We start from the raw sequence: 50,830 nt of genomic DNA, 5'->3' as shown, positions 1-50,830 counted from the left end.
CGCCCTGGCCGGCCTGAGCTACACCCCCACCGCCCAGTACAACGGCAGCGCCACCCTCACGCTGCTGACCTCGGATCTGGGCAACACCGGCAGCGGCGGCACCCTCACCGACAGCGACACCGTGGCCATCACGGTCAATGCGGTCAACGATGCCCCCGTCAACAGCGTGCCAGGGGCCCAGTCGGTCAATGAAGATGGCAGCCTGGTCTTCAGCTCGGGCAACGGCAATCTGATCTCGATCAGCGATGTCGATGCCGCCAGCGGCAGCATGCAGGTCACGCTCAGCGTCACCAATGGCACTCTGAGCCTGTCGGGCACCAGCGGCCTGAGCTTCAGCAGTGGCGATGGCACTGCGGATGCCACCATGACCTTCAGCGGCACGGTCAGCGCCATCAACACCGCCCTGGCCGGCCTGATCTACACCCCCACCGCCCAGTACAACGGCAGCGCCACCCTCACCCTCATCACCTCGGACCAGGGCAACACCGGCAGCGGCGGCACCCTCACCGACAGCGACACCGTGGCCATCACCGTCAATGCGGTCAACGATGCCCCGGTCAACAGCGTGCCCGGCGCCCAGTCTGTCAATGAGGATGACACTCTGGTCTTCAGCTCGGGCAATGGCAACCTGATCTCGATCAGCGATGTGGATGCCGCCAGCGGCAGCTTGCAGGTCACGCTCAGCGTCACCAATGGCAGCTTGACGCTGTCGGGCACCAGTGGCCTGAGCTTCAGCAATGGCGATGGCACGGGCGACACCACCATGACCTTCAGCGGCACGGCCAGCGCCATCAACACCGCCCTGGCCGGCCTGATCTACACCCCCACCGCCCAGTACAACGGCAACGCCACCCTCACCCTGCAGACCTCGGATCTGGGCAACACGGGCAGCGGTGGCCCCCTCACCGACAGCGACACCGTGGCCATCACGGTCAATGCCGTCAACGACGCGCCGGTCAACAGCGTGCCCGGCGCCCAGTCGGTCAATGAAGACACGGCCCTGGTGTTCAGCTCGGGCAATGGCAACCTGATCTCGATCGCCGACGTCGACAACGGCACGATGCAGGTCACACTCAGCGTCACCAATGGCAGCTTGACGCTGTCGGGCACCAGCGGCCTGACGTTCAGCAATGGCGATGGCACGAGCGACGCCACCATGACCTTCACCGGCTCGGTCAGCGCCATCAACACCGCCCTGGCCGGCCTGATCTACATGCCGACGGCCGATGTCAACGGCAGCGCCACCCTCACCCTGCTGACCTCGGATCTGGGCAACACCGGCAGTGGCGGCCCCCTCACCGACAGCGACACCGTGGCCATCACGGTCAATGCCGTCAACGATGCCCCCGTCAACAGCGTGCCAGGCGCCCAATCGGTCAATGAGGACACCAACAAGGTGTTCTCCGTGGCCAATGGCAATCTGATCTCCATCTCGGATGTCGATGCCGGCAGCAGCACGATGCGCGTGACGATCGCCGCCACCCTGGGTCGCACCACCCTGTCCACCACGGCCGGCCTGACCTTCACCGCCGGCGATGGCACCTCGGATGCCACCATGACCTTCTCCGGCACCGCCAGCGCCATCAACACCGCCCTGGCCGGCCTGATCTACCGGGGCAACGCCAATGTGAGTGGCGCAGGCTCCATCACCATCACCACCTCGGACCTGGGCAACACCGGCAGTGGCGGCACCCTCACGGACGTCGACACCATCGCGGTGACCATCAATGCGGTCAACGATGCGCCCGTCAACACCAAGCCTGGCGCGCAGACGGTCAACGAAGACACGGCCCTGGTGTTCTCGACTGCCAACGGCAACAGCATCTCCATCGCCGATGTGGACGCAGGCGCATCGGCCATGCAGGTCACCGTCAGCGTCACCAATGGCAGTCTGAGCCTGTCGGGCACCACCGGCCTGAGCTTCAGCGTGGGCGATGGCAGTGCCGACACGACGATGACCTTCACGGGCACCCTCACCAACATCAACAACAGCCTGGCTGGCCTGAGCTTCAACCCCACGGGCGATTTCAACGGCGCGGCCACGCTGACCATCGTGACCTCCGATCAGGGCAACACCGGCAGCGGCGGTGCGCGCAGCGACACGGACACGGTGGCGATCACCGTCACGGCGGTCAACGACGCCCCCGTGGCCACGATCACCCCCCCGAGCTACAACGCCACGGAACAGCTGGCCCTGGCCCTGCAAGGCACGGGCCTGAGCATCAGCGATGTGGATGCTGCCAGCGGCATGCTGCAGGCGACGCTCTCCGTGGCCTCGGGCACGCTGACCATCGCCGCCGGAAGCACGGGGGTGATCGTCACAGGCTCGGGCAGCAACAGCGTCACGCTGGATGGCACCCTGGCCCAGATCAACGCCTTGCTGGCGGGCACCGGGGGCGCCACCATCAGCTATGTGATCGCCTCGGACACCCCGCCCGCCACCGACACCCTGACCTTGCTGATCAGCGATCTGGGCAACACGGGCAGCGGTGGCATCCTGAGCGCCTCGGACACGGCCCTGATCAACATCGCCGCCGTCAACGACACGCCTGGCGTCAGCATCACGGCCCCTCTCTACACCGTGATCGAGAGCCGGTCCGTGTCCCTGCATGGCAGCGGCCTGAGCGTGTCCGACCCCGATGGGGGAGGCATCGCGGCCCAGGTCACGCTGTCGGTGGACCTGGGCACCCTGACCGTGCTGCCTGGCAGCACCGGCGTGGGAGTGGCCGGCTCGGGCACTGGCACGGTCACGCTGACAGGCACGATCGACCAGATCAATGCCCTGCTCGACGGCACGGGCGCAGCCACCATCAGCTACACCAATGACAGTGGCATACCGCTGGCCGACGCCACGCTCACCCTGGGCATCAATGACCTGGGCAACACGGGCAGCGGTGGCGCGCTGACCGCCTCGGGCAGCGTGCTCATCGACGTGATCCCGCCCGCGTCCATGGGCTCGGTGCTGGTGCCTGGCATCAGCCAGGGCGCCATCGGCGCCTTCTATGGTTTCGATGCCACCACGGCCCTGGGCCGGGACGATTCCGGCGGCGGTCACGACATCACCCTGACAGGCGGAGCATCGCAGACGGCCGGCGCCGATGGCCGCCAGAGCGCCCTGCTGCTGCCCGGCGGCGGTGAAGGCGGCGACATTGCCGGCTTGACCACGGGGGGCGCCACCACCCTGGCGACCTGGGTGCGCTTCGACGCCACGGGCACGGGGGATCGGGTGATCGACCTGGGGCAGGCCTCGGGGGCCGGCATCGGCAACATGGTCATCGCGCGCGATGGATCGAGCGACCAGATCAGCTTCATCATCGATGTGGGTGGCACGCAGTACACCGTGAGCTCGGCCGCTGGCGCCATCACCAACGGACAATGGATGCACGTGGCGGGCACGGTCGACGGCACGGGCCTGATGACGCTGTATGTCAACGGCGCCGTGGCCGGCAGTGCCCAAGGGGTGGTGCTGGCCAGCGGGGTGCGTGATCACCATTACGTGGGTCTCTCCAACACCCCGGGGGCCGACTCTCTGCAGGGTGCGGTCAATGATCTGCTGATCCTGAACCAGGCGCTGACGGCCTCGCAGATCGCTGCGCTGGCCCAGGCCGGCGGCCCCTCGGTGCAGGAGCGCGCCGCCAACGGCACCGTGGTGGGCACGGTGGTCAGCAGTTCCTCCAACCTGGGCGCCAGCATCAGCTACACCTTGTCGAACTCCGCGGGCGGACGCTTCACGATCGACGCCAGCACCGGCGTGATCACCGTGGCCAACGGGTCCGCCCTGCAGCATGATCTGAGCAGCAGCCACATCATCACCGTGCGCAGCACCGATGTGAGTGATGGCAGCGCCCTGGACGTCAACTACACCATCACCCTGATCAACATCAACGATGCCCCCCAGGGTGCGGACACCACGGTCACCCTGTCGGAAGACGGGCAGCACGTGTTCGGCCTGAGCGATTTCGGCTTTGGCGATGTCAACGACAGCTCGGCCAACCAGTTGCTGGCGGTCAAGATCAGCAGCCTGCCGCTGGCGGGCAGCCTCACGCTGGACGGCGTGGCCGTGAACGCGGGCGACACCCTCCTGGCCAGCGACATCGCCCTGGGCAAGTTGGTCTTCACGCCCGCTGCCAACGCCGCAGGCAATGCCTACGCCAGCTTCGGCTTCCAGGTGCAGGACGACGGTGGCACCGCCCTGGGCGGCATCGATCTCGACCCCACGGTGCGCACCCTGACCCTGAATGTGAGCGCGGTCAATGACGCCCCTCTGGGCAGCGATGCCACCGTGCAGGGCACGGAAGACACGCCCTATGTGTTCAGCATCGGCGACTTCGGCTTCAGTGATCTGGAAGGCCATGCCTTTGTCTCGGTGACGATCAGCAGCCTGCCGCTGGGCGGCACGCTGACGCTCGACGGGGTGGCCGTGCAAGCCAACGACGTGATCCTCAGCAGTGACATCGCCCTGGGCAAACTGGTGTTCACCCCCACCGCACAAGCGAATGGCACGGCCTACGCGCAGATGGGCTTCCGGGTGCATGACGATGGCGGCGTGGCCCTGGGCGGGGTGGACATGGATGTCAGCGTGCGCACCCTGACGCTGGACATCAGCCCGGTGAACGATGCACCCATGGGCAGCGACGGCACATTGACCGTCGCCGAAGACAGCGACCATGTCCTGCAGGCCAGCGACTTCGGATTCAGCGATCCCGACGATGGTGGCGCCCACCAGTTGCAGGGCGTGCGCTTCAACGTGCTGCCCGATGTCGGCACCCTGACACTCAACGGCGTGGCCGTGACCGTGGACCAGGTCGTCTCCCTGGCCGACATCAACGCGGGCCTGCTGCGCTACCGCGCCATGGCCGATGACAACGGCGTGGGCTACACCCGCATCGGCTTCCACGTGCAGGACGATGGCGGCACCGCCCTGGGCGGCCAGAACGAGGATCCGGTACAGCGGACCTTGACGGTCGATGTCACCCCCGTCAACGATGCCCCGGTCACCATCGACACCGGTGCCTCGGGTGCGGAAGACACGCCCATCGCGGGCCTGGTCACCGGCAGCGACATCGATGGGGACGCCCTGAGCTTCACCCTGGGCAGCGGGCCGACGCGAGGCAGCGTGGTCGTGGCCGCCGATGGCAGCTTTGTCTACACACCCGATGCCAACGTCCACGGCGGCGACAGCTTCACCGTCATCGTCTCCGATGGCCAGGGCGGCAGTGCCACCAGCACAGTGTCCATCACCGTCACGCCCGTCAACGACGCCCCCATCACCTTGGACACCAGCGCTTCGGGCGCCGAGGACGCCAGCATCAGCGGAGCCGTCATCGGCAGCGATGTCGATGGCGACACCTTGAGCTTCGCCCTGGGCAGCGGGCCAACGCGAGGCAGCGTGGTCGTGGCCGCCGATGGCAGCTTTGTCTACACGCCCGATGCCAATGTCAACGGCAGCGACAGCTTCACCGTCATCGTCTCCGACGGCCAGGGTGGCAGCGCCACCAGCACGGTCTCTGTCAGCATCACCCCGGTCAACGACAGCCCTGTGGGCCAGGATGCCAGCGCCTCGGGTGCGGAGGACACGGTCCTCACCGGCGTGGTCAGCGGCAGCGATGTCGATGGGGACGCCCTGAGCTACAGCCTGGCCAGCGGACCCACACACGGCAGCGTGGCCGTGGCAGCGGATGGCAGCTTCAGCTACACCCCGGCCGCCGACTTCCATGGCAACGACAGCTTCACGGTCACGGTGTCCGACGGCCAGGGCGGCAGCAGCACCTGCACCGTCACCCTCACGCTGACGCCTGTCAACGATGCCCCGGTCAGCGCCGACCTCGGTGTCGCCGGCCTGGAGGATGTGGCCCTGAGCGGACAGCTTGCCGGCAGCGACGTGGACGGCGATGTGCCCGTGTTTGCCTTGGCCAGTGGCCCCACGCATGGTCAGGTCACCGTGGGCTCGGACGGCGGCTTCACCTATGTCCCGACCGCCCACCATCACGGCCAGGACAGCTTCACGGTCAGCGTGTCCGATGGTCAGGGGGGGCAGGTGATCAGCACCGTGACACTCACCCTCAGCCCGGTCAACGATGCCCCCACCAGCCAGAACCTCACCCTGACGGGCACGCAGGATCAACCACTGCCTGGCACCGTGAGCGGCACCGATGTGGATGGCGACCCGCTGGGCTTCTCCCTGGGCACCGCCCCCCTGCATGGCAGCGTGAGCCTGGGAGGCAACGGCGCATTCACCTACACCCCCACGGCCCAGTTCACCGGCAGCGACAGCTTCACCGTGGTGCTCAGCGATGGCCAGGGCGGCAGCACCCTGTCGACGGTGTCGATCACCGTGCTGCCCCGTGTGGTGATGCCCCCGATGGGGCCGCCGATCACGGTGGATCCCCCCGTCGCGCCCACCACGCCGATCGACATGAACCCGCCGGGTGCCGGTGAGGGCTCGAACGGCGGCACGACCGAGGAGCCCGTGACCGAGCCTGGCCCGCAGGAGCCGCCGCCCCAGGAGGGCGGCGATGAAGGCACGACCGATGGCCCCGGTGGCCAGGGTCAGGATCCCGTGGCCGTGACGCCCAATCGACCCGGCGTGGGTGGCGGCCCGCTGAATGACGCGGGTGCCGGTGGGGCCGATGCCCGCCAACTGGGCCGCCTGCTGCTGTCCGCAGGGGGCTCGTGGTTCACGCTGCAGCCCAGGGAGTTCGAGGTCCCGACCTTCAACCTGATGGCCATCGAGATGTCGCCCGTTCCCAGCGGCATCTCGATCATGCCCTCGACCCCGCTGAGCACAGGTGACATCGCCTTCTCACTGCAGGGCAACCGACAGACCGACAGTGGCCCCTCCATGCCCTGGGGGCTCGACAAGGTCTCTGCCGAGCAACTGCAGGTCAGCGGCACCGTGCTGTCCATCGGTGCGGTGTGGTGGATCTCCCGGGGCGCCACCCTGATCAGCAGCCTGCTGCTGACCACGCCTGTGTGGCGACAGATCGATCCGCTGCCGGTGTTCAGTCAGGGTCGCACCCGCTTCGATGAGGAAGAGCCCCCGAGCCGCCACGGCGACTCGGACGGCTCGGACGGCTCGGACAGCGATTCAGACCGGGCCATGAACGCTCGGGCCGAAGGCATGTTCGATCAGCGGGAGGAGAACCAGCCCCACTCGATTGGCTGATGCCGCGGGCTCAGGCTCGCGCAGCCACCCCGGCCACGCGCCGGCGCCAGGCCCCCAGGGTCAGCAGGCCCGCCAACACCAGGGCCCAGCCCTCGGGCTCGGGCACGGCGCTGCTCACCTGCAAGGACAAGCCTTGCGGACCCCAATCCACGGCGCCTTGCCAGCCACTGGCCAAGCCCTGCACCCGCCAGCTCACACTCTGCCCCAGTGCCGGCTGACGGGTCAGCAGCGTGCCGCCCACCGTGATCAGGTCGTTGAAGCTGACCGCCCCGCCGCGGTAGTCGCTGAAGTCCAGCACCACCGTGCCCAGCAGTGTGGCGTTGCCCGTCACGATGAGTCGGTCATACTGACCCGGATCGCTGCCGTCGATCTCCAGCACCAGCTCCCCACCTGGTCGGAGGGTGTACTGATCCAGGGTGATCGTGCCCGGTGAATTGCCCGGCGCAAACGTGCCGCCGGTCTGCACGACCCGCTGGAGTTGCCCGCTGCCCTTGAGCAGCCCACCTTGCAGAAACACCGTGCTCTGAGCCGCATCGCCATTGATCACCATGGTGCCCGCCTGCTGCGTCAGGTGGCCCTGCGTGATCACCGCCCCGGCCTGCAGATCGAACACACCGGTATTGATGAACGTGCCGGAAGTGCTCAGGGTGCTGCTGACCACGAACGCCCCCTCGTTGCGGAAGCCCGCGGCGGTGCCCACCACCGTCATGCCCGACAACCCCGAGGCTTCCACGCGCCCCTGATTCACGATGCTCAGATTGGGCGCATAGAGTGAGCGCCCACCCAAGGTGCCGCTGCCGCTGAGCACCTGACCCGCGCCAAGGGTCAGCACCGGCTCACGGCCCAGGAAGTTGCCATACCCTTCCAGGATGTTCATGCGGCCCGGGCTGTCCAGCAGCTCGATGCGCCCCGTCCCGTCGATCAGGGTGTCGTGGTAGAACTTCAACTCGCCCCCGGCACTGCCCGAGCTGCTCTGGCCGGGGCTGCTGCCCCCCAGGACGATGCGGCCCTGGTTGTCAAGGCGCGAGGCCACGGCTGCGCTGACCGCGTCGTAGCCCATTTGCAGACGCTTGCCGTCGGCCACCACCAGTTGGCCCTGCAAGGTGATGTCACCGATCAGGCCCTGGTTCTGGCTGTAGGCATCGACACGGATCGCACCGCTGCCCTCGCTGCGCAGCCGCCCGTTGCGGATCACCGTGCCCGACGCCAGATCGACATGGGAGCCCATGCCCGCCTCCAGCGTGCCGCCAGTGTTGTCAATGGAGCCGTTGAGCAGGAGCCGACCACCGGATTCGGCCCGCATGAGCCCGTCGTTGAAGTTCATCGCCATCTGGCCCGCCGGGATGCCATAGGTGCTGCTGACCATCAGCTGCGAAGGGCTGTCGGCAATGATGCGGCCATGATTGGTGAGGGCCAGCGTGCCGTTGTAGCCGAGGTAACCGCCGCCACGCACGGTGTGGTCGCTGGCAACGATCAGGCGATCGCCCCAGCCCTCCTTGCCATAGATGATCTGCTGGCTGTTGAAGGTGCTGCGGGCGTTGTCGGCACCGTAGCCGTTGGACATCACCGTCTGGCCCGATCCGGACAAGGTCACCTCGCCCAGGATGCCCAACTTGGCCAGGCGCCCATCGGAGCTGATGCGCATCAGCCCATGGTTGCTGATGCTGCTGCCAGTGGCGCCACCCACGATCAGTTGCACATCACCGCGGCTGTAGCCCACGGCGTTGTCACCCCAGGGCGCCGAGCCCCCCAGCACGACGGTGTCCCCCGCATCGATCACCAGGGCGCCGATACTGGGCCCCTGGATGGCTGAGCCGTTGTTGCTCAGCGGCGAGATCTGCAGCACGCTCTGGCGCGCGGGGTTGTTGTCCACCAGCACACGCGTGCTGCTCAGGTTGGGGGGCGGGCCGCTGGGTGCCCAGTTGTACAGATAGCTCGGCGGGCTGCCAGGCACATAAACGGCGTTGCTGTACCAGAGGTGGTCTCCCACCCCGTCCAGAAAGGTGTAATCGGCGGCATGGGCCGGCGCAGACGCCAGGATCAGGGCGATGGCCCCCACCAGGGGACGCAGGGCAGCGCCAGGCGCCAGGGTTCGATGTTTCATGATCATCCTCTCAACGGCGGAACGTGCAGTGGTATTCCACGAGGTCCCCCGAGCCGGTCGGGCCGACTTCGGTGAAGGACACCACGACAGGGCCTTCATAGAAGCTGGCATCAGCCCAGCGCACATGCCCATCACTGCCACTGCGACCACCCGAGGGCAGATTGAGCTTGTAGCCCTTGACGAACTCCTGGATGCTGCTGTCCTCAGGCGAGGTCAATGACAGCTCGACATCCGAATCCATGGTCTGCCCGATCAGGCCCAGGGTGCTGGCGGGGCTGCGACCGTCCACGGTCAGGCTGATGCGCCCATCGGCCGCCACGCTCATGGAGCAACTGGTGCGTGGCACATTGGCCGCCACACAGCCCCGGTCTTGGGCCGCCTGATTGCAACTGCGGTAGTACTCTCCGCCCGAGGCCACGCCGGTGTAGCTGCCCACGAAGTTCGACACCACCGTGCTGTCGAGCGTGACGTAGTCACTGGTCCAGGTCGGCATCAGTGCCAGGGTCCCGATCGAGCGCGTGATGCTGTCGATCGCGATGCCGGTGCTGACCGGGCCATTGCTGGGCTGGCAGGTCATGCCGCTGGTCGTGCCCTCGATGTTGGTCGCGGCCTGGATCTGGTAGAGCCTCACCACGCTGCCCGACGTCGTGATGCCCAGCTTGACATACGAGCCACCGGGACTGGCGATGCGGTTCACGACTGGACCGGTGGAAGCGATGAACTCGATCTGGGGGCCGGTGAACACGGTGCCGAGATCTTCCCGCTCCCCGTTGAAGGCCGCCGTGATGGTCTGCGTGCCATCGCTGACCGTGATCACCCCGTCGCCGACGCTGTAGCTGCAGGTGGCCCCCGCCGCCCCGGAGATGCGGGGCAAGGTGCCGCTCAGACCCTGCAGCAAGGCCAGATCGGTGGCGGTCCTGGCTCGGCCAAAGATAGAGCTCGGAGTGCTACCGCTGTCGCCACCGGAGCCCCCGCCCTCAGGCGGCGGGATCAGGGCTCCAAAGGTGCCCTCGCCCTGCGCGGAGGCATTGACCAGATCCTCCAGGGTCTGGCCTTGGTCTTCCATGCGCTGTCCCAGGGCGTCGAGGATCTGGTCCTCGGCATCGCCCACCTCAAAAGCACCGCGCATCGGGTCGATCGCCGGGCGCGTCAGGCCCGCGCTCTGCAGTTGATCACTCACATGGGTGATGCTGGCGGGCAGTGCAGCCACGACCTCGCTGCCACGGGCCGCATCAAAGGCGTCGTACAGGGCCGATGGCGATTGCCCGGCGGCACGCGCCAGCACCAGTTCGGTCAGGGGCGTGATGTTGACCCGGCCTTCGGCTTCGGCCAGGCTGTGCAGGGACTGCGTCGGTGTGCCATGGCTCAAGCGCAGGACACAAGGCAAGGTCTGCCCGCCATCGAGTTGCAGCGTGAAGCGACCGGCCGAATCGGTCGTGCCCGACACCAGGGGCCCGCTGGCGCACTTGGCCGTGACCGGGGCATTGGGCAAGGCCGCGCCGGTGGCGGCCAGACCGCTGAGGGTCGGCCCCTCATCCCCACCGCCACCGCCGCCACACCCCACCAGGGTCACCAGGCCCAGCGCGGCCAGGGCCCCGCTCAGGCGGGACACAGGGTTCAACTTCTTCACTCTCGACACACTCACCACGATGCACTCCTTCAACCGTCACTGCGCGATCAGGGGCGACTATGGGTGCGAAGGCTTCGGGTCCGTGTCACCCAAAGATGTGACCCCGGTTCTGAGAGGTGCGCCAGGCAGGCCAGCCTCGCTACACTGAAAGGTCATCATGGCCGCCGACCACATCCTCCTCGTTGAAGACGACGCTGCTGCACGCACCTGGCTGCACGATCAACTGCGCGCCTTGCCGGACACCTCGGTCAGCACCTGTGACACCGTGGGCGAGGCCATGCGCTGGCTGGACGAGCGCGTGCCCGACATCGTGCTGACCGATCTGGGCCTGCCCGATGGCTCCGGTCTGGACGTCATCCGCCACACGCGAGAAAAGCACCCCGACAGCGAGGTGCTGGTCATCACCATCTTTGGCGACGAGGCCCACGTCATCCAGGCCATCCAGGCCGGTGCCGGGGGCTACCTGCTCAAGGACACGGGCCTGCATTCGCTGGGCGATCACCTCAGCCACCTGCGCTCGGGCGGCTCGCCCTTGAGCCCCCGCATCGCCCGCATGCTGATCCAGCAACACCAGGGCCCCGCCTCGACACCTGTGCAGGCGCCCCCCCAGGCCGCCAGCCCGCCCGCGTCGACCCCGCACGCCCCCGGTACCGCCCTGACCCCGCGCGAGCTGGAGGTGCTCACCGGCATCGCCAAGGGCTTCAGTTACGCCGAGCTGGCCGAGCTGCTCGCCGTGTCGACCAACACCGTGCGCACCTACATCAAGCGCATCTACCAGCGCCTGTCGGTCAACTCGCGCAGCGAAGCGGTCTACGAGTACAACCAGATCCTGGCCGCCCAGGGCCGCCCGCCTCTGGCCTGAGGCCCAGGCTCACCGCGCGCGGCGGCTCAGCGCAACTCGCTCAGCACCCGCAGGGGCACCACCAGCTCAAAGCAGCACCCCCGAGGCTGGGCGGCCAGCCAGCGCGCCTCGCCCTGCAGCGTCTGGGCGCGTTGCCGCAGATTGCTCATGCCCCGGCCCTGACGGGCCTGCTCGGGCAGGCCCACGCCGTCGTCCTCGATGCGCAAGGCCAGTTGCCCTTCCCGGATCGACACCTGCACCCTCACCGCCTGGGCCTGGGCATGACGGATCACATTGGAGATCGCCTCGCGCACGATGCGGCCCAGTTGCAAGGCGCCCTGGGGGGTGACACTCGCCTGCTCGGCATCCGGTGCCATGCAGGGAGGCCAGGCCAGCGACAACTGGGCCGCGTCCAGGCGCTGGGCCGTCTCCGCGCGCAGATCGGCCAGCAGATCCGCCAAGGGCAAGGCCCCCTGCCCCGAACGCGAGACCACATCACGCAGATCCTGCAAGGCCGACTGCGCCAGGTCCACCTGCTCCAGATGCTGCTGTCGACGCGCCTGGATCACCAGGCCCAGCAGCTTGGCCCCCAGGTCATCGTGCAGATCACGGTAGATGCGCTCACGCTCCTGCGCCGCTGCCTGGTCGCGCTCCATGGCGCGGCTGGACTCATAAGACGCCAGCAAGGCCTCGCGCGCACGCGCCACACGCTGCTCCAGATCGGCATTGAGACGCTCGACCTGCGAGAGGCTGCGCGCAAATCGGCGCGCCAGGTGGGTGGCCAGGAACAGCGACGCAAAAGGCGCCCCGAACGGCGTGAGATAGAAGCGGTGGCGCGACAACTCGCTCACCAGGCCGATGGACAGCCACTCCGTGGGCGCCGTGATGACCACGTCATGGATGCTGGCCAGGGCCACCACGGCCATGACCACGGACAGGGTCAGGTGCTCGCGCTGCCCGCTGGCACGCCAGGCCCGGGCGGTGTGAACCACGATGTAGACCAGCAAGGCCAGACCCATCACATGGCTGGCGCTGAACACATGGATGCGCTGCAAGGGGGGCATCAGCCACGAGGTGCACATGAAGGCCGTGGCCAGGATCCACAGGCCCCGCTCCAGGCGCGGCCGCGCGGTCTGCGTGCGCCGGTGGATGTAGCAGGTCAGGCACACCGTCCACCACAAGGCACCGCTCTGGGCCAGCCATTGCAAGGTCAGGCCGCCGATCCAGGGATCGTTGGCAAAGGTGAACCACGAGATGAAAGACCAGGCCAGGCAGCCCAGCCCGAACCACAGGTACTGCTGCTCGTGGCGCCGCATCAGCCAGATCGACAGCGACAGCGCGGCCAGCGACACCAGCAGCAGGGCCAGCCCCCCATGGAACTCGGCCTGCCAGAAGCGCCGGATCTCAAAGGTCGGGCGCAGGGTCTCGGCCGCGCCCACCTGCACACGCGAGAGCATGCCAAAGCCGCCTCCCGTGCGCAGATGCACCCACAGCTCGTCGGGTCGGCCGTCACGTCGCCAGAGCTTGTCGGCCAGGGGCAGAAAAACCGGGTAGTTCCAGCTGTAGCTCACCGGCGCACGCATGCGGCCGTTGTCACCGATGAAGACACCGTTGAGGTAGACCGCCGCATTGAGGTGGGCCTGCTGCACATACATGGCCCGTCCCTGGGCCACCTGCGGCCCCCGGGGCAGCACCAGGCGATACCAGCCGCCCCCCGCCGGCAGGTCTTCAGGACGCCAGATGTGGGGCAAGGCCACACGGCGCCAGCGAGGATCGGAGATGGAGGGTGGCGACTCGCTGTCGGCGCTCAGCACCCAGGCCTCGGTGAGGACCTGAGGCGGCGCCACCGGTTCGGCCATCGCCGGGCCCGCGCAGCACAGGGTCAGCGTCAGCCACCCCCAGCGCCAGTGGACCAGCAGGAGGTGGAGCATGCGGCGGATCATGTGCGAGCCCAAGACAGCAAGTGGCAATGGCGCATTATTGAAGCTCGCCCCGCCCTTGCACAGCCCCGCCCCCCCGGGATGAGACCCCTGAGGTGAAGGGGGCTCAAGCGCCCTTGTTCACCCGTGCCACCAGCTCGTCAGCGAACTCGATGAAGGCCTGCGCGCCCTTGCTGGCACGGTCGAACACCACGCCCGGCACCCCATGGCTGGGCGCCTCGGCCAGGCGCACATTGCGCGGGATCACCGCGTTGAACACCTTGTCGCCAAAGTGGCTCTTGAGCTGGTCACTGACCTGCTGCTGCAAGGTGATGCGCGGATCGAACATCACGCGCAGCAGGCCGATCAACTGCAACTCGCGGTTGAGGTTGGCGTGCACCTGCTTGACCGTGTTGACCAGATCGCTCAGGCCTTCGAGCGCGAAGTACTCGCACTGCATGGGCACGATCACGCCATGCGCGCAGGTCAGGCCATTGAGGGTGAGCAGGCTCAGCGAGGGCGGGCAATCGATCAGCACGAAATCGTAGTCACCCGCGGCCGCTTCCAGGGCGGTCTTGAGGCGCCGGTCGCGGCGCTCCAGGTTGACCAGCTCGATCTCGGCGCCGGCCAGCTCCCGGTTGGCCCCCAGCACGTCATAGCCGCCCTTGGGGCTGCGCTGACGCGCCTCGGCGATGGTGGCATCTTCCAGCAGCACGTCGTAGACACTGTGGGCCAGTTGACGCTTGTCCACGCCCGAGCCCATGGTGGCATTGCCCTGCGGGTCCAGGTCGACGATCAGCACGCGCTGACCGATCTGGGCCAGCCCGGCGGCCAGGTTCACGGTGGTGGTGGTCTTGCCCACCCCGCCCTTTTGGTTGGCGATGCAGAAGATGTGCGGCATGGGGCCATTATCGCGTGCGTTCTCTCTGCCGCAGGCGCTCCTCACCGCCCGCGGGTTTGCCCTTTCATTCATTTCGATGTTGATGGAACACCGCAGACCCGCTCCAATGGGCCATCACGCATACTGCACCCACACCATCACAGGGATTCTTTCGCATGCCCATCACCCGCCCCTTCACCCTCTCGGCCCTGGCGCTGAGCCTGGCCACGCTGGCGCCCTGTGCCGCCTGGAGCGCCACCGCCCTGCCCAATGCCGATGGCGAAGTCATCCCTGAGACCGAAGCGGCCGACACGGCCGCCACCGTGAGCATGATCCGGGACATGGTGCAAAAGGGCTTTGACACCACAGGCCACGCCTTCCGTGACGCCCACCGCAAGGCCCATGGCTGCGTGAAGGCCCGCTTCACCGTGGCACCCCAATTGCCGCCCACCCTGGCTCAGGGCCTGTTCGCCCAGGCGCGCAGCTATGACGCCGTGATCCGCTACTCCAACGGCTCGCAGGTGCAGGACGACACCAAGGGCGATGCCCGCGGCATGGCCATCAAGGTGATGGGGGTCGACGGCCCCAAGTTGCTGGGTGACGAGGCAGGCGCCCGCACGCAGGACTTCCTGCTGATGAACCACCCGGTGTTCTTCGTGCGCAACGCGCGCGACTACGTGGGCTTCCAGAAGGCCATCTCGGGTGGCGCCTGGACCACGGCCGGCTGGCTGACCACCCACATCTTCCATGAAGGCGCCATCCTGCTGGCGATTCAGAACCGCAAGATGACGAACCCCCTCAATGCGCGTTACTGGAGCACCACGCCTTCGCGGCTGGGCACCCAGCAGGTGAAGTACTCGGCCGTCTCCTGCACCTCAGGCAGCTTCACGGACGTCTCCACCGGGCCCGACCTGTTGCGCGAGAACATGGAGGCCCACCTGGCCCGCCAGGGAGCCTGCTTCGACTTCAAGGTGCAGACCCGCACCCAGCCCACCAAGATGCCCATCGAGGATCCGACCATCGAGTGGAAGGAAAGCGCCGCGCCCTTCACCACCGTGGCCCGCATCGAGATCCCGCCCCAGCAGGTCGAACAGGGCGAAGCCTGCGAGATCCGCTCCTTCACGCCCTGGCACAGTCTGGCCGAACACCGCCCCCTGGGCGGCATCCAGCGGGTGCGCAAGGCCACCTACCTGGAAATCTCCAGGCTGCGACACGATCTGAACGGTCAGCCTCGTGTCGAGCCCTGATCGTCCTCAGTTCTGAGGCTCGGCCCGCAGCTTGAGCGGGTCGTAGCCCTGCTGCACCAGGGTGGCGCGGATGGCCGCGTCGTCCTGGGCGCTCAAGGTGGGGGTGCGCGAGAGGATCCACAGGAATTGCCGGTTGGGCTCACCCACCACGGCGTACCGGTAGTCGCTGGCCAGCTGGATCACCCAGTAATTGGCCCAGACCCCCGGCACCCAGGACAGCCAGTCAGGGGCAAAGCGCACCTCCAGCTTGGAGGTGACGGGCTTGCTCACCGGCACGCCCAGGAAACGCAGCTGCTTCAGGCGCGCCAGGCCCACCACGCTGCTGGTGCTGCCCTCGGCCGTCTTGCACGCATTGGTGACTTCCACCTGGCCATTGCTCAACAAGGCGTAGTCGGCCGTGGTGTGGCTCACGCACTGCTTCTGGAAGGTGTTGGGGTAATAGGCAATCTGATACCAGCGGCCCTGATAGCGGCTCAGGTCCACGGATTCAACCGCCTTGAGAGCCGGCTGAAGCGCCGCCTGGGCCGGCGCACCGGCTGCCATCAGCGCAGACAGAACCGCGCCAGACCACCAGAGACGCCCTTGCTTGACGAGTGTGTTCATATTGAATACCGTGTGGTTTTAATTGAAACCGTAAAGTACACCATTGAACACACCCTGTCCAGCCGGGGCGCCCCGAAGAGCGATCGGATCCAGCGCCGGGCGAGCGTGTCAGCCGCGACGGCGGCGGGCCCAGGCGCCCACCACCATCAGACCGGTCAGCACCAGGGCATAGGTCTCAGGTTCAGGCACCGGTGCCATCGGGGCCACATAGCCCAGCAGATCCGCTTCGCTGGCCTTGTAGGCGTGCAGCACACCCGGCAGCAGACGGTGATCGCTGCCCAGCGAGGCGGGCGTGCCATTGGCCGTCGACACACAGCCCGTGGTCTGACCCAGCGGGCACTGGATGCTGCTGGCATAGGGGTCGGCATCCCCGAAACGGAAGTAGACATCGAACTGCGTGCCACTGCCGTTCTGGGTCACGCTGTAGTCGTTGTCCGTGCCCGCCAGCATCAGATAGCTGCCATCGGCCAGGCGTGGCCCGATGCTCAGGCCTTCCCACTTTTCCGGCGACTTGCCCGCCGACTCCACCACCCCGTCGCCATCGAGGTCGATGGTGTTGGCATCCAGGTCCAGCACCTTGGCGGACTTGGCCACTTTGGCAAACACAGCCCCGGGCGCATCCAGGTCCAGGTTCGTCACATCCGTGGCACCACTCAGGTCGATGCGGTAGACCTCCTTGTCCGCCGTGCCGAAGGTGGCACCCACACCCACGCCCCGGTTATTGCGCTCCAGCACGAAGAACTCGTGCTCATTGATGGCCACCAGCGCCGAGATGCCCTGCCCCTGGCCGCTGCGCTTCATCTGATAGGCGTACTGGCCCACGGCCTGACCGGTCTGGGTGTCGAACTTGACGATGCGGTTGATCGAGCCGTCCCCACCCCCTTCGTCCAGCATGGCGCTTTGCAGCATGGCGTAGGCGAACTGCCCATCCGGCGTGATGGCCAGACCTTCAAAGCCCCGGTTGGTGCGCTTGCCCAGGGTGTTGCCCGCATCGCTGGCGAAGTTCAGCGTGCCGGCACTGCTGCGGGGCAGCAGGTTGGACGGTGTGGCATAGGTCTTGACCAGCTCACCCGCGCGGTTGAACTCGTACAGCGAAGGGCCGTACTCGTCGGACACCAGGAAGTGCCCATCACGCGGGTTGACCACGAAGCCCTCCGGATCGAAGGCACGGCCCAGGGTGCTGCTGGGCGACGGTGCCATGCCGTTCATCGTCTGGCCGCCACCCTGGGTGAACTTGAGCGTCTGCACGATCTGGAAGTTCGAGATCGCCCCCGTGCTGGCATCCACATCCAGGGTGAAGCGCTGCACGCGGGTGTCGTAGTCCAGCGTGCCGCCGCCCGGGCCACGGTCCGACAGGCCCCACCACTCCTGGCGCTGGGTGTCGTAGTACAGGTCGGAAAAATAACCGACGCGGCCATCGTTGACGCTGCTGCCACCGGACAGATCCAGGGCGGCGCCCGACAGGGCCAGGCCATTGACAAACGAGATCGTGGCCTGAGCCGGTGCGGTCAGGGACAGACCCACCAGCAAGGCGGAAGAGGCGCTCAAGGCGGCACGGAACAGGGACATGGGAACTCCTGGGACAACAAATCCCAGCAGGCTAGCGCCCCCGCATGACCCGACCATGTCAACGGCGTGACAGGACCGTGACCTCAAGCCGATGGCAGGCGCATCCAGACGATGCAGCGCTCCGCATCCAGACCGGGCACCGACAGAGGCTCGATGGCCTCGACCCGCGCCAGCCCCTGCAGTTCCGCCAGCTCGTCCTCGGGCTGCTTGCCCTTCATCGCCATCCAGACACTGGCCGGCGTCAGCAGATGGCGGGTCCAGCGGGTGAAGTCTGGCAGCGAGGCAAAGGCCCGCGAGGCCACCACGTGGAACTCGCCCTTCAAGGCCTCGACTCGGGCATGCTCCCCGCGCAGATTGGGCAAGGCCAGCTCGGCCGCCACCTGGCGGATGAAGGCGGCCTTCTTGCCCACGGTGTCCACACAGGTCACCGCCACCGCCGGGCACAGGATGGCCAGCACCACCCCCGGCAGGCCACCGCCGCTGCCCACGTCCAGCAGCTTGTGGCTGGCGTGCGTCTGCTGGGCCTGCTCGCTGCTCAGCCCCAGGTGGCGCAAGAGCGGTGCCACCACCACCAGGCAATCGGCCAGATGGTGGCTCAGCATGTCCTGCGGGGAGCGCAGGGCCGTCAGGTTGTAGGTGGCATTCCAGCGCTGCAGCAAAGCCATGTAACCGGCCAGTTGCTCCAGTTGCCGGGGGCTCGCCGTGAGCCCCACCTGGGCCAGCACCGCCGGGATGCGCTCAGACCAGTCCGCCATGGACCAGACCGGGTGCGATTCACGCGGTGCCGGGCGAGGCGTACCGGGTGTCGCTGCAGGTCGACGGGTGGCATGGGTTTCACGTGAAACACGAGGCTTGTTCATGCGGCTTCACCCTGCCCTGCGAGCGCTGCATCAACGAAGCCCTTGAAACGCCCCTTCTTCAAGTGGATCAGCAACAGCGAGATCGCCGCCGGCGTCACTCCTGAAATCCGCGAGGCCTGCCCCAAGGTTTCGGGCCGATGGCGCTGCAGCTTCTGCCGCACCTCATGACTCAAGGCCGACACCAGCCCATAGTCCAGATCCTCCGGCAACTGCAGATGCTCATACTGGGCCGCACGCTGGACCTCGTCGTTCTGTTTGTCGATGTATCCGGCGTACTTCACGCTGATCTCGATCTGCTCGATCACGGCATCGGCCAGGGCATCACCCAGGGTCAGGCGCAAAGCCTGACGACTGACGGGCTCGGCTGTTTCACGTGAAACAGCGTCCAACGAGCCGGCCTCCGCCCGCAAGGCGCTCTGACGCGCCTTGGCAATGGCGCCCACCTCCGCCACGGTGTCAAAGCCCACCCCGGGGCGACGCATCAGATCCACCAGGTTGTACTCATGCTCCAGGGCCTTGCCCACCAGGCGCTCGGCATCTGCCGGCGGCAAGGTCGCCGGGCGCACCCAGGTCGTTCGCAAGCGCTCTGTTTCACGTGAAACAGCGTCCCTCTTGCGATTGAACGCAGCCCACCGGGCCTCGTCCACCAGGCCCAGCTCACGGCCCAACTCGGTCAGGCGCATGTCGGCATTGTCTTCGCGCAACTGCAGGCGGAACTCGGCCCGGCTGGTGAACATGCGGTAGGGCTCGGACACCCCCTTGGTGATCAGGTCATCGACCAGCACCCCCAGATAGGCCTGATCCCGGCCCAGGGTGAACGGCCCCCGGCCCTGAGCCTGCAAGGCCGCATTGACACCGGCATACAGGCCCTGGGCCGCCGCCTCTTCATACCCCGTCGTGCCATTGATCTGCCCGGCAAAGAACAGGCCCCCGATGGCCCGGGTCTCAAAGGTGGACTTGAGCTCGCGAGGGTCAAAGTAGTCGTATTCGATGGCGTAGCCCGGACGCAGGATGTAGGCGTTCTCCAGCCCGGGCATGGTGCGCAGGGCCGCCAGCTGAATGTCAAACGGCAGCGAGGTGCTGATCCCGTTGGGATAGAACTCGTGCGTCGTCAGGCCTTCAGGCTCCAGAAAGATCTGGTGCGAGTCCTTGTCGGCAAAACGATTGATCTTGTCCTCGATGCTGGGGCAGTAGCGTGGCCCCACCCCTTCGATGACCCCGGTGAACATGGGGCTGCGGTCAAAACCCGAGCGGATGATGTCGTGCGTCTGCTGATTGGTGTGCGTGATCCAGCACGGCAACTGCCGGGGATGCTGATCGGCCGAGCCCATGAAGCTGAACACCGGCACGGGCGACTGCCCATCCATGCCGTCCCCGGGCTGCTCCGTGCACTTCGAAAAATCGATGCTGCGGCCATCGATGCGCGGCGGCGTGCCGGTCTTCAGTCGCCCTTGGGGCAGCTTGAGCTCCTTCAGCCGGGCCGACAGACTGACCGCCGGCGGATCCCCCGCGCGGCCCGCACTGTAGTTCTGCAGCCCCACGTGGATCTTGCCGTCCAGGAAGGTGCCGGCCGTCAGCACCACGGTGCGGGCCTTGAAGCGAATGCCCACCTGGGTGACCGCCCCCACCACACGCTCACCCTCCACCATCAGGTCGTCCACCGCCTGCTGGAAAATCCACAGCCGCTCCTGGTTCTCCAACCGACGCCGAATGGCCGCCTTGTAGAGGATGCGATCGGCCTGCGCCCGCGTGGCACGCACGGCCGGCCCCTTGCTGGAGTTGAGGATGCGGAACTGGATCCCGCCCTCGTCGGTGGCGGCGGCCATGGCCCCACCCAGGGCATCGACCTCCTTGACCAAGTGGCCCTTGCCAATGCCACCGATGGACGGGTTGCAACTCATCTGCCCGAGGGTCTCGATGTTATGGCTCAGCAGCAGGGTGTCGCAACCCATGCGGGCGGCGGCCAGGGCCGCCTCGGTTCCAGCATGGCCACCACCGACCACGATCACGTCAAATTCTTTGGGATAGAGCATCGATCAGCCTCACGGCAGAAACAAGATGGCGCGACCCACCAGGGCCGCGCCTACGGCGCGAATTATCCAGCACCACGCGCGCGCCTGCCAGACCACACCCACGGGGTGGTCTGGCGATCCGTTACATGCATCACGGACAAACCCCTGGAGCCCAACGCCCGGCGCCCGCCCACAATCGAGGTCAACATACAGGAGGAACCCATGCACAAGACACCCGTGCCCGCGCTGCTCGCATTGGCCATCGGCATGATGGCCGCCACCGCCCAGGCCAGCATCGACACCAACAGCCTGACGTTCTCGGCGACGTCCTCCCCACCAGACTACAACCCATACAACCCCAACGGCGACCCCGCCATGTCCATCCGGGTTCGCCTCACCGACATCAGCTACTACAGCTCACAGTTCACCTACCGCCGCCCGGAGTCCCTCGCCAGCTTGTGGCGCTTCATCCGTGAGATCAAGTACCTGAGCAGCACCGCCAACCTCACCGGGCGCTGGTACATCGTGCAGCCTGGCGACGTCCTCAACGCCGACGCACGCCCCCCAGGGACGCAGCTCATCCCGGCCCATCAGCTCCCGTCCCCCCGCACACCCGGCATGCCCGTCGGGCGTGAGTTCTGGCTGGGCCTGATCCCCGATACGGCCAACACCCCCTCACCACCCAAGCACTACGGCTGGCTGCGCATCCGCTTCGACCTGTTTGGCAAGCCCGTGCTGATCAGCCAGGCCCTGGCCAAGGATGAAGCCGGCATCGTGGTCGGTCAGACCACTTCTTGCGGGCCCTGCCTGAGCACGGGCGCCGCGCCCTGAGACAGAGCGTCCCCTGACTTCAATCTAGGGATAGTGCAGCTCACTTGAGCCCGATAGCATCAGCGGCTGTTGGTAGAGCACTCGCTCAGGGCATCGTATTCAGTCAGGGGGCCCTTTGGGGCAGTGCTGGGCCTACACTTGCGCCGCATGAACTGTCGACCTCATTGTGGCGCCTGCTGCACGGCCCCCTCCATCAGCTCGGCCATGCCGGGCCTGCCCGGAGGCAAGCCAGCCGATGTGCCCTGCCCTCATCTGGATGAGGATCTGCGCTGCCGCCTCTTTGGCCAGCCGGAGCGTCCGGCCGTGTGCGGTTCGCTGCAACCCTCGGCCGAGATGTGCGGGCCCGACCGGGCCCACGCCATGATCTGGCTCAGCGCGCTGGAGCGTGCGACACGTTGACGGCCTGCAATTCCTCTGTCGTCGGCGTGCGCCCTTCCAGCAAGGACTCCGGTGGCACACCCGCCGCCTGGCCCGTCAGGGCTTTCATCTGGGCACGCAGCCCTTCGGTGGTCATGCCCTGGCCATTGGGCGCCCAGCCCGGGGGCATGACCATGTAGCCCAGCGCGTCGATCACATGGCCTCGCTTGAGTGCCCGGCCCACATCCTTGAAGATGTTGGCCCACTCGAACAGGCAGATCCACAGGGCGTTGTAGGTGGTCACCTGCTTGACCAGCCCATAGCGGATGGGCACGTTGTCCTTCTCGGGCACGTAGGTGCCAAACAGACGATCGAACAGCAAGATGGTGCCGCCATAGTTGGCATCCAGGTATTCCACATTGGCGGCGTGGTGCACCCGGTGCGCCGAAGGCGTATTGAAGATGCCCTCCATCCAGCCGAGCTTGGGCACCAGGTCGGTGTGGATCCAGAACTGATAGACCAGGTTCAAGCCATAGGACAGCGCCACCATCTCAGGGGGAAAACCCAGCAGGCACTGCGGCGCGAAGAAGATGAAGGCGCCAGAAATCTTGCCCGTGATGGACTGTCGGAACGCCGCCGCCAGGTTGTACTGGTTGCCCGAATGGTGCACCTGGTGCGACGCCCAGTACCAGCGGATGCGATGGCCCGCACGATGCATCCAGTAATAGAAGAATTCGGTGGTCAGGAACATGGCCACCCACATGAGGACCACGCCGCCGGTCATCTCACGGACCTGCGCCCAGTCGAACACCCGATGCTCGTAGCACCACATGCCAAAGGGGATGGACGCCCCCAGCACCGCGCCCATGGGGATGGCCTCGACCACCAAGCGCCAGCCATTGATGCGGATCGTGGTCCAGAAGGCCGCCCAGTCGTAGCGCTCACGGCGGGGAAAGCGGTTGATGATGATGCCCTCCAGGGCCGTGATGGCCACGGCCAGCCCGCCCAGCCACAGCATGAGCACGCGGGTTTCATCAAGGTTGTGCCAGTACGCCGCCAACTGCTGCGAAATCGTGTCCAACATGGTCTGAGTTCTCGTTTCCTTACAACAGGTGCACCATAAGGATTTCAGCGCCATTTGTCTCTCGGGGAAGCCCTTTGCAATGGGCGATCACCCCGCGTTCACGGGGCCGAAAGGCGCCGCAAATGCACACGATTTGACGCCGCGCAAAGCCGGCGAGCTGGCCCTAGAAAGGGATCAAGGCGCGTCCAGGGCTCTCACATAGCGCCAGACACCGTCTTCACGCACAAAGCGGCTGACTTCCTCCAGACGATGGGCACGCCCCCCGATCTTGTAGCGCGCGACAAAGGACACGGTGCCCTCGTCCTCCCCCGTCAGGCGTGCCTCGCGCACCGTCAGGCCCAGCCACTTCAAACCGGGCTCCGGCGGCTCGATGGCCGCAGGCCGCTCGCTGGCATGCCAGGTCTCCAGCAGATAGGGCCGAAGGTCCTTGACGAAGGCCGTGTAGCGGGAGCGCATGAGCGACTCGGGATCGGGTGCCTGACCTGCCTGCGGCCCCGCGTGGTAGCGGCCGCAGCACTGCGCGTAGCTCGCTGGGCGACCGCAAGGGCAGGCATCGTCTGGGGCAGAGGAAGGGGTTCGACTCATGGCGGGCCACATCATGGCACGATGTCGTCGGCCGCCCGGCTCGGGGCCGGCGTCACCAGGGCCAGGTAGATCTCGCACACCCCGCGCAGGTAGACCAGCGTGGGCAGCACCAGGGCCAGGGCGAACACCACCCCGCCCCCCACCAGGGCCGCGACCGTGTGCGCCATGGCCGACTTGGGCACCACGGCCGGGTTGATGCTGTGCAGGCCATGCCCGAACAGGCCGGCCATCAGCACCTCGGGAGGCACATCCACCCCGAGCAGCCAGACCGACACCTCGGCCATCAGCCGCCCGCCGGTGAACACCACAAAGCTCACCGCCGCGCCCACCAGGGCCGTGACCAGGCTGAGGCCCACCATCAGCACCGCCGCCTGCAGGACCCGGGCGCGCATGAACCACCACAAGGTGCGCACCGCCTGCCACGACGAGGCCCCGGACCACACGGTCGGCCCGGTCAGGGGCCCCACCACAGCCCCTCCCACAAGAAACAGCAGCCCCAGCACCACCACCGTGAAGGGCACGACCAGGGCATACAGCCAGGGTCCGACCACCGGCAGGTCGGACAGCCAGAACAGCCCGAGCAGACCCGCCAGCACCACGGCAACCCCCGCCAGCACCACCGCCAGGGCCAGAAACACCCGGTGGCCGATGCCCAGGGCATCTTCCACGGCGTCCATCACCGAACGGGGCGGCACACCGCGCGCCCGATCCATCAGGAGCAGCCCAGCGGCATTGCTGCCATAAAAAGCGATGAACAGCGCCGCCGCCCCCTGCCCGACCGCCCAGACCAGATCCTCGCGCCCCAGGGAGGCCTGAGCCGTGGCCGCCGCCAGCCCGGCGCCAGCAAAAGAGGCCAGCAAGACATACATGGCGCGCCCATCGCGCACCGCCTCGATGCTCGACAGCACCCGGACAAGGGCGCGCCACCAATCGAATGGGCCAGGGGAATGGGGGGGCATGGGAAGGTGCGGCATGGAGGCTAAATCTTAGGGGCTAGCCCTAGGTGAAAGTGAGGGCGAGGTGCAACACCTCGCCCAGGTGCTTGACATTTGCAAACGAATTGACTTGATCTCAGCACACACATGTATGGATCAAAAAGAATATTGCACTCATAATGGGGGCCTGTGTCTGGTAGCGGCGCCTTCGATGGAATGGGTCCCGATGGTTGAAAGCTCCACATGGTTATTTAGATAGATAGGAGCTCCTTTCCATGAGCAACAACAAGCTTTACGTAGGCAATCTGGCCTACAGCGTCCGCGATCAGGACCTGCAAGACGCTTTCGGCGCCTACGGCATGGTTCAATCGGCCAAGGTGATGATGGACCGTGACACGGGCCGTTCGAAGGGTTTCGGCTTTGTCGAAATGGGTTCGGACGCTGAAGCACAATCTGCCATCAACGGCCTGAATGGTCAGCCTCTGGCTGGCCGCTCGGTGGTGGTCAACGTCGCTCGTCCCCGTGAAGAGCGTCCCTCCGGCTTCCGTAGCCCCTACGGCGGTGGCCGTGAAGGTGGTGGTGGCGGTGGTGGCGGCTTCGGCGGCGGCCGTCGTGAAGGCGGCGGCGGTGGTGGCTTTGGCGGCGGCGGTCGTCGCGAAGGCGGCGGTGGCGGCTACGGCGGTGGCCGCGGCGGTTACTGATCGCCAGCCCAACCCGGCTGTCTGAACAAAACGGTGCCCATGTGGCACCGTTTTTCATTGGGGGATCCCGGGTCTTGCTTAGCAAACACTTACACAGCACCTGTCATCGTGTGGCATCGTCCTGGCGTTGACAATGAAAGGGGTGACATCCATGCCACCCCGTACCAAGGAGCAAGCACATGAAACGCATTCAACAACTGGCCCTCGCCCTGGGCACCGCCCTGTGTGGTCTGGCTCAGGCCGCCGATGTCGGCGTGTCCGTGTCCGTCAACCAGCCCGGCTTTTACGGTCGCGTCGAGATCGGTGACCGGCAACCTGTGCTCGTCTACCCCCAGCCCGTCATCATCCAGCAAGGCCCCGTGGCCCGCGTGCAACGCCCGATCTACATGCACGTGCCTCCCGGCCACTACAAGCGCTGGGATCGCTATTGCGCCCGCTACCGCGCCTGCGGCCAGCCGGTGTACTTCGTGACCCAGCCCGTCATCGTCCAGCCGGGTCGTGGCGGCTACCACGACCGTGACGATCGCTATGACCGCCGTGACGACAGGCGCGATGACCGACGCGATGACCGTGGCGGCAAGGGCCGACACCACCACCATCACTGATCTGTGATCACGGACGCCGCCGCTTCTTGCGGTGGGTCTGTGCGCCCACCAGGGCATCGAACAGGGCCCTGGGCAGGGCCCGCAGCAGGGCGTACACCACGCCCATCTGCCAGGGGATGACCTTGAAACGCACACCGCGCTCGATGGCATTCACCGCCTGCCGGGCGAACACCTCGGGGCGCATCAGGAAAGGCATGGGGTAGTCGTTGTCCTGCGTCAGTGGCGTGGCCACATACCCTGGCGCCAGGGTCACGACCCGCACCCCTGCGGGCGCCAGCTCGCCCCGCAGGGTTTCACACATCTGCACCACGGCCGCCTTGGTGCCGCAATAGCCGGCATGGCCCGGCAGCCCACGCGCCGCCGCCACGCTGGCAATGCCGACCAGGGCGCCCTGGCCGCGCGCCACCATGGGCTCGATGAAGGGCTGAAAGGTCGCGGCCACGCCCAGCACATTGGTCTCGTACAGGTCGCGCAGCACGCCCAGATCCTCGGCGTAACGCAGATCCACCCCCACGCTGATGCCGGCATTGGCAATCACCACATCGGGCAGGCCCTGGTGCGCCAGACACTGGCGGGCCACCTCGGCCATGTCCTCGTCGCGGCGAACGTCCGCCCCATAACTGCAGGCCTGCTCCTGCGACCAGCCCTGCTGCGCGATCCAGTCCTGCAGGGCGGCCTGACGCCGCGCCACCAGGGCCACCCGCCAGCCTCGGGCCACATACTCGGCCGCCAGGGCCTGGCCGATGCCGCTGGACGCGCCGGTGATGAGCACCAGGCGCCGGTGCGTGCCGACCCCAGCCCTCATGGCGGCGTTACCCGGTAGGTGCCCGTCACACGCCCCCCCACCACCGACACGCCCGCACGGGCATCGTGACGCAGGCTGCTGCCGCGCAACTCACCGGACGGACTGCTCAGATGCACCGGCCGATGGGAGCTCAGCACATGGTGGGCCATGTCCACCTTCAGGGCCTCCCCTTCAAACACCAGGGGGCCGGCCATGCCCGAGCCGGGTGCGGGCGTGGCCACCACGCGCGCACTGCCCAGCAGGTCCACGACGTCATCGCGCCCGGTATAGCGCCCTTGATGCGCCCGGGCCTGCACGGCCTGATTCTGCGGATTGCGAGCCACCAGCTGCAGATCCTGCACCTCCAGGCGATCGCCCTCGGAGAAATGGCTCATGGCCGCCCCTCGCAACAGGGACACGCGCTGGCCCTGGACATCGAAGCGCTCGACCGTGGCGCCCATGAGCTCATAGTCGGGCGCCGTGGCCGGCGGCTCGTGACGCGCTGCGCCCCCCGTGCCCGGCGCGGACTGCACCAGCCACCAAGTGTAGCCCGCCAGCCCGCCCAGGACCAGCAAGGGCAGGGCCGCCTGGAACTGGGCCACCAGCACCACAACCGGACGGGGCCACTTCATGCGCGTGCTCCCGGGGCCGTGGTGTCGAGTGTGGTCAGATGACCATGCAGCAAAGCCTCGTAGTGTCCTGAGGCCTGCAGCAGCAGGTCACAGCATTCCCGTGCCGCCCCCTGCCCGCCCATCAGGGCCGTCACGTGGTGGGCCGCTGCGCGCACCTCCGCGTGGGCATTCAGCGGTGCACAGGCAAAACCCGCCCGCAACAGCAAAGGCAGGTCGGGCCAGTCGTCGCCCATGGCCGCCACCTGGGGCCAGTCCAGGCCCAGCGACTGCAGCAGAGGTTGGGCCGCCGCCAGCTTGTCGTGGGCACCAAACACCGCGTGGCTCAGGCCCAGATCCGCCAGTCGCCGACGCACGGCGGGCGAATCCCGCCCCGTGATCACGATGGGGGTGATGCCGGCGCGGGCCAGCAACTTGAGCCCGTGGCCATCCAGGGCATGAAAGGCCTTGAGGGTCTCGCCATCGGCGCTGATGAAGATGCTGCCATCGGTCAACACCCCATCGACATCAAAGATGCAGGCCCGGATGCCGCGCGCCACGGTCAGTGTGGCCTCGTCAAAACGCAGGGCAGAGGACAGGCTTCGCATCAGATCACCTTGGCACGCATCAGGTCATTGGTGTTGAGCGCGCCCACCAGCACGCCCTGGGCGTCGACCACCAGCACCGTGGTGATGCGTCGCGCCTCCATCAGGGCGACCGCCTCGGCCGCCAGCAAGTCATCGCCAATGGTGGCCGGGCGGGGCGTCATCACCTCGCGGGCCGTGGTGTCACGCAGATCCACCCCCGCCTCAATCTTGCGGCGCAGGTCACCGTCGGTGAAGATGCCCAGCACATGCCGGGCCGCATCCACCACGGCCGCCGCGCCCAGCCCCTTGGCACTCATCTCGCGCATCAGGTCGCCAAAGCGGGTGTCCGGGCCCACGGCAGGCACGGCCTCGCCCGCGCGCATCACGTCGCGCACATGGGTCAGCAGGCGGCGGCCCAGCGAGCCCCCCGGGTGCGAACGTGCGAAGTCCTCGGCCTTGAAGCCACGGGCCTCCAGCAGCACCACCGCCAGGGCATCGCCCAGCGCCAGCTGGGCCGTGGTGCTGGCCGTGGGCGCCAGGTTCAGCGGGCAGGCCTCCTGGGCCACGGCACTGTCCAGCACGATGTCGGCATGGCGGGCGAGCGACGACTCGGCCTTGCCCGTGATGGCGATCATGGGCACCCCCAGACGCTTGAGCACCGGCAGCAGGCCCGTGAGCTCCTCGCTTTCACCGGAGTTGGACAAGGCCAGTACCACGTCCGACGGCGTGACCATGCCCAGATCGCCATGGTGGGCCTCGGCCGGATGCACGAACATGGCCGGTGTGCCGGTGGATGCCAGCGTGGCCGCGATCTTGCGCCCGACATGGCCGCTCTTGCCCATGCCCATCACCACCACCCGACCCGGGCAGGCCAGGATGCAATGCACCGCCGCCAGCAAGGCCCGACCCGGTGCGCCCGCCAGGCGGTCGCGCAGGTCCAGCAAGGCCTGAGCCTCGATCTGCAGGGCGCGCTGGGCCAGGCCCAGCAAGGCCTGCGCGCCGGGGGTTTCGGGCAAGGTCGCCTGATCAGAAGGCAGGGGTTTGGGCATGAAGGTGTGTCCACACAGTAGGATCAGGGGATTCTAGGGACAACATGGCCTCCACGCTCGACCTCACCCTGCTCTATCTGTTCGCCGCCGTCATCGGCGTGGTGATCTGCCGCCTCCTCAAGCTGCCCCCCATGCTGGGCTATCTGGCCGTGGGCGTGGTCATCGGCCCCAACGCCCTGGCCCTGGCCAAGGATTCCGCGGGGGTGCGCTATCTGGCCGAGTTCGGCGTCGTCTTCCTGATGTTCGTGATCGGGCTGGAGTTCAACCTGCCCAAGCTCAAGAGCATGCGCAAGCTGGTCTTCGGCCTGGGCTCCAGCCAGGTGATCCTGACCATGCTGGCCACCGTCGCGGGCTTCGGCCTGCTGAGCCTGGGCATGGCCTGGGCCGGGCTGGACGACAAACACCCCAATGGCCTGCTGGGCTGGGGCCTGAGCTGGTCCAGCGCCATCGCCCTGGGCGGTGCCTTGGCCATGAGCTCCACCGCCATCGTCGTCAAGATGATGGCCGAGCGCCTGGAGCTGGACGCCGAACACGGTCGCCGGGTGCTGGGCATCCTGCTCTTTCAGGATCTGGCCGTGGTGCCTTTGCTGGTGCTCATCCCCACCCTGGGCGCCAGCGGCGCCGACCTCACCATGGCCCTGCTGATCGCCACCGTGAAGGCGGCCGTGCTGCTGGGCCTGCTGCTGGCGGGCGGGCAAAAGCTCATGCACTGGTGGCTCACGCTGGTGGCCCGGCGCAAGAGCGAAGAGCTCTTCATGCTCAATCTGCTGCTGGTCACCCTGGGCCTGGCCTGGCTGACCGAACACGCCGGCCTGTCCCTGGCCCTGGGCGCCTTCGTGGCCGGCATGCTGGTGGCCGAGACCGAATACAAGCACCAGGTGGAAACCGACATCCGACCTTTCCACGACGTGCTGCTGGGCCTGTTCTTCATCACCATCGGCATGAAACTGGACTGGCGGGTCGTCTTTGAGCACTGGATGCTGGTGCTGCTCCTGTCGACCCTGCCGGTGCTGTTCAAGTTCACCATGGTGGCGGGCCTGGCGCGCTGGTTTGGCGCCTCCAGCGGCGTGGCCTTGCGCACCGGCCTGTACCTGGCCCAGGCCGGCGAGTTCGGCTTCGTGCTGCTGAGCCTGGCCAGCGACCACCACCTGATCGCCCAGCGGGCCCAGAGCCCCCTGCTGGCCTCCATGGTGCTGTCCATGATGGCCACGCCGCTGATCATCCTCTACAGCAACCGCATCGTGAACCGCCTGTCGTCCACCGACTGGATGATGCAGTCCCTGGCCATGACGAAGATCGCCTCCAAGGCCATCAACACCGATCGCCATGTGCTGATCTGCGGCTACGGGCGCAGCGGGCAGAACCTGGCGCGCATGCTGGGCATCGAAAAGATCCCCTACATCGCCCTCGATCTGGACCCCGACCGCGTACAGCAGGCCACCGCCGCCGGGCAGAACGTGGTCTTCGGGGACGCCACCCGCTTGCAGAGCCTGAGCGCGGCGGGCCTGGCCCGCGCCAGCGCCGTGGTCATCACCTGGCCCAGCGTGCCGGCCGCCCTCAAGATCCTGGCCCTGGTCCACCAGCAGGCACCTCAGGTGCCGGTGGTGGTGCGCACCATCGACGAATCCGGCATGGACGCCCTGCAGGCCGCCGGTGCCAGCGCGGTGGTGCCCGAAGCCATCGAAGGCTCGCTCATGCTGGCCTCTCAGGCCCTGGCGCTGGTGGGCGTGCCCATGCGGCGCGTGATCCGCCTGGTGCAGGACCAGCGTATCGCCCGCTACGGCCTGCTGCGCGACTACTTTCACGGTGCGGACGACGACTCCGTGGACGAACTCGATCTGCAACGCCTGCAGGCCGTCACCCTGGGCGAGGACGCCGCCTGCATCGGCCTGACGCTCGGTGAGCTCCCCCCCATGCTCCAGGAGGTGGCCGTGGTGTCTCTGCGACGCGCCGAAGGCGCCGTGCTCCATGCCTCACCCGGCCTGCGCCTCCATGCGGGCGACACCCTGGTCCTGTCAGGGCGACCTCAGGCCCTGTCGCGTGCAGAACACACGCTGGTCAACGGTGCACCCTGACTGACAAGTCGCCGAGGGCCGTGCACAATCGTTGCACAACGCCCTTGGCACCAAAACACCATCCACGGGCACTCAACAGGAGGTAAGCCCCATGGACGCGCTCGCTCAGGAGGCATCGACCCGGTCGTCATCCATGCGTCTGCAGGTTCGGCACCTGTGGCGTGGCGCCCTGCTCTGGACCGTGGTGGTCGCGGCCGGCACCGCCTGGATGCTCCATCAGCAGATCGACCGGCACCGCCAGGAGGTCCGCACCAACGCCCAGTACCGGCTCGACAGCCTGCACCGTTCGCTGAACGTGTCCTTCCAGCAACTCGCGGCCCTGCCACGGGCCCTGACCCGGCAGGACAGCGTCAACACCTTCTTGCGCACCGAACACGTCGCGGACTCCAGCCGGGTGGGCGAATCCGACCGCCTGCGCGTCAGGGATCAGTTGACACGCCGCCCCGAGGTGCGCGCCATCAGCCAGTTGCTCAAGGACACGGCCCAGGACTTCGGGGTCAACGAGATCTACCTGATGGACCGCCATGCCACCATCGTGGCCGACAGCCTCTACGACACCCCCATCAACAACATCGGCGGCAACCGTCGCACCCGGCTGTACTACATCAACGCCCTGGAGCAAGGCCAGGGCATGCAGTTCCTGGTCGGCCGCACCACCCACGTGCCCGGTTTTTACTTCTGCGCCCGCGTGGGCGGCGAAGGCACCCCCCAGGGCCTGGTCGTGGTCAAGCAGACCCCCGATGCCATGAAGCCACTGCTGGACGACGCACGCCGACGCCTGTTCGTGACCGACAGCAACGGCGTGATCCTGATGAGCAATGCGCGCGGTGACCTGCTCACCCGCACGGCCCTGCAGGGTCCGCGCCAGCAGAGCGATCAGACCCTCAACATGCTCTACCGCCTGGTCCCGCGCGAGCTGCCCTGGCGCCAGGGCAGCATGAACCTGGGCTCGGACAGCGTTGCCACGGTGGACATCGACGACCGGCAGCACATGGTGCTGTCGCGCCCGCTGGACCATGGCCACCTGACCGCCTGGATCCTGGTGCCGATCCAGGGAGAAAGCCCGCTCATCATCGGCTGGAGCGTGGCTGGATCCCTCGCGCTCATTGCCGGCTACTGGCTGCTGGCCTCCCTGGCCCAGCGCGCCCGACGGCTGACGGCCCTCACCGAGGCCCGCCAGGAGCTGGAACACCTGGCCCATGCCCTGCCCCTGACCGTGTTCCGCTACCACCAGCCACTGACCGGAGAGGGCCGCTTCACCTTCGTCGGACAGGGGGTGCACAAGCTGCTGGGCCTCACCGAAGACGAGCTGCGCATGGACGCGGCGCGCGCCTGGCGCCAAGCCGGTCTGCTCGGCCTGCAACCCCCCACGGAAGGACGCGAGTACCCCATCGAGCAAGGTGGCGTGCGCCGCTGGATCCGCTGCGAGTGCACGCCCACCGTGCACGCCGATGGCAGTTGCACCTTCAACGGCTACTGGCAAGACATCACCGCACGACATCAGGCCGACGCACGCACGGAAGCCGTCTTCACCCACGCGCCCGTCGGTTTCCTGTTCTGCCAGCAGGACCTGACCGTGATCCGCTGCAATCCGGCGCTGGTGCAACTCTTCGGCGCGCCCAGCGAGCAGGCCCTGCTGGGTCTGCACCCCAATCTGCCCCCCATGACGCCGGTCACCCCCGAGACCGATGCCCTGCAACGTGATCTGCTGCCCATCATCCAGGACAAGGTCAACCGCCAGGAGCCCTACACCTTCGAGTGGACCCACGCCCGCCTGGATGGCACCCCCTTCCAGGCGGAAGTGATGATCGTGCCCTTTGAATACGATGGCCAGATCCAGCTGTGCGCCATCATCCAGGACATCTCACAGCGCAAGGCCACGGCCCTGGCCATGGCCCAGGCCCAGCAGGCGGCCGAATCGGCCACCCAGGCCAAATCGCGCTTCCTGGCCAATATGTCCCACGAGATCCGCACCCCCATGAACGCGGTCATCGGCATGACCCATCTGGCGCTGATGGACGAGCTGCCGCCCAAGGCCCGCAACTACGTCGACAAGGCCCACCGGGCTGCAGGCAACCTGCTGCAGATCCTCAACGACATCCTGGATGTCAGCAAGATCGAATCGGGCAAGCTCACCCTGGAGGAGACCGAGTTCCAGCTGGAAAGCGTCATCAACCAGATGGCCGACGTGCTGGGCGTGCGGGCGGAGGAAAAACAGCTCGAACTGCTCTTCACCGCCGGGGCCGACATCCCCACCGCCCTGCGGGGCGATCCGACCCGCCTCAGCCAGGTGCTCATCAACCTGGGCACCAACGCCATCAAGTTCACCCAGCGCGGCGAAATCATCGTGGGCTGCGAGGTCAAGCAGTTGGAGGCCGACGCCGTCACCCTGCACTTCTGGGTCAAGGACACAGGCATCGGCATGAGCCCCGAACAGCTGGGCAAGGTCTTCGAGCCCTTCACCCAGGGCGACAACTCCACCACCCGCCAGTTCGGTGGCACCGGCCTGGGCCTGAGCATCAGCCGGCAACTCGTCGCGATGATGGGCGGCCAGATCTGGGCAGAAAGCCAGCTCGGCCAAGGCAGCACCCTGCACTTCACCGTGCGCATGGGCCTGCAGGCCCAGACCGCGGGCACACGCCGCGCCCTGGCGGCGCACGAGTTGCGCGGCCGCCGTCTGCTGCTGGTCGACGACAACCCTGCTGCCCGCGACATCCTGGGCGAGATGGCGCGCCGCATGGGACTGGACGTGACCCTGGCCACCAGCGGCCTCGATGCCCTGGCCCAGATGCAGGCCGCCATGGCCGAGGGCCGCCCGCACGAGATCCTGCTGACCGACTGGAAGATGCCCGGCATGGATGGCATCGCCTTTGCCCGCGCGGCCCTGGCCATGCCCCCCGAGCAGCGCCCCTGCGTGTTGCTGGTGACCGCCTTCGCGCGCGACGAAGCCCAGCGGGCAGCCAGCGGCGTGGGCCTGGCGGGCATCCTCAACAAGCCCGTCACACCCTCCACCCTGCTGGACAGCGTCAGTCAGGCCCTGGGTCAGGAACTGGCCCTGCCCCCCACCCCACCCCACAGCGGCAAGGTGCTGGAGCAGGCGCAACGGCAACTGGCCGGCGCCCGCATCCTGCTGGTCGAAGACCAGCCCATGAACCAGGAACTGGCCTGTGACCTGCTGCAACGCGCCGGCCTGCACGTGGTCACCGCCAACGACGGCCAGGAGGCCCTCGACAAACTGCACACCCTGGGCCCGTTCGACGGCGTGCTCATGGACTGCCAGATGCCCGTCATGGACGGCTACACCGCCACGCAGCACATCCGCAGCGAACCGCGGTGGGCCGAGTTGCCCGTCATCGCCATGACAGCAGGCGCCATGGCCTCCGACCGCGAACGCGTGCTGGCCAGCGGCATGAACGACCACATCACCAAGCCCCTGGATCTGGCCCAGATGTTCACCATCATGGCCCGGTGGATCAAGCCCTCGCGGCCGCTCACACCCACCGCACCCGGCCCCTTGAGCGAGCCGGCGCCCCCCGCCAGCCAGACCCTGGACACCGTCGATGGCCTGGCGCGCTGCATGGGCAATCTGGACCTGTACCGCCGGCTGCTCAAGGGTTTCGACAAGACCCAGTCCGAGCTGCCCGACCAGATCGACCAGGCCCTGCACACCCAGCAGATCGAAGCCGCCTGGCAACACACCCACAGCCTCAAAGGTCTGGCGGGCAACATCGGCGCACATGCCCTGGCCGACGCCTGCCTGACCCTCGAAGGCCTGTGCCACCCCACGGACGGCGATGTCGACCCAGCCCGACTGCAGGCCGCCGCCGACCAGGTCCGTGCCGAGCTGAACGCCGTCTTGCAGGACATCCGCCAGCTCCATGCCGCCCACGAAGCCGCCACGGACAGCAACGGCCCCGGGCCGACCCGCGGCACGCTGAACGGCTGGTGGGCCCGCCTGGCCCGGCTGATCGACGACCACGACGCACAGGCCCCCGATACCGTCAGAGACATGCTGGACGCCGAACCCACGCTGCAAACCTCGCCCCAGGTCAAGGCCTTGCAGCAGGCCCTGCAGAGCTACGACTTCGATCAGGCCCGCATCGCGCTGGCGGCCTGGCAGACCCACGCAACTCAGTCGCCCTGAAGCCCACGCTCGTCCGAGTACTGGGCCATGATCTGCACGATCTCATGCTGGCGGGCAAAGAAGGCGTCCAGCAGCGTGGGATCAAAGTGCTTGCCCCGCTCACTGGCCATGATCTCCAGGGTCTGGGCCAGCGGGTAGGCCGCCTTGTAAGGGCGCCGCGACATCAGGGCATCGAACACATCGGCGATGGCCACGATGCGCCCGAACAGCGGGATCTGCTCGCCCTGCAGTCCCAGGGGATAACCGGTGCCATCCCAGCGCTCATGGTGGCTCAGCGCGATGGTGCGCGCCACCGACAGCAGTTCGTTCTCATGGGCGCCGATGATCTCCGCGCCGATCTGGGGATGGGTGCGCACCTGCGTCCACTCGTCGGGCGTCAAGGGGCCGGGCTTGAGCAGGATGTGATCGGGAATGCCGATCTTGCCCACGTCGTGCATGGCCGTGGTCTGGAACAGCAGCTGCAATGAGGCCGGGCCCAGACCCGCCTCCAGGCCGATCAGGCGAGCCACATGCGCCATGCGCACCACATGGTTGCCCCCCTCGTGGTCCTTGTACTCGGCGGCACGGCCCAGCCGACGGATGATCTGCTGGCGCGTGGCCACCAGCTCGGCCGTGCGCTGGGCCACCATGCGCTCCAGCTCGCGTGACTGGTCGTACAGCGCCAGGTGCGTGCGCACACGGGCCTGCACCAGCGGCGGGCTGATGGGCTTGGTGATGTAGTCCACCGCGCCCAGGGCCAGGCCCAGGCTTTCGTCTTCGACCGTGCCCATGGCCGTCACGAAGATGATGGGGATGCGGCAGCGGTCCGGATTGGCCTTGATGCGCCGACACACCTCGTGCCCGCTCAGGTCGGGCATCATGATGTCCAGCAAGATCAGATCGGGTGGCTCATCGCCATAGACCAGCTGCAGGGCCTTGTCGCCCGAGGTGGCCACCTTGATGCGGTACTCCGGCCCCAGCACGCGGGACATCAGCTCGATGTTCTGCGGGGAATCGTCCGTCACCAGCACCGTGGGCCGATGGAGCTCGTGCGGGCCAGACATCGGTCGCACTCCCTCAGGCGCTGGGCACCTGCCGCAGCATGTTGGCGCGCATGCGCTGGGCCATGACCGATCCCGCCGCGCGAACCACCTCGACCGCCACCTGCGGCACGCGGGCCGCCAGTTCTTCAAAGCGCGGCAGACGCAGGGCCCAGACCACGCAGGGGGTCATGGCCTCGACATTGGCCATGCGGGGACCGTCGGCAAACAGCCCGGGCTCGCCAATGATGGAGCCCGCGCGCAGGATGGCGATGCGAGATGCCCCTGGCGAGCCCCCGCTGACAAACACCTGCAGGGAGCCCTGGCCCAGGAAATACAAGGTGCGATCATGGTCGCCCTGCTTGATCAGCAAGTCACCCGAGCGCAGTTCATGACGCGTCAGGTACTGACACAGCACACGCCACTGCTGCGCGTCCAGCCGCGGCCGGAAGACATCTTCCGCATTCAGCGTCTGTATCGCGTGAACCAGTTCCGTTGCGTCCATGCCGTTCCTCACCAAGACAAACAGCCCGCTCCGTGTAGGCGGGAATGCACTAATTTAGCCGAGTTTGCTGCACTGCACACGCAGATTACGCTTGTTCACACACCTTTTCAGAGGGTGATGCGCCCGTCGTGGCTCACTTGCCGATGCAGAAGCGGCTGAAGATCTCGCCCAGCAGATCGTCGGCCGAAAACGCCCCGGTGATGCGTCCCAGCGCATCATGGGCCAGGCGCAACTCTTCGGCCAGCAGGTCCAGCGCCCCGTCGGACTGCGCTGCATGGGCTTGGGCCAGCGCCAGATGTTCACGCGCCTGTCGCAAGGCCTGCACATGCCGCTGCCGGGCAATGAACACGCCCTCGGGGTTGTGCTGCCAGCCAGCCAGGTCCAGCAGGAGCCGCCGCAACTCGCTCAGGCCATCGCCCGTGCGGGCGGACAAGGCCACCGCCTGCCCCGGAGGCGCGCCCGGCATGGCCAGGGCCTGCACCACCCGCTCGGGCGCGCAGGCATCGGCCTTGTTGAACACATGCACCACCTGCACCCGGCCCTCGATCGCCTCGGCCACCCGGGCGGCGATGTCGGCATCGGCCTGGGCATACACCGCGTCATCCACCCGGGTCAGGTCGTGCAAAAACAGCACGGCATCGGCCTGGCCGATGGCCTCCCAACTGCGCGCCATGCCGATGCGCTCGACCTCGTCACTGGCCTCATGCTGAGCCCGCAATCCGGCCGTGTCGATCACCTTCAGGGGCACGCCCTCGATCTGGATCGTCTCGCTGACCTTGTCGCGCGTCGTACCCGCGATCGGGGTCACGATGGCCAGCTCGGCTCCGGCCAGGGCATTGAGCAGCGAGCTCTTGCCCGCATTGGGCTGACCAGCCAGCACCACCTGCAGCCCCTCGCGCAGGAGGGCGCCCTGACGGGCCTGCACGAGCACGGCATCCAGGGCGGCGGCCACCGCATCGAGCCGCTCACGCGCCCGCGCCTTTTCCAGGAAATCGATCTCTTCTTCGGGAAAGTCCAGTGTGGCCTCGACCAGCATGCGCAGATCGATCAGGCGGTCACGCAGGGCATTGACCTCGTTCGAAAACGCCCCGCCCAGAGAGCGGCTGGCCGAGCGCGCCGCCGCCTCCGTGCTGGCATCGATCAGATCGGCAATGGCTTCGGCCTGCGCCAGATCGATCTTGTCATTGAGAAAGGCTCGCTCCGTGAACTCGCCTGGCTCGGCCAGACGCAAGCCCGGCAGGCAGGGCCGACCACTGGCCGCATCGATCGCCTCGGCCGCCTCCAGGCAGCGGGCCACCAGCAACTGCAGCACCACCGGCCCGCCGTGGGCCTGCAGCTCCAGCACATCCTCACCGGTGTAGCTGTGGGGCGCCGGGAAGTACAAGGCCAGTCCGTGGTCAATGGCCTGGCCCTGTGCATCCCGCAAGGGACCATAGCTGGCCTGCCTGGGCACCAGGGTGCGCCCCGTCAGGGCGTGCGCCAGGGGCGCGAGCCCGCGACCCGACACCCGCACAATGCCCACGGCACCCCGCCCCGGGGCGGTGGCCACCGCCACGATGGGGCTGTTTTTATCGGTCCATGCCATGACCCGATTCTATCGGGCCCCTCGGCTCAGGCAGCCGGGTGTGCGCTGCCCTGGGCCGGCACCGTCCCCACCGAAGCCGATGCCTGAGGCGGCAACTGCTGTTGCTCGGCGGCGGCCTGGCGGGCTTTCCAGCGCTTCCAGGTGAAGGGAATGATCAACTGGCCCCAGTAGTTGTGCAGGGGGTAGTACAACTCGTTGAACAGGCCCATCTTGGCCGGCCGGGTTCGCCCGGCCGGGTACACGAAGGTGCCGAACAGGTGATCCCACAACATCACCACCGAGAAGTTTTTGGCCTCCTCGATCTTGTCCGAATGGTGCCAGCGGTGAATCTGGTTGGTGCCGATCAGATAGTTCAGCGGCCCGAAGTTGAAATCCACATTCATGTGCGTGATGGCCGCCAGCGTGGCACCGATGGTGTTGGCCACGATGATGGCTTCCGGCGTCACACCCGTCTGATAGGCCACAAACAGGGGCACCAGACGGCGCCACACCAGATCGACCGGGTGCACCCGGCTGGCGTTGAGAAAGCTCAGGCGGTGCGCGCAATGGTGAACGCTGTGGAAACGCCAGAACCAGTCGACCTCATGGGCCATGCGGTGCGTGACGTAGAACATGAAGTCGAACACCCACCAGGCCACGAGCACCTGCGCCCAGAACGGCAGGTGGTGTGCGGCAAAACGGTCGTCGACGATGCCATGCTGGAACAGCAGACCGGCGCCTGCGGAAGACATCAGATGCACCAGCCCGCCCTGCATGGCCGTGACCACCAGCAAGCCAATGTTGTTGTAGATGTCGGTCAGCACCTCGCCCTTTTCGAACTGATTGGGCTGCTCGGGCCAGATGTACTGCATCAGTGTGGCCAGCGCGAAGTACGGCACCAGGAAGTACATCACCACCTTGTTCTGGTCGTAGTCCAGCACCACGGTGGCCCAGATTCCCAATGCGACGGCGATTCCGATGAACGCCCAACTCAACATCAGTTTGCGCATGACCGAACCTTATAAGAAACATCTGTATTACTGCAGATGACAGTGTTGTGACCTCCTCGGGCGACGTCAAAGGGGTTTCTACGTGAGGTGCGCCCCTTTCTCCCCCAAATGGGGGGGATGGCAAAGCGCCAAGGCATCGATCCCTCATGTGCGAGGGTGGGCGGTGCGCGCGCGTGTTTTGTCATGGGCCGTTGATTACACTGGCAAGCATCTTCAAAAAATCGAGGAAGCATCCCATGCGTCATCACGCCCGGTACATCGGCATCGCCACATTGGCCTTGTGCACGGCCCTGCCACTGCATGCCCAGGCTGCCACCATCACTTCCGCGCTGAGCTGCAGCGATGCGCTGAACATTGCCACCAGCAATGCCGATCAAGTGCTTGACATCCAGTGCTCGGGCGATCTGAGCATCACGGGTGGCAACATCAGTGCGGACATCGTCAACATCCAGTCGACCGGCCTGCTGGCCATCGACAACGTCGATTTCGGCAGCAGCAACCTGATCATCAACAGCGGCGATCTGCTGTCGATCACCCGCACATCCGCGATCGATCCGCCTGTCTCCGGTTCTCAAAGTGTCGTGGTGATCGGTGCGACCGACGGCCTGAGCGGTTCTCCCACTCTGACGTTCAGCACAGGCCTTCTGGACACTGTCTCCAATCTGCAGCCCATCGGTTCGTCGGGGAGCCTCACCTTGGTTGGCGGCAGCACGAGCTTGGGCTCAAGCACATCGACGGGCAGCACCACCATCCGCCAGTTCCAGATGGATCTGCAGCAAGGCCTGTTGATCGCCACGCTGTCGAATGGCGACGCACTCACGCTGGCCTCCGTCAGCGCTGGCGTGGTTCCCGAGCCCGCCACCTATGCCCTGATGGGCCTGGGCCTGGTCGGCATCTCGCTGGCCACCCGCCGCCGCGCACCGGTCTGAGCCACCGCCCGCCCTGGCGGGCACAAAAAAGCCGCCTTCGGTCACCCGAGGCGGCTTTTGTCATGGTGGGGCGCCCAGGCGCCCCCGACCTGATCAGGCCTTCTTGGCCGCAGCCCCTTCGATGCTGCGGTTGATCATCCACTGCTGGGCGATCGACAGGATGTTGTTCGTCAGCCAGTACAGCACCAGGCCGGCCGGGAAGAAGAAGAACATCACCGAGAACACCATGGGCATGATCCACATCATCTTGGCCTGGACCGGATCCGGCGGCGTGGGGTTCAGCCAGGTCCGCAGCAGTGTCGACAAGGTCATCAGGGCCGGCAAGACGAAGAAGGGGTCCTTCACCGACAGGTCGGTGATCCAGCCCACCCAGGGCGCATTGCGGATCTCGACCGAGGACAGCAGCACCCAGTACAGCGCGATGAACACCGGGATCTGGATCACGATGGGCAGGCAGCCGCCCACCGGGTTGACCTTCTCCTCGCGGTAGATCTTGAGCATCTCCTGCTGCATCTCCTGAGGCTTGTCCTTCAGGCGCTCACGCATCTCCTGGATCTTGGGGTTGATGGCCTTCATCTTGGCCATCGAGGCATAGGCCTTGGCGTTGAGCCAGTAGAACGCCGCCTTGAGCAGCACCACCAGCAGCACGATCGCCCAACCCCAGTTCTGGATCACGTTCTCATGGATGAAGTGCAGCAGCCAGAACAGGGGCTTGGCCAGGATGGTGACCATGCCGTAATCCTTGACCAACTCCAGCCCGGGCGCGATGGCTTCGAGCTTCTTTTCTTCCTGGGGGCCCACGAACAGCTGGCTCTTGAAGCTGCTGCTCTGACCGGCCGCCACATCGCCCAGCGAGAACAGCATGCCCACGGCATACAGATTGGGGCCCACCTTGTGCGCATAGAACTCGCGGGTGCCCTTCTCATTGCGCAACCAGGCCGAGGCAAAGTAATGCTGCACCACCGACACCCAGCCGTTGTCCGCCGCCTTGACGAACTCCAGCTTGGTCTTGTCATCGCCCGCTTCCTCGATGTGCTTGAACTCGACCTTCTGGAACTTGGCATCGGCCGTATAGAAGGCCGGCCCCGTGTAGGAGGTCGGAGCCCCCAGGAAGCCCGAGGCCGCCGGCACCACGCCGTCACGCACCAGTTGCACATACAGCTGGGGACGCACGGGCGCCGCCGAGGTGTTGAGCACCTCCTGCTTCACGTCGATCACGTAGCCGCCACGCGGGAAGGTGTAGGTCAGCACGCGCTTGACGCCATTGACCGCCGTCGATTCCAGCTTGAGCTCCAGGGCATCGCTGCCCGTGGCCAGCTCGCGCGCGGGGGTCAGCACGGTCATGGGCGTGGTGTGATCGGGCATGTCGCCCGTCTGGCGGTGCACCAGACCGCTCTGGGCCAGGTAGGTGTGCGCCGCAGACTGCTCCAGCACGACCACATGGCGGTCCGGATGCTCCTGATCGCGGTGCTTGAGCAACTCGACCTTGACGAGGTTGCCGCCCAGGGTGTCCACCGTGGCCCGCAGGGTGTCGGTCGACACCACCACCTGCTCACGCGGTGCGGCCACCGGCGCAGACGCCACACCCGCCGGCGTGGCCGCGGCCGTCTGTGCAGCCGTGGGCGAAGGCACAGAGCCCACGCCCGCGCCCGATGCCGCCGCACTGGCTGCCGAAGCCACCTCGGCCACCGGCGTGGGCGCGAACATGGAAGGCTGACCGGTGTGACGCAACCAGCCGTCCCACAACATCAGCAGCGAAAACGCAAACACTGACCACAAGATGGTCCGACGCATATCATTCATGAGTGATGACGCTCTGAAGAAGAAAGAAAAGAAAACAAACGTGGCGCCTGCTCGGGAACGGGGTCATGCCCTCCCGCGCAAGCCGGATGACAACGCAACAGACGCCGCGCCGCCAGATAACTGCCCGCAGCCGGACCATGTGACTGCAAGGCCTGCAAGGCATAGTGGGAACAGGTCGGTGTGAACCGACAGGCCGAGCCCAGCCAGGGGCTCAGAAAGAAACGGTAGCCACGCACGATGCCGATCAGCACCGCATTAACGGCCCGCGACACGCCTTGGACGACAGCACCCATCATCAGGAGGCCCGCCCCGGCACGGAGGCCACACCCTGTTTGACACAATGGGCCAGCATGGCCAGCAACTCGGCACGCACCGCCTGCTTCAGGGGTTCGGACGCCGCGCTGGGAAACTCCTTGACGGGCCAGGGCGCCTTCAGGCGCAGCACCCAGTTGCCCACGGGCTGCTGCTCGTTGAGCCAGCCCGCCTGTTCCAGGGCCGGTGCATGCAGGCGCCAGAGTTCGCGCGCCTGATGCTTGATCAGGGATCGGGTCACGGAGCGACGTGCCATGCGCTTGGGCAGCACCAGACCCAGCCGCCAGACACGATGGTGAGTGCGCACTTCATCCACAGGCTCGACCTGCTCATCGACAGGGCCTGTTGACAACTCGACATCGAGCGCGATGGGTGGGGTGGCATCGCCCCCTGAGCGGGGGGTTTTGCGTGCCAGCGAGGGCACGGCGAAATGCACGGTGAAATGCGCGCTGCGAGCCACCGGACGGGTGCCCAGGGCTTGCTGAAAATCAGCCGACTGAAGGCGAGGCCTCAAAGCCAGGGGACTCAACACGGCAGTTTCTTTCGTGCACCACCCAAAAACTTCAGGCTGCCGGACTGCGACCTGGCCAGGGGCCGGGTGCCGTCAGACAGCCTGCAGGCGCGCGGCCAGAGCCGCGGCATCAGACCGTTGGCAGACCTGTGGGCCTGCCGCGGAATCAGACGGCCAGACGCTTGCGGCCCTTGGCGCGACGGGCGTTCAGAACCTTGCGGCCGCCCTTGGTCTTCATGCGCACCAGAAAGCCATGGGTGCGAGCGCGGCGGGTCTTGGAGGGTTGGTAAGTACGCTTCATGATCTTTCAACCAGCTCGCGCTGGCCTCTAATGTTGGATGTCCCAAGGACCATGCCCAGGACGTTTTTCAAGCCCCTGAAACGATTGCCAGGAGCCCATGACCAGACCCCCTTGAGGGTCGAACACGCGATTACATCAGACTTTTGGGGCACCGTCAATGGGTCCCCCTGCAGGCCCTGCGTGTAAAAGCTTGTGGATAACCTGTCGAATACAGGCCCGTAAGCGCTTAGAATCTGCAGCCCGAGGAAGGACTTGTCCACAACATGAGTGCTGCCGATTCCAGCGCCAGCAGCGACCCCGTCGCCCCGCTGCCCCAGGCCCCTGAAGGCCTTGCTTCGCTCTGGCCGATGTGCCTGGAGCGCCTGCGTGCGGAGCTGCCCGAACAGCAGTTCAACACCTGGATCCGCCCCCTGCCTGCCGCCGATGTGCTGCGCGAGGGCGACACCACCGTGTTCAATGTGCGCGTGCCCAACCGCTTCATTCTCGACTGGATACGCACCCAATACAGCGGTCGGCTCGAAGCCATCGCCACCGAAGTGGCGCAAAGCACCATCCGCCTGGACATCGCCCTGGCCCAGCGCCCAACCATGGCCCGCCCCAGCTTGGGCGGCTCAGGGGGCTCGGGCATCGGCAGTCCGATGCTGCCGCCCAATGCCCTGGCCGCCCGACTGCAAGCGGGGGCTTCCGGTGCCCATGCAGCACCGCTTGTCCACAGCCCGGCCAACCCTTACCAGAACGGTCAGGAGCACGACCAGGCCCCGATGAACCTGGCCGGCGCCCGCCGCGGTGGCGGCCACCCCCAGGTCATGGGGCTCAACCCCGCGCTGACCTTCGACAACCTGGTGCCCGGCCGCGCCAACCAGATGGCCCGCACCGCCGCCCTGCATGTGGCCGGCGCCCCTGGCCAGATGTACAACCCCCTGTTCATCTACGGCGGCGTCGGCCTGGGCAAGACCCACCTGATGAACGCCGTGGGCAATGCCCTGCTGGCCGACAAGCCCGATGCGCGCATCCTCTACCTGCACGCCGAGCAGTTCATCAGCGATGTCGTCAAGAACTACCAGCGCAAGACCTTTGACGAGCTCAAGGCCAAGTACCACAACCTTGATCTGCTGCTGATCGACGATGTGCAGTTCTTCGCCGGCAAGGACCGCACGCAGGAAGAATTCTTCAACGCGTTCGAGGCCCTGCTGGCCAAGAAGGCGCACATCATCATGACCAGCGACACCTACCCCAAGGGCCTGGCCAACATCGATGAGCGCCTCAAATCCCGCTTTGACGCCGGCCTGACGGTGGCCATCGAGCCGCCCGAGCTCGAAATGCGCGTGGCCATCCTGATCAAGAAGGCCCTGATCGAAGGCATCGCCATGCCTGAGGACGTGGCCTTCTTCGTGGCCAAGAACGTGCGTGCCAACGTGCGCGAACTCGAAGGTGCCCTGCGCAAGGTGCTGGCCTTTGCCAAGTTCAGCCACAAAGAGATCACGATCAACCTGGCGCGCGAGGCCCTCAAAGACCTGCTGTCCATCCAGAACCGCCAGATCAGCGTCGAGAACATCCAGAAGACGGTGGCCGACTTCTACAAGATCAAGGTGGCCGACATGTACAGCAAGAAACGCCCGGCCAGCATCGCCCGCCCGCGTCAGATCGCCATGTACCTGGCCAAAGAACTCACGCAGAAAAGCCTGCCCGAAATCGGCGAGCTCTTCGGTGGCCGCGACCACACCACCGTGCTGCACGCCGTGCGCAAGATCAGTGGCGAGCGGGGCAAAGATACCGAGCTCAACCAGCAATTGCACGTGCTCGAACAGACCCTCAAGGGCTGATCACAGCACCCCGAAACCTGTCAAGCCAACAAAGGTGTGGATAAAAAAAGGACAACTACCCTGTTATCCACAGGCCTGGTGAATTTTCTGAAGTTGTTGTCTGTTGTCCCCAAAACGCCAAGCCCATCCACCCACAGGCTTGTCCCAGGCCTAAAGCCTTGATGGATCAGGACAAAATACACTTGTGCACAAAAAAAGCGGCCCTCTACTACGACGACCAATTTGAAAGACTGAAATGATTGTGTTGAAAGCAGCCCAAGAAAAAGTCCTCGCGGCCTTGCAATCGGTCAGCGGCATCGTGGAGCGTCGTCACACCTTGCCCATCCTGGCCAATGTGCTGATCCGCAAGAGCGGCCCCCAGGTCGAGCTCACCACCAGCGATCTGGAGATCCAGATCCGCACCAGCGCGCAGCTCGACGGCGATGAGGGCGACTTCGCCATCACCGTGGGCGCCAAGAAGCTGGGCGACATCCTCAAGAGCCTGCCCAGCGACCAGATCGTCTCGGTCAGCGCCAACCAGGCCAAACTGACCCTGCAGGCGGGCAAGAGCAAGTTCGTGCTCCAGACCCTGCCTGCCGAAGACTTCCCCCTGGTGCAGGAAGCCGCTGATTTCGGCCCCACCTTCAGCGTCCCGCAAAAGACCCTGAAGATGCTGATCGGCCAGGTGCACTTCGCCATGGCCGTGCACGACATCCGCTACTACCTCAACGGCATCCTCTTCGTGGCCGAAGGCAACAGCCTGACCCTGGTGGCCACCGACGGCCACCGCCTGGCCCTGGCCCAAGCCAATCTGGATGTCGACATGCCCAAGCAGGAGGTGATCCTGCCGCGCAAGACCGTGCTGGAGCTGCAGCGCCTGCTCAAGGACGACGCCAAGGGCGAAGAAGAGCAGATGATCGAGATGCGCTTTGCCGGCAACCAGGCCAAGTTCAGCTTCGGGGGGCTGGAGTTCGTGACCAAGCTGGTCGAGGGCAAGTTCCCCGACTACAACCGCGTCATCCCCAAGAACCACAAGCACCACATCACCCTGGGCCGCACCACCTTACTGGCCAGCCTGCAGCGCGCTGCCATCCTCACGAGCGAGAAGTTCAAGGGCGTGCGCATGAACTTTGCGCCCGGCGTGCTGGGCATTGCCTCGAGCAATGCCGAGCAGGAAGAGGCCAAGGAAGAACTCGAAATCGACTACGGTGGCGACACCTTCGAGATCGGCTTCAACGTGGGCTACCTCATGGACGTGCTGGCCAACATGAGCCAGGACATGGTCACCGTGTCCCTGCACGACGCCAACAGCTCGGCCCTGATCACCAACCCTGAGTTCGAGGGTTTCAAGTACGTGGTGATGCCGATGCGCATCTGAGGACCAACGTCCGAAAGGAGCCCCCTTGCCTGAGGGGCTAGAATGAGGGTCCCGCATTGTCTGATGCCGGGACCCTTTTCCATTTCCGGGCCCTTACCGCTGGTCCCACCTTACCAAGCGCTTGACCCCATGACCGACGCCACGAACCCCGAGCAGCAGCCCGAACCCACCGAGCAAGCCGTGCCGCAAACGGCCGCGCAGATCTCGGCCGGTTACGGTGAAGGCAGCATCCAGATCCTGGAAGGGCTGGAGGCGGTGCGCAAGCGCCCGGGCATGTACATCGGCGACACGTCCGACGGCACCGGTCTGCACCATCTGGTGTTCGAGGTGGTCGACAACTCCATCGACGAGGCCCTGGCCGGCCACTGCGATGACATCGTCGTCACCATCCACAGCGACAACTCCATCAGCGTCACCGACAACGGGCGGGGCATTCCCACCGGCGTCAAGATGGACGACAAGCACGAGCCCAAGCGCTCGGCCGCTGAAATCGCCCTGACCGAGCTGCACGCCGGTGGCAAGTTCAACCAGAACAGCTACAAGGTGTCGGGCGGCCTGCACGGCGTGGGCGTGTCCTGCGTGAACGCGCTGTCCAAGTGGCTGCGCCTGACGGTGCGCCGCGACGGGCAGGCTCACTTCATCGAGTTCCGCAAGGGTGTGCCGCAAGACCGCGTGCTTGAAATGCGCGACGGCTTTGAAGTCAGCCCCATGAAGATCACGGGCGAGACCGACAAGCGCGGCACCGAGGTGCACTTCCTGCCCGACACGGAAATCTTTGGTGAGAACAACGAGTTCCACTACGACATCCTGGCCAAGCGCCTGCGCGAGCTGAGCTTCCTGAACAATGGCGTCAAGATCCGTCTGGTCGACGAGCGCAACAACAAGGAAGACAACTTTGCCTACGCCGGTGGCGTCAAGGGCTTTGTGGAGTTCATCAACAAGGGCAAGAACACCCTGAACCCCAACATCTTCCATGCCATGGGCGACAAGGTGTCCGAACACGGCACCAACGTCGGCGTGGAAGTGGCCATGCAGTGGAACGAGAGCTACAACGAAAACGTGCTCTGCTTCACCAACAACATCCCCCAGCGTGATGGTGGCACCCACCTGACTGGCCTGCGCGCCGCGATGACCCGTGTCATCAACAAGTACATCGAAGACAACGAACTGGCCAAGAAGGCCAAGGTCGAAGTGGCCGGTGACGACATGCGCGAAGGCCTGGCCTGTGTGGTGTCCGTGAAGGTGCCCGAACCCAAGTTCTCCAGCCAGACCAAGGACAAGCTGGTCAGCTCGGAAGTGCGTGCCCCGGTGGAAGACATCGTCAGCCGCCTGCTGACCGACTGGCTGCTCGAGAACCCCATCGACGCCAAGATCATCTGCGGCAAGATTGTGGAAGCCGCCCGTGCCCGTGAAGCGGCCCGCAAGGCCCGTGAAATGACACGCCGCAAGGGCGTGCTCGACGGCCTGGGCCTGCCCGGCAAACTGGCCGACTGCCAGGAAAAAGACCCCGCCCTGTGCGAGATCTACATCGTGGAAGGTGACTCCGCCGGTGGCTCGGCCAAGCAGGGCCGTGACCGCAAGTTCCAGGCCATTCTGCCCCTGCGCGGCAAGATCCTGAACGTCGAAAAAGCCCGCTACGAAAAGCTGCTGACCAGCAATGAAATCCTCACGCTGATCACCGCCCTGGGCACCGGCATCGGCCGAGGCGCCGGCAACGACGACTTCAACCCCGACAAGCTGCGCTACCACCGCATCATCATCATGACCGATGCTGACGTGGACGGCGCCCACATCCGCACCCTGCTGCTGACCTTCTTCTTCCGCCAGATGCCCGAGCTGGTCGAGCGCGGCCACATCTACATCGCCCAGCCTCCGCTCTACAAGGTCAAGCACGGCAAGAACGAGCAGTACCTCAAGGACGCCCACGCCCTGGACGAGTACCTGATGAAGGTGGCCCTGGACGGCGCCGTGGTCGAGCCCGGTGCCGGCAAGCCCGCCATTGCCGGCGAGGCCCTGGCCGACCTGGCCCGTGCCTACGTGACGGCCAACAACGTGGTCGAGCGCCTGGGCAACTGGATGGACATCGAGGCCCTGCGCGCCATCGCCAACGGCCTGAGCCTGAACCTGGACACCCTGGCCGACGCCGAAGCCAGTGCTGCCGCCCTCAAGGCTGCGCTGCACAACGCCGAGGTGAGCGCCGAGCACGACGCCCGCACCGACAAGCACATCCTGCGCATCAGCCGCATCTTCCACGGCAACACCAAGTACAGCATCATCAATGCCGACTTCGTGCATGGTGCGGATTACGAAGCGCTGAGCAAGGCCGGCACCACCTTCAAGGGCTTGCTGACCGAAGACGCCGTGGTGCGCCGTGGTGAGGGCGAGAAGGCCAAGGAACAGAAGGTGGCCGACTTCCGTGCTGCCATGGCCTGGCTGATCACCCAGGCTGAAAACAGCGTGGGCCGCCAGCGCTACAAGGGCCTGGGCGAGATGAACCCCGAGCAGTTGTGGGAGACCACGATGGACCCCACCGTGCGCCGCCTGCTACGCGTGCAGATCGAAGACGCCATTGAGGCGGACAAGGTCTTCACCATGCTGATGGGCGACGAGGTGGAGCCGCGTCGAGACTTCATTGAGACGAATGCGCTGCGGGCGGCCAATATTGACGTGTGATCATGTCGGATGACACGGAAAGTGGAAACTGTGCCAAGTAAGTGAAAAACTACTGACACAAATAATGAAAAGAACAGGCACCCCCTGAGAGCAAGAACGCCCGGCATGTCCGGGCGTTTGTCTTGATGGGCACGTGGATGTGAACCGAATGAGGGATCAGGTGTGATCGAGTACATCACGGGAGCCATCGGGCTCTTGAAGCAAGCCCTGGAGGCAGCTATCAAGGTCACGGGATGGTGGTCCAAGAAGCATGACGTGGTTTACCTTCAGGCGCAGCGGATGCTCACAGCGTTTGAGAAACACGAGATTCCACGGCAACAGATTGCTCGGATCCTGCCTGCCCAGTTCGCCATTCCCATGACCGCGTTCTCAACGGCTGAAAAGCTGAAGGATGTGTTGACACCCGCATTGCTGGACTGGACGAGTGAGACGCTTTGCATATCTCGCGCTTGGCTCGACGGGATGCGAGAACATCCGCATGAGTCGGTTCATGTTTACAAGCATCCTCAGCGCATGCACGCCTGGCTGCAAGAGCGCTGCATGGCAACGGGAGACCGAACGATGTTGCTCCATGTCTTCATGGAAGGTTGTGCGGCAGACCTTCAAGGTGTGTCCGGCCCATTTGTTGTCGTATTCGAGGAGTGCTTTGATGAACTGGATCGACGCGGGATGAGCAGGTACTGGGTCATGAGCGAGGGATGGCGCTTTGAGCATCAACCTTGCGCCATGGACCTTCTGTGCTTGATGACGATCGCTGAGTCACTGCACATCACCTCTTGCGGTCACGACGTGGACCGGAGGCTCATCAAAAAATTCGAGGGCGGACATTTGTTTGCGCCTGAGCTCATTGATAAAAGCCGGAGACGCGGCCCAATTATTGAATGGGTGCCTGCTTCGGGTGACGACTCCTCCATGACGCCTTATCACCAAGCAGTGTGGCGTGAGGCCAAGGAGAGGCTGATCAGTTGTGGGCTACAGGACACCTTGTGGTTCGACAAAAGCATGGTCAATCGCAAGATGCGCGCGCCGGCTCAAAAGAGTCCATGACCAGCGATTTGGTAGCTTTGCTCGCAAGTTGATTGCTTTGCCTGCAAGGTTGGTGTTTTGTCCGCAAGATCACTACTTTGATCCCAAAAATACCTTTTAGAATCAACAACTTAGCGAAGTTTTTCGTTGACTGTGTATTTCGAAGGTTGCTATAGTTAATGGCATCCCGGGTCACGCCCCGAACGAGTTGCCAATGAGTCCGTTTTCCCACTTCCTTCACGAGCTGCGAATGCGCAGAGGGATTCGCCAGGTTGAACTGGCGGAGATGACGGGCTACGAGCAGAGCTACATCTCTGCTTTGGAAGTCGGTCTGAAAGGGCCTCCCACGCAAGACTTTGTGGACAAGCTGGTTCTGGCTTTGTCTCTATCGCCTGCAGAGGCGATTGAGGCCCAGGCCATCGCAGAGGCTTCTGATCGGAAGCTGGTCCTCAGTCACCGGAGTCCCCAAGACGTCTACTGGTTGCTTAAGGATCTGAGGGAGCACCTTGACAGGCTGCATCCAAGCCAAGTGAAGGTGATTCGGGAGGTCTTTCAGATGGTAATCCCCCCGCAAAACCAGCGCGTTATCGGTGGTAGTTTCCCTCGAACTCAGCGGGCGTTACATTGCCCAGTGGACACATCAATCGATGTTGGTTGAATCAAGAGACCCATTCAAGCGTTGCCAGCTCGACGCCCTGCTTGGGCTTCTATGGGCCACGGCGGTGGGTCACCCCGGCCTTGTACAAGCCGTTGACGGTCTCGGTCAGCGAGTTGTCATAGCTGTTGCCCATAGAGCCCTCTGAAGGCTTGATCTCTGCCTCG

General features: G+C 65.9%; 38 protein-coding genes and 1 pseudogene. 15 read left to right on the top strand and 24 right to left on the bottom strand.

All coding sequences use genetic code 11. The features are described 5' to 3' along the window. The coding region (locus VFW84_RS14510) for a tandem-95 repeat protein (protein ID WP_329681172.1) at positions 1-7,165 on the top strand (7,165 nt) is incomplete at its 5' end. A gap of 10 nt (positions 7,166-7,175) precedes the next feature. On the opposite strand, the gene VFW84_RS14505 is transcribed toward VFW84_RS14510, so the two are convergent. Together VFW84_RS14505 and VFW84_RS14500 are read right to left on the bottom strand one after the other, a co-directional pair. Beyond that, the gene (locus VFW84_RS14505) at positions 7,176-9,269 is read right to left on the bottom strand and encodes a hypothetical protein (protein WP_329681171.1); all 2,094 of its coding nucleotides are present in this window, start codon (positions 9,267-9,269) and stop codon (positions 7,176-7,178) included. 10 nt (positions 9,270-9,279) lie between these two features. Then, positions 9,280-10,899 carry a hypothetical protein gene (locus tag VFW84_RS14500; protein ID WP_329681170.1) on the bottom strand — a complete coding sequence of 540 codons (1,620 nt, stop codon included), beginning with the start codon at positions 10,897-10,899 and terminating at the stop codon, positions 9,280-9,282. 157 nt (positions 10,900-11,056) lie between these two features. Here VFW84_RS14500 and VFW84_RS14495 point away from each other — a divergent pair, with 157 nt between their 5' ends. Beyond that, positions 11,057-11,761 (top strand): response regulator transcription factor, encoded by a 705-nt coding sequence (locus VFW84_RS14495; protein ID WP_329681169.1) that lies wholly within the window; start codon positions 11,057-11,059, stop codon positions 11,759-11,761. A 26-nt stretch (positions 11,762-11,787) separates the two neighbouring features. On the opposite strand, the gene VFW84_RS14490 is transcribed toward VFW84_RS14495, so the two are convergent. Both VFW84_RS14490 and VFW84_RS14485 read right to left on the bottom strand, forming a co-directional pair. After that, positions 11,788-13,671 (bottom strand): sensor histidine kinase, encoded by a 1,884-nt coding sequence (locus VFW84_RS14490; RefSeq protein WP_329681168.1) that lies wholly within the window; start codon positions 13,669-13,671, stop codon positions 11,788-11,790. Positions 13,672-13,786: 115 nt separating this feature from the next. Beyond that, complete coding sequence (locus VFW84_RS14485) at positions 13,787-14,560, bottom strand: ParA family protein (RefSeq protein WP_329681167.1); 774 nt, start codon at positions 14,558-14,560, stop codon at positions 13,787-13,789. 155 nt (positions 14,561-14,715) lie between these two features. Here VFW84_RS14485 and VFW84_RS14480 point away from each other — a divergent pair, with 155 nt between their 5' ends. After that, entirely contained in the window at positions 14,716-15,786 is a 1,071-nt protein-coding gene (locus VFW84_RS14480) for a catalase family protein (protein ID WP_329681166.1), read from the top strand. Between the two features lie 6 nt (positions 15,787-15,792). Here VFW84_RS14480 and VFW84_RS14475 read toward each other — a convergent pair whose 3' ends face one another. The 4 genes from VFW84_RS14475 to mnmG all read right to left on the bottom strand — a co-directional run bounded on the left by VFW84_RS14475 (position 15,793) and on the right by mnmG (position 20,851). Beyond that, complete coding sequence (locus tag VFW84_RS14475) at positions 15,793-16,389, bottom strand: lipocalin family protein (protein WP_329681165.1); 597 nt, start codon at positions 16,387-16,389, stop codon at positions 15,793-15,795. A 108-nt stretch (positions 16,390-16,497) separates the two neighbouring features. Next, positions 16,498-17,958 carry an esterase-like activity of phytase family protein gene (locus VFW84_RS14470; protein ID WP_329681164.1) on the bottom strand — a complete coding sequence of 487 codons (1,461 nt, stop codon included), beginning with the start codon at positions 17,956-17,958 and terminating at the stop codon, positions 16,498-16,500. Between the two features lie 83 nt (positions 17,959-18,041). Then, entirely contained in the window at positions 18,042-18,713 is a 672-nt protein-coding gene (rsmG, locus tag VFW84_RS14465; RefSeq protein WP_329681175.1) for a 16S rRNA (guanine(527)-N(7))-methyltransferase RsmG, read from the bottom strand. Positions 18,714-18,814: 101 nt separating this feature from the next. Next, on the bottom strand, positions 18,815-20,851 hold the full coding sequence (mnmG, locus tag VFW84_RS14460) for a tRNA uridine-5-carboxymethylaminomethyl(34) synthesis enzyme MnmG (RefSeq protein WP_329681163.1): 2,037 nt from the start codon (positions 20,849-20,851) through the stop codon (positions 18,815-18,817). A gap of 201 nt (positions 20,852-21,052) precedes the next feature. Between mnmG and VFW84_RS14455 the strand changes: the two genes are divergently transcribed. Further along, positions 21,053-21,661 carry a hypothetical protein gene (locus tag VFW84_RS14455; protein ID WP_329681162.1) on the top strand — a complete coding sequence of 203 codons (609 nt, stop codon included), beginning with the start codon at positions 21,053-21,055 and terminating at the stop codon, positions 21,659-21,661. A gap of 147 nt (positions 21,662-21,808) precedes the next feature. After that, positions 21,809-22,060 carry a YkgJ family cysteine cluster protein gene (locus VFW84_RS14450; protein ID WP_329681161.1) on the top strand — a complete coding sequence of 84 codons (252 nt, stop codon included), beginning with the start codon at positions 21,809-21,811 and terminating at the stop codon, positions 22,058-22,060. Here the strand turns inward: VFW84_RS14450 and VFW84_RS14445 are convergent. From VFW84_RS14445 to VFW84_RS14435, 3 genes are all read right to left on the bottom strand, one after another. Continuing rightward, positions 22,032-23,102 carry a sterol desaturase family protein gene (locus VFW84_RS14445; RefSeq protein ID WP_329681160.1) on the bottom strand — a complete coding sequence of 357 codons (1,071 nt, stop codon included), beginning with the start codon at positions 23,100-23,102 and terminating at the stop codon, positions 22,032-22,034. The genes VFW84_RS14450 and VFW84_RS14445 overlap by 29 nt on opposite strands. A gap of 174 nt (positions 23,103-23,276) precedes the next feature. Continuing rightward, complete coding sequence (locus VFW84_RS14440; RefSeq protein WP_329681159.1) at positions 23,277-23,687, bottom strand: YchJ family protein; 411 nt, start codon at positions 23,685-23,687, stop codon at positions 23,277-23,279. Positions 23,688-23,698: 11 nt separating this feature from the next. Beyond that, positions 23,699-24,646 carry a hypothetical protein gene (locus VFW84_RS14435; RefSeq protein WP_329681158.1) on the bottom strand — a complete coding sequence of 316 codons (948 nt, stop codon included), beginning with the start codon at positions 24,644-24,646 and terminating at the stop codon, positions 23,699-23,701. A 251-nt stretch (positions 24,647-24,897) separates the two neighbouring features. On the opposite strand from VFW84_RS14435, the gene VFW84_RS14430 reads away from it, so the two are divergent. Together VFW84_RS14430 and VFW84_RS14425 are read left to right on the top strand one after the other, a co-directional pair. Next, complete coding sequence (locus tag VFW84_RS14430) at positions 24,898-25,323, top strand: RNA-binding protein (RefSeq protein WP_329681157.1); 426 nt, start codon at positions 24,898-24,900, stop codon at positions 25,321-25,323. 179 nt (positions 25,324-25,502) lie between these two features. After that, complete coding sequence (locus VFW84_RS14425) at positions 25,503-25,928, top strand: hypothetical protein (RefSeq protein WP_329681156.1); 426 nt, start codon at positions 25,503-25,505, stop codon at positions 25,926-25,928. Between the two features lie 7 nt (positions 25,929-25,935). Here the strand turns inward: VFW84_RS14425 and VFW84_RS14420 are convergent, their stop codons facing one another. From VFW84_RS14420 to VFW84_RS14405, 4 genes are read right to left on the bottom strand one after another with little or no spacing between them, the layout of a single operon-like run. Then, positions 25,936-26,733 carry an SDR family oxidoreductase gene (locus VFW84_RS14420; protein ID WP_329681155.1) on the bottom strand — a complete coding sequence of 266 codons (798 nt, stop codon included), beginning with the start codon at positions 26,731-26,733 and terminating at the stop codon, positions 25,936-25,938. Continuing rightward, entirely contained in the window at positions 26,730-27,344 is a 615-nt protein-coding gene (lptC, locus tag VFW84_RS14415) for an LPS export ABC transporter periplasmic protein LptC (RefSeq protein ID WP_329681154.1), read from the bottom strand. The genes VFW84_RS14420 and lptC overlap by 4 nt, the downstream gene beginning before the upstream one ends. Then, entirely contained in the window at positions 27,341-27,928 is a 588-nt protein-coding gene (locus tag VFW84_RS14410; protein ID WP_329681153.1) for a KdsC family phosphatase, read from the bottom strand. Before VFW84_RS14410 ends, lptC begins: the two co-directional genes overlap by 4 nt. After that, positions 27,928-28,956 (bottom strand): KpsF/GutQ family sugar-phosphate isomerase, encoded by a 1,029-nt coding sequence (locus VFW84_RS14405; protein WP_329681152.1) that lies wholly within the window; start codon positions 28,954-28,956, stop codon positions 27,928-27,930. Before VFW84_RS14405 ends, VFW84_RS14410 begins: the two co-directional genes overlap by 1 nt. 44 nt (positions 28,957-29,000) lie before the next feature. On the opposite strand from VFW84_RS14405, the gene VFW84_RS14400 reads away from it, so the two are divergent. After that, positions 29,001-31,031, top strand: a complete 2,031-nt coding sequence (locus tag VFW84_RS14400; protein ID WP_329681151.1) for a cation:proton antiporter — start codon at positions 29,001-29,003, stop codon at positions 31,029-31,031. 91 nt (positions 31,032-31,122) lie between these two features. Further along, positions 31,123-35,175: a response regulator gene (locus VFW84_RS14395; protein WP_329681150.1), complete on the top strand. Its 4,053-nt coding sequence runs from the start codon at positions 31,123-31,125 to the stop codon at positions 35,173-35,175. Here VFW84_RS14395 and VFW84_RS14390 read toward each other — a convergent pair. From VFW84_RS14390 to VFW84_RS14375, 4 genes are all read right to left on the bottom strand, one after another. Further along, entirely contained in the window at positions 35,163-36,218 is a 1,056-nt protein-coding gene (locus VFW84_RS14390) for a two-component system response regulator (RefSeq protein WP_329681149.1), read from the bottom strand. The two genes, VFW84_RS14395 and VFW84_RS14390, sit on opposite strands and share 13 nt — an antisense overlap. A 13-nt stretch (positions 36,219-36,231) precedes the next feature. Next, positions 36,232-36,699: a cyclic nucleotide-binding domain-containing protein gene (locus VFW84_RS14385; RefSeq protein WP_329681148.1), complete on the bottom strand. Its 468-nt coding sequence runs from the start codon at positions 36,697-36,699 to the stop codon at positions 36,232-36,234. 133 nt (positions 36,700-36,832) lie between these two features. After that, a complete protein-coding gene (gene mnmE / locus VFW84_RS14380; RefSeq protein WP_329681147.1) occupies positions 36,833-38,284 on the bottom strand; it encodes a tRNA uridine-5-carboxymethylaminomethyl(34) synthesis GTPase MnmE in 1,452 nt (483 codons plus the stop codon). A gap of 26 nt (positions 38,285-38,310) precedes the next feature. After that, positions 38,311-39,273, bottom strand: coding sequence for a sterol desaturase family protein (locus tag VFW84_RS14375; RefSeq protein ID WP_329681146.1), 963 nt, complete (start codon positions 39,271-39,273; stop codon positions 38,311-38,313). A 236-nt stretch (positions 39,274-39,509) separates the two neighbouring features. Here VFW84_RS14375 and VFW84_RS14370 point away from each other — a divergent pair, with 236 nt between their 5' ends. Further along, on the top strand, positions 39,510-40,202 hold the full coding sequence (locus tag VFW84_RS14370; RefSeq protein WP_329681145.1) for a PEP-CTERM sorting domain-containing protein: 693 nt from the start codon (positions 39,510-39,512) through the stop codon (positions 40,200-40,202). A 93-nt stretch (positions 40,203-40,295) separates the two neighbouring features. On the opposite strand, the gene yidC is transcribed toward VFW84_RS14370, so the two are convergent. The 4 genes from yidC to rpmH form a co-directional block, all read right to left on the bottom strand. Beyond that, a complete protein-coding gene (gene yidC, locus VFW84_RS14365) occupies positions 40,296-42,005 on the bottom strand; it encodes a membrane protein insertase YidC (RefSeq protein WP_329681144.1) in 1,710 nt (569 codons plus the stop codon). Next, positions 42,002-42,298, bottom strand: a complete 297-nt coding sequence (gene yidD, locus VFW84_RS14360; RefSeq protein WP_329681174.1) for a membrane protein insertion efficiency factor YidD — start codon at positions 42,296-42,298, stop codon at positions 42,002-42,004. The genes yidC and yidD overlap by 4 nt, the downstream gene beginning before the upstream one ends. Positions 42,299-42,300: 2 nt before the next feature. Then, on the bottom strand, positions 42,301-42,849 hold the full coding sequence (locus VFW84_RS14355; protein ID WP_329681143.1) for a ribonuclease P protein component: 549 nt from the start codon (positions 42,847-42,849) through the stop codon (positions 42,301-42,303). 145 nt (positions 42,850-42,994) lie between these two features. Continuing rightward, positions 42,995-43,129, bottom strand: a complete 135-nt coding sequence (gene rpmH, locus VFW84_RS14350; RefSeq protein ID WP_161648519.1) for a 50S ribosomal protein L34 — start codon at positions 43,127-43,129, stop codon at positions 42,995-42,997. 347 nt (positions 43,130-43,476) lie between these two features. Here rpmH and dnaA point away from each other — a divergent pair, with 347 nt between their 5' ends. The 5 genes from dnaA (at position 43,477) to VFW84_RS14325 (ending at position 50,666) form a co-directional block, all read left to right on the top strand. Next, entirely contained in the window at positions 43,477-44,952 is a 1,476-nt protein-coding gene (gene dnaA / locus VFW84_RS14345) for a chromosomal replication initiator protein DnaA (RefSeq protein ID WP_329681173.1), read from the top strand. A 235-nt stretch (positions 44,953-45,187) separates the two neighbouring features. After that, the gene (gene dnaN, locus VFW84_RS14340; RefSeq protein ID WP_329681142.1) at positions 45,188-46,309 is read left to right on the top strand and encodes a DNA polymerase III subunit beta; all 1,122 of its coding nucleotides are present in this window, start codon (positions 45,188-45,190) and stop codon (positions 46,307-46,309) included. A gap of 129 nt (positions 46,310-46,438) precedes the next feature. Further along, positions 46,439-48,982, top strand: coding sequence for a DNA topoisomerase (ATP-hydrolyzing) subunit B (gyrB, locus tag VFW84_RS14335; protein ID WP_329681141.1), 2,544 nt, complete (start codon positions 46,439-46,441; stop codon positions 48,980-48,982). Positions 48,983-49,144: 162 nt separating this feature from the next. Beyond that, on the top strand, positions 49,145-50,029 hold the full coding sequence (locus VFW84_RS14330; RefSeq protein WP_329681140.1) for a hypothetical protein: 885 nt from the start codon (positions 49,145-49,147) through the stop codon (positions 50,027-50,029). 193 nt (positions 50,030-50,222) lie between these two features. Further along, a complete protein-coding gene (locus tag VFW84_RS14325; protein WP_329681139.1) occupies positions 50,223-50,666 on the top strand; it encodes a helix-turn-helix transcriptional regulator in 444 nt (147 codons plus the stop codon). Here the strand turns inward: VFW84_RS14325 and VFW84_RS14320 are convergent. Beyond that, positions 50,593-50,830: pseudogene (locus tag VFW84_RS14320) on the bottom strand (IS3 family transposase); the annotation flags it as partial. The gene VFW84_RS14325 and the pseudogene VFW84_RS14320 sit on opposite strands and share 74 nt — an antisense overlap.

Origin of the sequence: Aquabacterium sp., from assembly GCF_036279655.1 — a bacterium.
Classification (GTDB): Bacteria; Pseudomonadota; Gammaproteobacteria; order Burkholderiales; family Burkholderiaceae_C; genus Aquabacterium.
This window is presented reverse-complemented; position numbering and strand designations above follow the sequence as displayed.

Bases quoted from the DNA above. Each gene is read 5' to 3' on its own strand.
- VFW84_RS14505 (WP_329681171.1), bottom strand. From the start codon at position 9,269: ATGAAACATCGAACCCTGGCGCCTGGCGCTGCCCTGCGTCCCCTGGTG.
- VFW84_RS14495 (WP_329681169.1), top strand. From the start codon at position 11,057: ATGGCCGCCGACCACATCCTCCTCGTTGAAGACGACGCTGCTGCACGC.
- VFW84_RS14490 (WP_329681168.1), bottom strand. From the start codon at position 13,671: ATGCTCCACCTCCTGCTGGTCCACTGGCGCTGGGGGTGGCTGACGCTG.
- VFW84_RS14485 (WP_329681167.1), bottom strand. From the start codon at position 14,560: ATGCCGCACATCTTCTGCATCGCCAACCAAAAGGGCGGGGTGGGCAAG.
- VFW84_RS14480 (WP_329681166.1), top strand. From the start codon at position 14,716: ATGCCCATCACCCGCCCCTTCACCCTCTCGGCCCTGGCGCTGAGCCTG.
- VFW84_RS14475 (WP_329681165.1), bottom strand. From the start codon at position 16,389: ATGAACACACTCGTCAAGCAAGGGCGTCTCTGGTGGTCTGGCGCGGTT.
- VFW84_RS14470 (WP_329681164.1), bottom strand. From the start codon at position 17,958: ATGTCCCTGTTCCGTGCCGCCTTGAGCGCCTCTTCCGCCTTGCTGGTG.
- rsmG (WP_329681175.1), bottom strand. From the start codon at position 18,713: ATGGCGGACTGGTCTGAGCGCATCCCGGCGGTGCTGGCCCAGGTGGGG.
- mnmG (WP_329681163.1), bottom strand. From the start codon at position 20,851: ATGCTCTATCCCAAAGAATTTGACGTGATCGTGGTCGGTGGTGGCCAT.
- VFW84_RS14455 (WP_329681162.1), top strand. From the start codon at position 21,053: ATGCACAAGACACCCGTGCCCGCGCTGCTCGCATTGGCCATCGGCATG.
- VFW84_RS14450 (WP_329681161.1), top strand. From the start codon at position 21,809: ATGAACTGTCGACCTCATTGTGGCGCCTGCTGCACGGCCCCCTCCATC.
- VFW84_RS14445 (WP_329681160.1), bottom strand. From the start codon at position 23,102: ATGTTGGACACGATTTCGCAGCAGTTGGCGGCGTACTGGCACAACCTT.
- VFW84_RS14440 (WP_329681159.1), bottom strand. From the start codon at position 23,687: ATGAGTCGAACCCCTTCCTCTGCCCCAGACGATGCCTGCCCTTGCGGT.
- VFW84_RS14435 (WP_329681158.1), bottom strand. From the start codon at position 24,646: ATGCCCCCCCATTCCCCTGGCCCATTCGATTGGTGGCGCGCCCTTGTC.
- VFW84_RS14430 (WP_329681157.1), top strand. From the start codon at position 24,898: ATGAGCAACAACAAGCTTTACGTAGGCAATCTGGCCTACAGCGTCCGC.
- VFW84_RS14425 (WP_329681156.1), top strand. From the start codon at position 25,503: ATGAAACGCATTCAACAACTGGCCCTCGCCCTGGGCACCGCCCTGTGT.
- VFW84_RS14420 (WP_329681155.1), bottom strand. From the start codon at position 26,733: ATGAGGGCTGGGGTCGGCACGCACCGGCGCCTGGTGCTCATCACCGGC.
- lptC (WP_329681154.1), bottom strand. From the start codon at position 27,344: ATGAAGTGGCCCCGTCCGGTTGTGGTGCTGGTGGCCCAGTTCCAGGCG.
- VFW84_RS14410 (WP_329681153.1), bottom strand. From the start codon at position 27,928: ATGCGAAGCCTGTCCTCTGCCCTGCGTTTTGACGAGGCCACACTGACC.
- VFW84_RS14405 (WP_329681152.1), bottom strand. From the start codon at position 28,956: ATGCCCAAACCCCTGCCTTCTGATCAGGCGACCTTGCCCGAAACCCCC.
- VFW84_RS14400 (WP_329681151.1), top strand. From the start codon at position 29,001: ATGGCCTCCACGCTCGACCTCACCCTGCTCTATCTGTTCGCCGCCGTC.
- VFW84_RS14395 (WP_329681150.1), top strand. From the start codon at position 31,123: ATGGACGCGCTCGCTCAGGAGGCATCGACCCGGTCGTCATCCATGCGT.
- VFW84_RS14390 (WP_329681149.1), bottom strand. From the start codon at position 36,218: ATGTCTGGCCCGCACGAGCTCCATCGGCCCACGGTGCTGGTGACGGAC.
- VFW84_RS14385 (WP_329681148.1), bottom strand. From the start codon at position 36,699: ATGGACGCAACGGAACTGGTTCACGCGATACAGACGCTGAATGCGGAA.
- mnmE (WP_329681147.1), bottom strand. From the start codon at position 38,284: ATGGCATGGACCGATAAAAACAGCCCCATCGTGGCGGTGGCCACCGCC.
- VFW84_RS14375 (WP_329681146.1), bottom strand. From the start codon at position 39,273: ATGCGCAAACTGATGTTGAGTTGGGCGTTCATCGGAATCGCCGTCGCA.
- VFW84_RS14370 (WP_329681145.1), top strand. From the start codon at position 39,510: ATGCGTCATCACGCCCGGTACATCGGCATCGCCACATTGGCCTTGTGC.
- yidC (WP_329681144.1), bottom strand. From the start codon at position 42,005: ATGAATGATATGCGTCGGACCATCTTGTGGTCAGTGTTTGCGTTTTCG.
- yidD (WP_329681174.1), bottom strand. From the start codon at position 42,298: ATGGGTGCTGTCGTCCAAGGCGTGTCGCGGGCCGTTAATGCGGTGCTG.
- rpmH (WP_161648519.1), bottom strand. From the start codon at position 43,129: ATGAAGCGTACTTACCAACCCTCCAAGACCCGCCGCGCTCGCACCCAT.
- dnaA (WP_329681173.1), top strand. From the start codon at position 43,477: ATGTGCCTGGAGCGCCTGCGTGCGGAGCTGCCCGAACAGCAGTTCAAC.
- dnaN (WP_329681142.1), top strand. From the start codon at position 45,188: ATGATTGTGTTGAAAGCAGCCCAAGAAAAAGTCCTCGCGGCCTTGCAA.
- gyrB (WP_329681141.1), top strand. From the start codon at position 46,439: ATGACCGACGCCACGAACCCCGAGCAGCAGCCCGAACCCACCGAGCAA.
- VFW84_RS14325 (WP_329681139.1), top strand. From the start codon at position 50,223: ATGAGTCCGTTTTCCCACTTCCTTCACGAGCTGCGAATGCGCAGAGGG.